At 43.5% G+C, this 57671-nt stretch carries 47 protein-coding genes, 2 tRNA genes and 1 riboswitch (2 of these 50 running past the window's edge); of the genes, 38 read left to right on the top strand and 11 right to left on the bottom strand.

What is annotated here, in order from left to right; translation table 11 throughout:
* From K401_RS0129970 to K401_RS0129925, 10 genes are all read left to right on the top strand, one after another.
* A protein-coding gene (locus K401_RS0129970) for a hypothetical protein (protein WP_024296414.1) crosses the window boundary here: on the top strand, positions 1 to 128 show its final stretch. 286 nt of this gene lie to the left of the window's left edge; 128 of the gene's 414 nt are visible here — the last part of the coding sequence; its start codon lies beyond the left edge, outside the window; the stop codon is at positions 126 to 128.
* A 73-nt stretch (positions 129 to 201) separates the two neighbouring features.
* Entirely contained in the window at positions 202 to 1596 is a 1395-nt protein-coding gene (gene radA / locus K401_RS0129965; RefSeq protein ID WP_024296413.1) for a DNA repair protein RadA, read from the top strand.
* 106 nt (positions 1597 to 1702) lie between these two features.
* Positions 1703 to 1891: a family 4 glycosyl hydrolase gene (locus K401_RS34375; protein WP_330362351.1), complete on the top strand. Its 189-nt coding sequence runs from the start codon at positions 1703 to 1705 to the stop codon at positions 1889 to 1891.
* A gap of 63 nt (positions 1892 to 1954) precedes the next feature.
* Positions 1955 to 2419: a family 4 glycosyl hydrolase gene (locus K401_RS34370; RefSeq protein ID WP_330362352.1), complete on the top strand. Its 465-nt coding sequence runs from the start codon at positions 1955 to 1957 to the stop codon at positions 2417 to 2419.
* Between the two features lie 4 nt (positions 2420 to 2423).
* Positions 2424 to 3101, top strand: a complete 678-nt coding sequence (locus K401_RS0129955) for an SIS domain-containing protein (RefSeq protein ID WP_024296410.1) — start codon at positions 2424 to 2426, stop codon at positions 3099 to 3101.
* Between the two features lie 789 nt (positions 3102 to 3890).
* The gene (locus K401_RS34365; RefSeq protein ID WP_084493030.1) at positions 3891 to 5879 is read left to right on the top strand and encodes a BclA C-terminal domain-containing protein; all 1989 of its coding nucleotides are present in this window, start codon (positions 3891 to 3893) and stop codon (positions 5877 to 5879) included.
* Positions 5880 to 6665: 786 nt separating this feature from the next.
* Positions 6666 to 7121: a hypothetical protein gene (locus K401_RS0129940; protein WP_024296407.1), complete on the top strand. Its 456-nt coding sequence runs from the start codon at positions 6666 to 6668 to the stop codon at positions 7119 to 7121.
* 729 nt (positions 7122 to 7850) lie between these two features.
* Positions 7851 to 8759 carry an AraC family transcriptional regulator gene (locus K401_RS0129935; protein ID WP_024296406.1) on the top strand — a complete coding sequence of 303 codons (909 nt, stop codon included), beginning with the start codon at positions 7851 to 7853 and terminating at the stop codon, positions 8757 to 8759.
* Positions 8760 to 8784: 25 nt separating this feature from the next.
* A complete protein-coding gene (locus K401_RS0129930; RefSeq protein WP_024296405.1) occupies positions 8785 to 9276 on the top strand; it encodes a hypothetical protein in 492 nt (163 codons plus the stop codon).
* A gap of 189 nt (positions 9277 to 9465) precedes the next feature.
* On the top strand, positions 9466 to 10914 hold the full coding sequence (locus K401_RS0129925) for a serine hydrolase domain-containing protein (RefSeq protein WP_024296404.1): 1449 nt from the start codon (positions 9466 to 9468) through the stop codon (positions 10912 to 10914).
* A 254-nt stretch (positions 10915 to 11168) separates the two neighbouring features.
* Here the strand turns inward: K401_RS0129925 and K401_RS0129920 are convergent.
* A tRNA-Trp gene (locus tag K401_RS0129920) sits at positions 11169 to 11239 on the bottom strand.
* 437 nt (positions 11240 to 11676) lie between these two features.
* Here K401_RS0129920 and K401_RS0129915 point away from each other — a divergent pair.
* Together K401_RS0129915 and K401_RS0129910 are read left to right on the top strand one after the other, a co-directional pair.
* On the top strand, positions 11677 to 11919 hold the full coding sequence (locus K401_RS0129915) for an HPr family phosphocarrier protein (protein ID WP_024296403.1): 243 nt from the start codon (positions 11677 to 11679) through the stop codon (positions 11917 to 11919).
* Positions 11920 to 12063: 144 nt separating this feature from the next.
* Positions 12064 to 14442, top strand: coding sequence for an ATP-dependent DNA helicase (locus K401_RS0129910; RefSeq protein ID WP_024296402.1), 2379 nt, complete (start codon positions 12064 to 12066; stop codon positions 14440 to 14442).
* A 119-nt stretch (positions 14443 to 14561) separates the two neighbouring features.
* Here the strand turns inward: K401_RS0129910 and K401_RS0129905 are convergent, their stop codons facing one another.
* Positions 14562 to 15446, bottom strand: a complete 885-nt coding sequence (locus tag K401_RS0129905) for a LysR family transcriptional regulator (protein WP_024296401.1) — start codon at positions 15444 to 15446, stop codon at positions 14562 to 14564.
* 228 nt (positions 15447 to 15674) lie between these two features.
* On the opposite strand from K401_RS0129905, the gene K401_RS0129900 reads away from it, so the two are divergent.
* The gene (locus K401_RS0129900; RefSeq protein WP_024296400.1) at positions 15675 to 16283 is read left to right on the top strand and encodes a sigma-70 domain-containing protein; all 609 of its coding nucleotides are present in this window, start codon (positions 15675 to 15677) and stop codon (positions 16281 to 16283) included.
* Between the two features lie 18 nt (positions 16284 to 16301).
* The gene (locus tag K401_RS0129895) at positions 16302 to 16916 is read left to right on the top strand and encodes a histidine phosphatase family protein (protein WP_024296399.1); all 615 of its coding nucleotides are present in this window, start codon (positions 16302 to 16304) and stop codon (positions 16914 to 16916) included.
* Between the two features lie 83 nt (positions 16917 to 16999).
* Here K401_RS0129895 and K401_RS0129890 read toward each other — a convergent pair whose 3' ends face one another.
* Positions 17000 to 17317 carry a hypothetical protein gene (locus K401_RS0129890; protein WP_024296398.1) on the bottom strand — a complete coding sequence of 106 codons (318 nt, stop codon included), beginning with the start codon at positions 17315 to 17317 and terminating at the stop codon, positions 17000 to 17002.
* Between the two features lie 313 nt (positions 17318 to 17630).
* Between K401_RS0129890 and K401_RS0129885 the strand changes: the two genes are divergently transcribed.
* Both K401_RS0129885 and K401_RS0129880 read left to right on the top strand, forming a co-directional pair.
* On the top strand, positions 17631 to 21380 hold the full coding sequence (locus K401_RS0129885; RefSeq protein WP_024296397.1) for a phosphoribosylformylglycinamidine synthase: 3750 nt from the start codon (positions 17631 to 17633) through the stop codon (positions 21378 to 21380).
* A gap of 283 nt (positions 21381 to 21663) precedes the next feature.
* Positions 21664 to 23574, top strand: a complete 1911-nt coding sequence (locus K401_RS0129880) for an APC family permease (protein WP_024296396.1) — start codon at positions 21664 to 21666, stop codon at positions 23572 to 23574.
* Between the two features lie 21 nt (positions 23575 to 23595).
* Here the strand turns inward: K401_RS0129880 and K401_RS0129875 are convergent, their stop codons facing one another.
* A complete protein-coding gene (locus K401_RS0129875; protein WP_024296395.1) occupies positions 23596 to 24390 on the bottom strand; it encodes a MerR family transcriptional regulator in 795 nt (264 codons plus the stop codon).
* Positions 24391 to 24659: 269 nt separating this feature from the next.
* Between K401_RS0129875 and K401_RS0129870 the strand changes: the two genes are divergently transcribed.
* The gene (locus tag K401_RS0129870) at positions 24660 to 25949 is read left to right on the top strand and encodes an FAD-dependent oxidoreductase (RefSeq protein ID WP_024296394.1); all 1290 of its coding nucleotides are present in this window, start codon (positions 24660 to 24662) and stop codon (positions 25947 to 25949) included.
* Between the two features lie 62 nt (positions 25950 to 26011).
* On the opposite strand, the gene asnB is transcribed toward K401_RS0129870, so the two are convergent.
* Entirely contained in the window at positions 26012 to 27862 is a 1851-nt protein-coding gene (gene asnB, locus K401_RS0129865) for an asparagine synthase (glutamine-hydrolyzing) (protein WP_024296393.1), read from the bottom strand.
* 27 nt (positions 27863 to 27889) lie between these two features.
* On the bottom strand, positions 27890 to 29260 hold the full coding sequence (locus K401_RS0129860; RefSeq protein ID WP_024296392.1) for a hypothetical protein: 1371 nt from the start codon (positions 29258 to 29260) through the stop codon (positions 27890 to 27892).
* A gap of 131 nt (positions 29261 to 29391) precedes the next feature.
* Here K401_RS0129860 and K401_RS0129850 point away from each other — a divergent pair, with 131 nt between their 5' ends.
* Positions 29392 to 31248 (top strand): ATP-dependent nuclease, encoded by a 1857-nt coding sequence (locus tag K401_RS0129850; RefSeq protein WP_024296391.1) that lies wholly within the window; start codon positions 29392 to 29394, stop codon positions 31246 to 31248.
* A 2-nt stretch (positions 31249 to 31250) separates the two neighbouring features.
* On the opposite strand, the gene K401_RS0129845 is transcribed toward K401_RS0129850, so the two are convergent.
* Entirely contained in the window at positions 31251 to 31856 is a 606-nt protein-coding gene (locus K401_RS0129845; protein ID WP_024296390.1) for a sugar O-acetyltransferase, read from the bottom strand.
* 232 nt (positions 31857 to 32088) lie between these two features.
* Here K401_RS0129845 and xylB point away from each other — a divergent pair, with 232 nt between their 5' ends.
* The 4 genes from xylB to K401_RS0129820 all read left to right on the top strand — a co-directional run bounded on the left by xylB (position 32089) and on the right by K401_RS0129820 (position 36498).
* On the top strand, positions 32089 to 33612 hold the full coding sequence (xylB, locus tag K401_RS0129835; protein WP_024296389.1) for a xylulokinase: 1524 nt from the start codon (positions 32089 to 32091) through the stop codon (positions 33610 to 33612).
* Positions 33613 to 33645: 33 nt separating this feature from the next.
* Positions 33646 to 34299 carry a fructose-6-phosphate aldolase gene (fsa, locus tag K401_RS0129830; protein WP_024296388.1) on the top strand — a complete coding sequence of 218 codons (654 nt, stop codon included), beginning with the start codon at positions 33646 to 33648 and terminating at the stop codon, positions 34297 to 34299.
* An 18-nt stretch (positions 34300 to 34317) separates the two neighbouring features.
* Positions 34318 to 34944 carry a DUF4867 family protein gene (locus K401_RS0129825; RefSeq protein ID WP_024296387.1) on the top strand — a complete coding sequence of 209 codons (627 nt, stop codon included), beginning with the start codon at positions 34318 to 34320 and terminating at the stop codon, positions 34942 to 34944.
* Positions 34945 to 35019: 75 nt separating this feature from the next.
* Positions 35020 to 36498, top strand: a complete 1479-nt coding sequence (locus K401_RS0129820) for an L-fucose/L-arabinose isomerase family protein (protein WP_024296386.1) — start codon at positions 35020 to 35022, stop codon at positions 36496 to 36498.
* 15 nt (positions 36499 to 36513) lie between these two features.
* Here K401_RS0129820 and K401_RS34305 read toward each other — a convergent pair whose 3' ends face one another.
* Together K401_RS34305 and K401_RS0129810 are read right to left on the bottom strand one after the other, a co-directional pair.
* On the bottom strand, positions 36514 to 36714 hold the full coding sequence (locus tag K401_RS34305) for a DUF6783 domain-containing protein (protein WP_024296385.1): 201 nt from the start codon (positions 36712 to 36714) through the stop codon (positions 36514 to 36516).
* Positions 36715 to 36783: 69 nt separating this feature from the next.
* Positions 36784 to 37581, bottom strand: a complete 798-nt coding sequence (locus K401_RS0129810) for a MurR/RpiR family transcriptional regulator (protein WP_024296384.1) — start codon at positions 37579 to 37581, stop codon at positions 36784 to 36786.
* A gap of 159 nt (positions 37582 to 37740) precedes the next feature.
* Between K401_RS0129810 and K401_RS0129805 the strand changes: the two genes are divergently transcribed.
* From K401_RS0129805 to K401_RS0129795, 3 genes are all read left to right on the top strand, one after another.
* Positions 37741 to 39132 carry a PTS transporter subunit EIIC gene (locus tag K401_RS0129805; protein ID WP_024296383.1) on the top strand — a complete coding sequence of 464 codons (1392 nt, stop codon included), beginning with the start codon at positions 37741 to 37743 and terminating at the stop codon, positions 39130 to 39132.
* 56 nt (positions 39133 to 39188) lie between these two features.
* Positions 39189 to 40664, top strand: a complete 1476-nt coding sequence (locus tag K401_RS0129800) for a sulfatase (RefSeq protein ID WP_024296382.1) — start codon at positions 39189 to 39191, stop codon at positions 40662 to 40664.
* A gap of 103 nt (positions 40665 to 40767) precedes the next feature.
* Entirely contained in the window at positions 40768 to 41268 is a 501-nt protein-coding gene (locus K401_RS0129795) for a PTS sugar transporter subunit IIA (RefSeq protein ID WP_027352254.1), read from the top strand.
* 204 nt (positions 41269 to 41472) lie between these two features.
* Here K401_RS0129795 and K401_RS0129790 read toward each other — a convergent pair whose 3' ends face one another.
* Positions 41473 to 42150, bottom strand: coding sequence for an ECF transporter S component (locus tag K401_RS0129790; protein ID WP_027352255.1), 678 nt, complete (start codon positions 42148 to 42150; stop codon positions 41473 to 41475).
* A gap of 83 nt (positions 42151 to 42233) precedes the next feature.
* Positions 42234 to 42350, bottom strand: a riboswitch (FMN riboswitch).
* A gap of 94 nt (positions 42351 to 42444) precedes the next feature.
* On the opposite strand from K401_RS0129790, the gene K401_RS0129785 reads away from it, so the two are divergent.
* From K401_RS0129785 to K401_RS0129765, 5 genes are all read left to right on the top strand, one after another.
* Positions 42445 to 42517, top strand: a tRNA-Ala gene (locus K401_RS0129785).
* 518 nt (positions 42518 to 43035) lie between these two features.
* Positions 43036 to 44286 carry a hypothetical protein gene (locus tag K401_RS0129780; protein WP_024296379.1) on the top strand — a complete coding sequence of 417 codons (1251 nt, stop codon included), beginning with the start codon at positions 43036 to 43038 and terminating at the stop codon, positions 44284 to 44286.
* Positions 44287 to 44292: 6 nt separating this feature from the next.
* A complete protein-coding gene (locus K401_RS0129775; protein WP_024296378.1) occupies positions 44293 to 44811 on the top strand; it encodes a hypothetical protein in 519 nt (172 codons plus the stop codon).
* Positions 44799 to 46718: an AAA family ATPase gene (locus K401_RS0129770; protein ID WP_024296377.1), complete on the top strand. Its 1920-nt coding sequence runs from the start codon at positions 44799 to 44801 to the stop codon at positions 46716 to 46718. The genes K401_RS0129775 and K401_RS0129770 overlap by 13 nt, the downstream gene beginning before the upstream one ends.
* Positions 46719 to 47162: 444 nt before the next feature.
* Positions 47163 to 48359, top strand: coding sequence for an IS256 family transposase (locus K401_RS0129765; protein WP_024296376.1), 1197 nt, complete (start codon positions 47163 to 47165; stop codon positions 48357 to 48359).
* A gap of 7 nt (positions 48360 to 48366) precedes the next feature.
* Here K401_RS0129765 and K401_RS0129760 read toward each other — a convergent pair whose 3' ends face one another.
* Positions 48367 to 48741: a transposase family protein gene (locus K401_RS0129760; protein WP_024296375.1), complete on the bottom strand. Its 375-nt coding sequence runs from the start codon at positions 48739 to 48741 to the stop codon at positions 48367 to 48369.
* Between the two features lie 606 nt (positions 48742 to 49347).
* Here K401_RS0129760 and chvE point away from each other — a divergent pair.
* The 8 genes from chvE to K401_RS0129720 all read left to right on the top strand — a co-directional run.
* The gene (gene chvE, locus K401_RS0129755; RefSeq protein ID WP_024296374.1) at positions 49348 to 50520 is read left to right on the top strand and encodes a multiple monosaccharide ABC transporter substrate-binding protein; all 1173 of its coding nucleotides are present in this window, start codon (positions 49348 to 49350) and stop codon (positions 50518 to 50520) included.
* 94 nt (positions 50521 to 50614) lie between these two features.
* Entirely contained in the window at positions 50615 to 52162 is a 1548-nt protein-coding gene (gene mmsA, locus K401_RS0129750; protein ID WP_024296373.1) for a multiple monosaccharide ABC transporter ATP-binding protein, read from the top strand.
* 2 nt (positions 52163 to 52164) lie between these two features.
* Positions 52165 to 53331, top strand: a complete 1167-nt coding sequence (mmsB, locus tag K401_RS0129745) for a multiple monosaccharide ABC transporter permease (RefSeq protein WP_024296372.1) — start codon at positions 52165 to 52167, stop codon at positions 53329 to 53331.
* A 20-nt stretch (positions 53332 to 53351) separates the two neighbouring features.
* A complete protein-coding gene (locus tag K401_RS0129740) occupies positions 53352 to 54455 on the top strand; it encodes a GntR family transcriptional regulator (protein ID WP_024296371.1) in 1104 nt (367 codons plus the stop codon).
* Complete coding sequence (locus tag K401_RS0129735) at positions 54448 to 54726, top strand: hypothetical protein (RefSeq protein ID WP_024296370.1); 279 nt, start codon at positions 54448 to 54450, stop codon at positions 54724 to 54726. Before K401_RS0129740 ends, K401_RS0129735 begins: the two co-directional genes overlap by 8 nt.
* A gap of 287 nt (positions 54727 to 55013) precedes the next feature.
* Positions 55014 to 55691: a response regulator transcription factor gene (locus tag K401_RS0129730; RefSeq protein ID WP_024296369.1), complete on the top strand. Its 678-nt coding sequence runs from the start codon at positions 55014 to 55016 to the stop codon at positions 55689 to 55691.
* Between the two features lie 170 nt (positions 55692 to 55861).
* Positions 55862 to 56788, top strand: a complete 927-nt coding sequence (locus K401_RS0129725; RefSeq protein WP_166435305.1) for a sensor histidine kinase — start codon at positions 55862 to 55864, stop codon at positions 56786 to 56788.
* A 182-nt stretch (positions 56789 to 56970) separates the two neighbouring features.
* Positions 56971 to 57671, top strand: the 5' portion of a protein-coding gene (locus tag K401_RS0129720; protein WP_024296367.1) for an SDR family NAD(P)-dependent oxidoreductase. The gene runs 100 nt beyond the window's last position; only the first 701 of its 801 coding nucleotides appear in the window; it begins with the start codon at positions 56971 to 56973; the stop codon falls past the right edge of the window.

The raw sequence follows: 57671 nt of genomic DNA, 5'->3' as shown, positions 1-57671 counted from the left end.
CTGAGTATGAGGTATATGTGGCTGATGCTTCCGTGGGTGGTATGAGAACAAACATGAGCGGAAAGCTCTCCATCAGCGTGGAACTGAATGAAGAAACGCCTGTGGCAGTGAGAATCAAACGAAAATAACAGGATGAGAAGCTGGGTTCGGCTCTTTTGTAAAGAGCCGGACCCAGGCTTTTTATGTCAGGAGGAAATTCCTATGGCAAAGGGGAAAACGACCGCATTTTTCTGCAAGGAATGCGGATATGAATCAGCAAAGTGGCTGGGGCAGTGCCCGGGCTGTAAGGAATGGAATACATTTGTGGAAGAGCCCTCCGGGAAAAAGGAACCGGCTGCTAAGCGGGGGATCAGTGGAAGCGGAGTAAGGTCTGCCGCAAATCCCATTCATGTCAAGCCGTCCCGGTTGTCTGAGATCCACTTGGACGAGCAGGACCGGATGAAAACCGGATATGAAGAGCTGGACCGGGTTTTGGGCGGGGGAGTTGTGAAAGGCTCTCTTGTACTGGTAGGCGGTGATCCCGGCATCGGAAAGTCCACCCTGCTCTTACAGGTATGCCGCAATCTGGCGGCCGACAGCAGGAAGGTCCTTTACATATCCGGAGAGGAATCCTTAAAGCAGATTAAGCTGCGGGCGAACCGGATCGGGGAAGTAAAGGGGGATTTGTTGTTTCTTTGCGAAACCAGCCTGGAAGTGATTGAAGGGGCCATTGAAGAAGAAAAGCCTGATGTGGTGATCATCGACTCCATACAGACCATGTTCCGGGAAGAAATCTCTTCCGCCCCCGGAAGTGTCAGCCAGGTGAGAGAATCCACCAATATCCTGATGCAGATCGCCAAGGGAGCCGGAATTGCCATATTCATCGTAGGGCATGTGACAAAAGAAGGAGTGGTGGCCGGTCCAAGAGTTCTGGAACATATGGTTGATACGGTTTTGTATTTTGAGGGAGACAGAAGCGCTTCTTACAGGATCATTCGCGGAGTGAAGAATCGTTTTGGATCTACCAATGAGATCGGTGTTTTTGAAATGGTTGAAAGCGGGCTTTCCCAGGTGAAGAATCCTTCGGAATACATGCTGAGCGGAAGGCCGGAGGATGCCTCAGGTGCAGTGGTGGCCTGTTCCATGGAGGGGACAAGGCCCATGCTTTTGGAGGTTCAGGCCCTGGTTACTCCAACGGCTTTTGGTATGCCAAGGCGTACTGCCGCGGGTACGGATTATAACAGGGTAAACTTACTGATGGCTGTTTTAGAAAAACGATGCCATTACGATTTATCTCATTTTGATGCTTATGTGAACATTACAGGCGGTCTGCGGATGAATGAACCGGCTCTGGATTTAGCCATTATAATGGCGATCGTGTCCAGCATGAAGGATAAAGCCGTTGATCCGAAAACCATTATTTTTGGAGAAGTGGGATTGGCCGGAGAGGTGCGGGCCGTGTCCATGGCACAGCAGAGAGTGAGTGAGGCGAAGAAGCTGGGATTTAATACCTGCGTGATGCCGGAAATCTCCCTGGAAAAGATGGGGAAGGTGGAAGGGATGCGGGTGATTGGTGTCAGAAATGTGAGAGAGGCGATTGTTAGGGTTATGGGGTGAAGCCATTTTGGGTGGCTTCACCCTTTTTTTATTTGGGATATTACATACCTTGTACCGAAAGCGTCTGCAGGGCTGCTTTTTTATATGTCCGTGTGCTATGTTATTCATGGATGAAAAGATTCCTCTGAAATACGGCGTTGTCGGCCAGGAAACATGCGGCCCAGGCGGAATAGCGTATGGAATGCGTTCTATTCAGGGTGTTTTGGATCTGGTTGATTACATGGAAAAATATTCACCGGACGCGTGGCCTCTTAACTATTCCAATCCGGCTGCCATTGTAGCAGAAGCTACCTGAAGGCTGCGTCCAAAAGCAAAGATTCTTAATATTTGTGATATGCCCATCAGCATTGAAAATAATATGTTAAAAATTTTAGGTTATGAAAAACGCAGTGATATCATTACCCTGTATTATGGATTAAATCATTTTGGCTGGTGGTATGGCGTGAGGAGCAAAGACGGAAAAGATTTAATGCCTGAATTAAAAGAATATGTGAAAGACAAGGGATATTTTGTTCCATCAGATGATGATGGGGCTAAACAGCATGGAGCTTCCAGCTGGAATGAAACTTACCGTATGGCAAAAGACATTTATGCGGTTGATCCGGATACGCTGCCAAATACGTATTTAAAGTATTATCTTTTACCGGATACTGTTGTAAAGCATTCCGATATCAATTATACAAGAGCAAACCAGGTAATGAATACCAGGGAAAAGGAGGTTTTCACTGCATGCCGTAAAATTGCAGAGAACAAGGCGTTTGAAGGCGATGAATTATCTGTGGATGAACATGATACTATGAAAGAAATATTAACAATGAGGTAGCATCATGCTGATTGAAGCCATTAATAAAAATTATGAAAAATTAAATGAATCAGACATTAGAAATGATTTTCTGAACACATGCCAGCAGGTAGAGTCATCTGCGAATCTGCTTAAAATTGCAAAGGAAATCCGTAAGTCACAAAATGTTGTCTATGGGACAGGGCAGGCGCAGAGTCATTGTGCAATGGAAATGCAGCGTTTATTTGTGCAGATGAATAAATATATTTATTATGTGGGCGCCAGCGATGAACTTTATATGCTGTCAAAAAACCTTGGACCTGATGATCTGGTGATTGTGATTTCTTTGTCAGGAAATGTGCAGAAAATTAAGGATACTTTGCAGTTGCTTCATTTGAAGAAGGTAAAATTAGTTTCTATTACAAATCTACAAAGCAATTTGTTGGCGGGTATGAGTGATTATAGTTTGTATGCTGTCAGTAATCCTGTTAAGATCGGGGAACATCTTTATCATAATTCTTTTGCTAATTTCTTGACTGTTATTGAGTATGTGTTTTTGAGTTATATTAAGGTGAGTGAGGGGCAATCACCTTCCATATATTTGTTTTCAACGGTATTCCGGAATATATCATACCCGGACTTATCAATGAAAACGGATAGTCCTCTGCCTCTTGGCACATCTGTCATTTCACTGGAACTTTCCCAATATAAACAGGAAATTTGATTTGGATTTAAACGTATGTATCGGAACACATATATTTAATCTTTTTTAGATATAAGCAATGAAAGGATTTCTATTACCAGCATAAATTAGAATATCAGGAGAGAAGTAATTATTTTAAATATAGGATCTGCTGAATTATCTGCGCTGACTTTAAAAGTCAGCTGAGTCAAATTGTCAACAACCTTCCATGCTTTGTATTTGATTTCTGTTCTGATAGAAGCATCGAATGATTCTATTGGATGTATAGTTGCATACATTTATATTTCCCCTTCTTTATTAATAAAATAACTAAGTTTAGATCCAAGATACATGATCCGTTTATCATTCAAATAGCAATTTACTTTTGAAGCTGATAAAAGCAATTAAAACACAACATTGATGTTTGGATATCCCGGAACACAATATGGTTCCGGGCAGATACAAAAAGGCAGAATAATCAATCACATGAAGGAATGACGGAGCAGTTCTAAAGGATAAAACGCTGATTAAGATTTATCGATCTGTTGTTAATTGCTGGGCGAATAATATTTTAAGAAAAGGATGTAAATTTAACTTCCCTTATTTATCTATATAATCTATTTTTATTCTCTTACAAATGATATACCAATCCATAATACCAACTTGGGATAATGAGTTCTTCTGATTTTTTAATAGTAAATTCCTGAAAAGGTTCCAACTGATCGAAAATTAACAGACGTGTACAGCTGGACATATTCTAAAATATAAAGGATATAGAATTCTTTATAATGTTTGGATATATAAGAAATCATTTGTGAAGGGGAAGTCCATATGAATTGTCGTTATGATTCTGATGATAATTATTATTCTGGTTGTCGTCGTTGCTGCAATTGTGGCTCCACAGGGCCAACGGGACCCAGGGGTTGTCAAGGACCGAGGGGTTGCCCAGGCCCGACAGGGCCTAGAGGCTGTCCAGGGCCTACAGGCCCAACGGGCCCAATAGGAGCGACCGGCCCAACGGGCCCAATAGGAGCGACAGGCCCAACGGGTCCAATCGGGGCGACAGGCCCAACGGGTCCAATAGGGGCAACCGGCCCAACGGGCCCAATAGGAGCGACAGGAGCAACGGGTCCTACGGGACCAATCGGAGCAACCGGCCCAACGGGCCCGATCGGAGCGACAGGAGCAACCGGCCCAACGGGCCCAATAGGAGCAACAGGAGCAACGGGCCCGACGGGTCCCATAGGAGCAACCGGGGCAACCGGCCCAACGGGCCCAATAGGAGCAACGGGTCCAACAGGCCCGATCGGAGCGACAGGAGCAACCGGCCCAATCGGAGCAACAGGAGCAACGGGGCCCATAGGAGCAACCGGGGCAACCGGCCCAACCGGTCCCATTGGTCTGACGGGAGACACGGGCCCAACCGGTCCCATAGGTCCAACCGGAGACACAGGCCCGACCGGTCCTATCGGATTGGCAGGAGATACCGGTCCAACCGGTCCTATTGGATTGACAGGAGATACGGGGCCAACGGGCCCCATTGGTCTGACAGGAGATACCGGCCCAACCGGAGATACCGGCCCAACCGGTCCCATCGGATTGACCGGAGACACGGGCCCAACTGGTCCCATCGGCCTGACAGGAGATACCGGCCCGACAGGTCCAACAGGAGATACAGGCCCGACCGGAGCGACCGGCCCAACCGGTCCCATCGGATTAACAGGAGACACGGGTCCAACCGGCCCCATTGGTCTGACCGGAGATACAGGCCCGACCGGAGATACAGGCCCAACTGGTCCTATCGGATTGACCGGAGACACAGGCCCAACCGGTCCCGCCGGATTAACCGGAGACACAGGCCCAACCGGTCCCATCGGATTAACAGGAGACACAGGCCCAACCGGTCCTATCGGCCTGACAGGAGATACCGGCCCGACCGGAGACACAGGCCCAACTGGTCCCATCGGATTAACAGGAGACACAGGCCCAACCGGTCCCATCGGATTAACAGGAGACACAGGCCCAACCGGTCCCATAGGTCCAACAGGAGACACAGGCCCAACTGGTCCTATCGGCCTGACAGGAGATACCGGCCCGACAGGTCCAACAGGAGATACCGGCCCAACCGGTCCTATCGGTCTGACAGGAGACACAGGCCCAACCGGTCCTATCGGATTAACAGGAGACACGGGTCCAACCGGTCCTATCGGCCTGACAGGAGATACCGGCCCGACAGGTCCAACAGGTCCAACAGGCCCAACCGGTCCTATCGGCCTGACAGGAGATACCGGCCCGACCGGCCCAACTGGTCCAACCGGCCCCATCGGCCTGGCAGGGGATACGGGCCCAACCGGCCCTATTGGATTGACAGGAGATACAGGCCCGACAGGCCCAACCGGTACAATAATAAGTCCTGTTATTGGATTTGCGGAAAATAATACTGGTGATGATGTTACCATTAATCTAGTGACACCTACAATTATTCCATTACCGGATGAGCAAACATTGTCTCCAGAAATTACAGCTAATGGTACAAATACCATATTTACGGTTAATGAGGCTGGATTATACCGGATTGCGTATTATGTCAATATCGTTACACCAGACAGTTTTGCCAGCGAGCTTTTAATTAATGGTACGGCATTTGTCCCGTCTATTGTTGATGTCGGCGGTGATATTAATAGTACTTCAACAGAAGTTTTTGTCACTCTGGCCGCAGGTGATACGGTTTCACTGGCTCTTCTTGGAGAGCCGGCTACTCTAAGCTTGAGTACAGGATCTGGCGCCGTTTTAGTTATACAGCAAATTGGTCTGACATAGGAAACTGTAAATGTAAGATAAAACAATAAAGGGCATTGCTTCGGCTATGCCCTTTACATAATTATGATAAAGATAAAAAGTTCTACTTTTTCCTCATAGGGAAAATTCTGTTCAATGGAAGAAGTTAGTATCTGTTCTTTGTACATCATATAATAGGGCTGGTGTTTTCCGCCGTACCAATCACTCTGATAGGGTCATCGGCCTCAATGCAGAGGATAACTGTCTTAGTGGAGGCATATTTTTATGGCTTTTATTTATAGAATCATTATAAAGTGACAATTTATTTTATATTGATCACATTGTACGCAGAATCAATTTTATTTGCAGCCATGCCAGACATATGAGGCACCAACTCTGTATGGCTGCCATTTTTATATAATTCATTATTGTGATTCTATAATCAGCTGTTTTGTTGAGAAATTTTAATTGTATGGAGAAATGATATTTCTGATTATTTTTGGATTTATAGAATTATTATTAGTAAAATAATTGTTAAAATTAATATTTGACGAGATATAGGGCAATATTTATAAATATTGATAATAAATTAGAAAGTTATCTTTTTCTAGACTGATCTTTTTTTGTATATTCTGGTGAAATAAGATAATGGTTTTGCTGTAATGATTTACAGGCTTCTTAAGATTATAAAGTTTCCCTGTCAATTATTTACAAACAATTTACTTATCTTTACGAATACATAAATCTCATTGACTTGGGACTGCTTCAGATTATATACTCTGGCTAAATTCAAAAATAACCAATGCAATTATAAGGAGGTCAAGATCCATGAAAAAAAAGTATTTAGCGGTTACCGCATTATCTATGGCTTTAACCATAGGAAGTGCTGTGTCATCATTTGCTGCAGGTTTTGTAAACACCCCGCAGGGGGTAAAGTACGAATGGGGATCTGGCGATTACTGTACGAACAACTGGGTCCACTACAAAGACCATTGGTTCTTCTTTGGCAATGACCAGCTTATGCGTACCGGCTGGATTCAGAGGGACAACACCTGGTATTACACAGCTGACACTGGTGAGCTTCAGGGGGGAATTATGAAAATCAATGACAATGTCTACTACTTTGACAGCAATTCCCTGAAGTTAGTAACCGGTCCTTACACCTATAATGGAGAAACACATAACTTTACCGATAATGGAACCACTGACGGTGGTCCATACGTCTACACAGAATGGAACAGTGATGGTACCATCAGGCGAGGCGCAAAATTTGGTGTCCGTTAATTCTGAACATTTTAGAAAGAGTCAATTTCGACTTCCCCCTACAGGCCTTATAGCAGAAGGTTCTGCAGGGGGTTTTTATATATTTCAAGGTGTGTTTCACTGGCCCGTAGGGAATCGATATTTATCCCTTATATCAAAATTTGACACTGAATTCTCTTGGCGCGCTTGGCTGCTTCAAGTCATGGAGGTTTAGATCAAAGCTTCACCAACCGATGATCCTGTTTACACTTTTATTTCAAAGAAGCGTTCTCAGGGAAAGACTTTCTATTTCTACATAAAAGCCGGTGCCAATGAGTTTCTGCGCATCAACTACGGCGGATAAAGGAATACTGGCTTCACTTTTCTTGCTTGAATGAGTTATCTATCACAGATTCACTCAAACCAGCGTTCTGGTATGGCCTTATTATGATACTGAAAGTACAGCATAAACTTTTATGCAAATCCTATCGGTTTTTTATTTAAAGGCTTGCTTTGGCCATCTTCCTGCTGCTGACAAAGTCCGTCAAGAATTTTCTAATTAGATGTTCTCTAATAATTATTTGTTATTTCAAAAAGTCATAAATCTTGATATAATATTTGCAATAGACAATTATGGTTATAACTCGTATAAGAGTTCGATATGAACGGGTGCACATTATTTTATACTTTATACATTAGATAAAAAAGAGCAGACACGGTTAAGCATTTGTTTTTCGTTTGTGGTATATTGTTTTAGAAAGAGGAATCTATATGCACGCATGGGAAGCCATACAAAAAACTCTGAACTACATCGAAGAACATCTCAATGAAGAAATTCAAATCGAAGAACTGGCAGAAACTGCCGTACTTTCACTGTTTTATTATCAGAGATTATTCGCACGGTTGGTAAAGACATCAGTTCGAGAATATATTAAATTACGCCGATTGGCGAAGTCTCTCACGATGCTGCGTGATAAAGAAAACCGCATTATGGATATTGCAATGGAATATGGTTTTGGCAGTCACGTAACTTTTACGCGGGCTTTTAAAGAAACCTATGGGATAACCCCTTCACAGTACCGAGATAAACCGATTGGTTTACAGAATTTTGACAAACCCGATTTATTGCTTGGTTATATTGTGGTTGATGAAGGTGTACCGCTGATTAGTGATGGATTGGTTTTGGAAATGAACCGTAAATTTCTAGAAGAACCAATTGACTTTCTTGGTGTTACCGGATATTATCCATTCAAATACGGTAAAATGTTTGGCGAAAGAACCGGTGTTGACACGGTTGGTGAGATTTGGAACAGGTTTTTCAGGGGTCTTCCAAATATCTCGCATATCTCAGAGGGGCGCTGGATTGGTGTTTCTTATCACGGCGATGCACCAGACGGTTATTCCAGTTATTTTGTTGGTGCAGAAGTGAAAAAAGACGAAAAAATCTCCGGATATACATATTGGCAGCTGCCCATACGAGAATATGCCGTCTGTGGCTTTGAATCGGAAAATCACGAACAGATGATAATTAATTTGGGTAAGGCAATGAAATACACTCGGTTTTGGCTTAAAAAACAAAATCTAATTGCCGATGGATTTTTCCCTGAGATATACTATAAAAGTACGTCCGACATCTCTTATGTAGAATTGTGGATTCCCTTTAAGAAACGAGAAAAATAAATAGTTAATGCTGGAGGAAACGCAAATGAGCAATTACGAAGAAGGATTAAAATTAATCGAAGAAAAGTTTGGAAACGGCAAAGACAATATTATTTCCCTTGCGACGATGGCACGGGAGCCGGGCGCTAACGGAATGCCCCGCCCTGTTGTCCGTAGTGTGGACGCTTATTATGAAGATGGCGTATTTTATGTTGTAACACATGGAAAATCAAACAAAATGCAGCAAATCTCACAAAATTCGGAGGTTTCGGTCGGGGGCTGTTTAGAGATGTTCACCGCTAATGGAGTAGGTGAAAATCTCGGTTGGGTGCTTGATCCAAATAATGCCGGAATCAGAACCAAACTCCGTACAGCTTTTGCCGAATGGTACGATATGGCAAATAATGAAAAGGATGAAAACTGTTGCATTTTAGCAATCCGTCTCACTAAGGGAACATTAAACATTAATCATTGGGAAAAATTATACCATATGGATTTTGTGAATAAGACTGATATGGAAAATGGAGGCATTTATTAATCAGTGAAACATTTCAAACGATACGCCGGGCAGTTTTAAAATTATGACAGACAATATGTCATACCTAATAGACGTTTGATTATCTGCATTAATAAGGTCAACTGCTGATAGTAAACTTTATCAGAATTTAGTGTTGTAACTTCAGGTCATTTATATTATCCTGGCATATTTTTTCAAAATGGGGAGTCTATGAAAAGGACTATTGCTTTTGTATTAACAATACTTATATTATTCTCAGAATTCGCAACTCAAAGTTATGCATTGTCAGATCCGCAATCTGCGGCAATACAAGCGTTGCTGGATGATGCCTGCCGCATATCAGGTGTGCCGGGAATGTCAATCTCAATACTTGCTGATGATGAAGTGTTCTACTTTTCTTCCGGGTATGCAGACCGTGAAAAGGGTTTGACTGCAGGTGAAAATACATTATATGAGTTGGCCTCGGTCAGTAAAGCTTTCACCGGCATGGGTATTCTGCTGTTGGAAGAGCAAGGTCTGCTGTCAATGACTGATTCAGTCCAAAAATATTTACCTTGGTTTACGTTAAAGTATCAAGGGAAACCTGTTGATATGCAAAGCCTTACACTCAATAACTTTCTTCATCATACCAGCGGCTTAACAAATGGCAGGCATACTCAAAACATTCCACAAGGCAATACGCCGGATTTACTGCAAAAGACTGTAGAAATGCTGGCAGATGCTGAATTGGCATTCCCTCCCGGTAAACAGTATAACTATGGAACCGTTAATTATGACGTATTGGGTCTGGTAATTGAGATTGTGTCGGGACAAAGCTATGAAGACTTTATGAGGGAACAGGTATTTCAGCCGTTAAGTCTTCACCAGACATATGTTTATAAAGATGATGCGTTGGCCACCAGACAGGTGGCACAGGGCTACCGTTCCTCCTTTTTTATGACAACTCCATATAACGCGCCTGAGTATGCCGGGAATAAACCCGCGGGTTACCTTATTTCTTGTACAAAAGATATGGCTCGTTGGATGGGTATACAGATGGGTATTGTGCAGGACATACCCGAAATATTCCATACTGTTATCGAAAAATCACACCAGGGTGATATGTCTGTTCCTGCTGTCAACAAAATGTATTATGCGGCGGGCTGGTCGGTAAACGCCGACCAAACGATTATAGAGCACCCAGGGGGCAATCCCAATTTCAGAACCGAAGTGGTCATAATGCAAGGTGAACAAACAGCCGTCTGTTTGCTGACTAACGGCGCAAATACCAATACTAACCTGGTACTAAAGATTAAAGAGATATTAGACGGTAATCTGACGCAGTCATATGTAATAAGCGGCACACAGCTTTTGGACATCATTTTATCGTCTGCCACAATTATTTTTTGCCTATTGGCTGTTTTGTTCTTTCTCTTAGGATTACGCAGAAGGAAAATGAATGAGCGGCAGCCAATGACAATAAAGAGAATAATCATTACGGTTATTTTACTGATCGCTGCGATTGCCCTGTTTATAGTGTGCTGTGCCTTGGATTGGTCAACAATACTTATTTGGCAAACCTATAGTATTCTTACAGCTTTGATTTCGTCGGCATTATTGACAGCAAGCATTGCGTGGTTTATATACACGTACCAATATCATGCCTCACTCCGAAAATAAGCTTAAGCAATAAAATTTCATTTTAACATCATCAAGCTGCAATAGCAGCTATAAGGTGATACCCGGATAAGCGCCCTGAGGAAATAGTGGAAAGGTGAAGGTGACCTTAAGATTTCAGGAACAGGTGAAGGTTTGGGTGAAAGAACCATAGTTTATTAGACCGGGTTTTGTCCCCACTTTCCATATGAAAAATAAAAAAGCCTGGAAATCATTGTTTTACAACAATTTCCAGGTTTTTATGGAATTTTATTTAGCAGGGGAAGAGGGGCTCGAACCCCCATTTACGGTTTTGGAGACCGTTGCTCTACCATTGAACTATTCCCCTATGGATCAGCGTTTTGTTCCTGTCTGAGCACTTAGAGAGTATAGCATAGAAGCATTTAAATTGCAACAGTTTTTAGGAAAAAATAAAAAATTAATTATGCTGTTATTGAATGCCTGTTTGTGGTAAAATAGTATGAAATAGGAAGTCTCCGGGCGGAAATTACGTTCCGGCGGCTTGATTTGGCGTTTTATATGAAAATAGCAAGACAAAATCGTGAAATTGAATTAGAATGAAAAGAATATTTGATAATGATTCCCAAAATAAAACTTGTCTCATTAAAAATATGCTTATCTACAAAGCTTTCCCTAAAAAATAATTACAGGTTATGCACAAAAAAGGGTCATATAATTGTGTATGAAACATAATTTGACAAATCGTGTCAAACGTGATATATATAATCTATAACTTTTTCTTCATTATAAAAAGGAGTTGTGATTATGAAACAGTTTAAGATTATGTTGCCAACTGTTGCTGAGGCGAAAAAGTTTGTTGCTGCTGCTGCAAAATGTGATTTTGACATAGACGTGTATTACAATAGAGTAACAATTGACGCAAAGTCTATATTAGGAGTATTGAGTTTAGATTTGACACAGGTTTTGACCGTTGAATTTAACGGGGATAATGCAGAGTTTGAGGCATTTCTGGAAGCGAAAGCTCCTGGCAAGTGTTCAGCAGCATAAACATACGCAACGTAGAAAGGGAATTGTATGCCCCATGGCCTGCAGTTCTCTTTTTTTATTCATAGAAAATTTCTTCCTGTAAATGAAAGGAATCAGATCAATAAGGAATAGACCGTAGAAGGAATGAAAGGAGAGGCTGCCGGAGTGGAAGAGAAAGAGAAGAAAATCCTGAAAATATCCGTCAGGAATTTAGTGGAGCTTGTTCTGCGCTCCGGTGACTTAGATAACCGGCGGACCGGAGGGGCTGAGAAAACCGCCATGCAGGAGGGGAGCCGGATACACCGGAAGATCCAGCGGCGCATGGGAGCGGATTACCGGGCTGAGGTGGTGCTAAAGCATGAGGTGGAAGTGGATCAGTTTCAAATTCTGGTGGAGGGGCGGGCCGACGGCATCATAGAGAAGCCGGAAGGGGTGACCATTGATGAGATCAAGGGCATTTATATGGACCTCTCCTATCTGTCGGAGCCCTTTCCCGTACATTTGGCCCAGGCTATGTGCTATGGGTATTTTTACTGTTTTGACCATCAGCGAAACGGTGCCGTCATACAGATGACCTACTGCAATATTGAAACAGAGGAAATCCGGCGTTTTTTAGTGGAAAAATCCTTTGAAGAGCTGGAAACCTGGTTTCAGGGATTGATTCATGAGTACATGAAATGGGCAAGATATTTATATAACCATGAAATAAGAAGAGATGAGTCCATAAAGGAGCTTTCTTTTCCCTATCCCTACCGAAAAGGGCAGCGGGAGCTTGTGGTGGCCGTTTACCGTAGTATTGCCAGAAAGAGGAATCTTTTTATCCAGGCGCCCACAGGGATCGGAAAGACGCTTTCCACCGTTTATCCGGCCATAAAGGCCATTGGGGAAGGACTTGGGGACAAGCTGTTTTATCTGACTGCAAAAACCATTACAAGAGGCGTGGCGGAAGAGGCCCTTGATATTTTAAGAGATCATGGTCTGTATCTGAACACAGTGACCATAACAGCCAAGGAAAAACTTTGTTTTCTTGAGACTCCGGAATGCAATCCTGATGCATGCCCCTATGCAAAGGGGCATTTTGACCGGGTGGGAGATGCGGTCTATGACATCATCCACAAAGAGGCGGGGATCACCAGAGAAGTGGTGCTTCGGTACGCAGCAGGATACCAGGTATGCCCCTTTGAATTCTGCCTGGATATCAGCAATTGGGTGGATTCTATTATCTGCGACTATAATTACGTATTTGATCCCAATATCCGTCTGAAGCGGTATTTTTCTGAAGGCATTTCCGGAGATTATCTGTTTTTGACGGATGAGGCCCATAATCTGGTGCCAAGAGCCAGGGAAATGTACAGTGCGGCTGTTTATAAGGAGGACTTTCTTCTTATTAAAAAGATATTAAAGCCCATGAACCAGAAGCTTGTCAGAATGCTGGATCGGTGCAACAAAGAGCTTCTGGAAATGAAGCGGGAATGTGAGAGCTATCTGATACTGGAAGACATCCGGTTTTTTATGACCGGCATCATGACTCTTTTCGGTGAAATGGAAAAGCTTTTAGAAGCAAGCGAGGAATTCCAGGACAGGGACCTGGTTCTGGATTTCTATTTTAATCTCCGGGATCTTATAAATATTTACGACCGTTTGGATGACAATTACCGGATCTATACAGAGCTTTTGCCTGATGGGCGCTTTATGCTCAGGCTGTTTTGTGTTAATCCGGCAAAAAATTTAAAAGAATGTCTGGACAAGGGAAACAGTACCGTGTTTTTTTCTGCCACGCTTCTTCCGGTCCGGTATTACAAGGAGCTGTTAAGCGGTGATCAGGAAGAATATGCGGTATATGCCCATTCCCCCTTTGACCAGGAGAAACGGCTTCTCATGGTTGCCTCTGATGTCAGCAGCCGCTATACCAGAAGAAACCGCCGGGAGTATCAGAAGGTGGTGGATTATATGGAAGGGATCGTATCAGCCCATAAAGGGAACTACATGGTGTTTTTGCCGTCTTACCAATATTTGAGAGAAATAGAGGCCATCCTGGAAGAAAAGGAAGGGCTGAAACAGGAGTTTACCTATATGTCCCAGGCCTCCCACATGAGCGAACAGGAGCGGGAGGAATTTCTTAAAGAGTTTTCAGAAGAACGGAAGGATTCCTTTGTGGCCCTCTGCGTCATGGGAGGAGTATTTTCAGAAGGAATTGATTTAAAGGAAGGACGTCTGATCGGGGCCATAATCGTTGGCACCGGCCTTCCCATGGTCTGCACGGAACAGGAGATCCTGAAGGGATATTTTGATGCCAGAGAACAAAACGGCTTTGATTACGCCTATCAGTATCCGGGGATGAACAAGGTCATGCAGGCAGCAGGAAGAGTGATCCGCACGGTTCGTGATGAGGGTATTATTGCATTGCTTGATGAACGTTTTTTAAAGTCTGACTACCAGGGACTGTTTCCAAGGGAATGGGAAGGATATTATGAGGTGCAGTTAAAAAATGTGGGAGAAGTTGTCCGGAACTTTTGGACAAGGCGGGAATCGGATACCTCATAGTAAGCTGCAAAGTATCCGACCCTGGAAGATGCAGCCCAATGAATATATAATGTCCACCCTGCCAGCAGCCCCCATAAATAAAAGCTGCCGCCCAAAGGGGGGCGGCAGCGGAATGTCTGTTACAGGGGGCCAAGCATGTCCATGAACTGCTTGGAAGCCTGGGAAACGGGGATGTTTTCATTATAGGCAACTACCATCTGACGGGTGGGCAGCTTTTCAGAAAGCTTTACCTGGAATAAGTCCTTGTCATTTTCAGGAATGCAAAAATCAGGGACAAATGCGATTCCAAGGCCGATGCGGGCTAAGTCGATCAGAAGATCATTGCTGCTTAACTCGATTTCAGGGACCAGGTCAAGCTGCTCCTTCTGGAACATGTGGTGAAGGAATTCGCTGGTGGTGCTTTTTCTCTCCAGCATCAGAATGGGATACGTCTGAAGGGTCTGGAGGCTTACGGTCTGCCCCTTTAAAGGAAAATATTCCTGGTTCGCCACGAACACATCAGAAAATTCATTGATGACCCGGGTGTTCTGGGAGCTTAACAGTCCGGAGTTTGGATAATTGGTAATGATAAAATCCACCTGGCCTGTTTCCAGAAGATGAGCGCATTCGATGGAGGTCTGGTTAGTGACCTTAATGTGCACGTTGGGATAGCTTTTATGAAATTTATTTAAATATGGAACCAGATAGTAACGGCAGATGGTGTCGCTGGCACCGATGCGAAGCTGGCCGCCGTTTAGGGTATTGGCCTCCAGCAGCTGGTTTTCTCCCTTTTGGATCAGGTTAATAGCCGGTTCTATGTGCTTTAGGAGGATATCTCCTTCCGGAGTAAGCTGGACCTTTTTCGTGCTTCGGACAAAAAGGGTCTGGTTCAGCTTTTTCTCCAGCACCTTGATGGATTGGCTGACTGCAGACTGGGAGATGAAAAGCTGTTTGGATGCCTCCGAAAAGCTTAAGGTGGCGGCAACGTGGTAAAAGACTTTATAAAGTTCGTAATTAATATCCATGATATTCCTCCTCGGCATAATTCACTTAATGAAGGCAAAGGAAGTGCAGCCTGGATTTCGTGAATCAGCCGTTCAATGAGCCAAAGGCGAATTGAACTTCCTTGCAAATATAGGAAGATTCTATCATGGACTTGATTGGTTTGTAAAGGCGTTTGACAAATTTCCTGGGGTGCTGTATAGTAACTGGCACAGAACCAGGCTATAAAAAGGAAGGAGTAAAATAAACATATGCATGATGATTTTTACCAGATGTATCTGGAAGAGATGGGAAATATCCCTCCCTGTACAAAGGAAGAGCAGAGAACGCTTATAAAGGAAGCAGCAGAGGGCGGGAAGGAAGCTAAGAAGAGGCTTGTGGAAGGAAACTTACAGGCTGCTCTGGAATATGCCAGGGAATATGACGGCAGAGGCGTACTTTTGACGGATCTTGTTCAGGAAGCCAATATGGCTCTAATGATGGCTGTGGAAGAGTACATCCGGATGGAGGATGGAACGGAGTTTGATACATTCACCGGCAAGAAGATCAGGGAAGCTCTTGAAGCGGTTGTGGAGGAAGAACAGTCCGCTGACCGGACCGGAGAAGAGCTGGCCGCCCGGGTGAATGTGCTCCAGCAGGTTTCAAAGGTTCTTGCAGGGGAACTGGGTCGGGAGGCTACAGTGGAAGAACTGGCGAATAAGATGAAGATGACAGTGGAAGAAATAAAGGGGATCATGAAGATTGCAATGGATGCCATGAGCATAAATGCGGAAACCATGGACTTGGAAGCACTGGCAGAAGTGGAAGGAATTGAAATCACTGAAGCTGAAGAAGACGCAGATTATGATTACGAAGTATAAGAGACTGGGAGAGATGAGATGAAAATATATCTGATACGCCATGGACAGACGGACTGGAACATCCAAGGCAGGATCCAGGGGAGTCATGACATTCCCCTTAATGAAGCGGGACAAAGGCAGGCGGAGCAGGTGGCAAAAGGCATGGATTCCCGCCGGGTTTCCAGGGTTTTTTCCAGTACGTTAACCCGTGCCGTGGAAACAGCTGAAAAAATCGGCAGCAGGCAAAAGGCAGAGATATATTCTATGCCTCAGCTGATTGAAGTAGAGTTCGGCAAATGGGAAGGCATGACATGGGAGGAGATCATGGAAGCGTATCCAAAGGAATACAGGTTATGGGCTTTAAACCCTGATGAGGTGGCCCCTCCCGGCGGAGAGACCCAGGATCAGGTCATAAGCCGCTGTGCGCATGCCATAAAGGAGATTTTAAGAATCACCGGCGGCAGAGAGGATGTTGCCATCGTTTCCCACGGGGCTACCATCGCTTATCTGATTTCTTATATGATGCGCAATGATCCGGATATAGAAAGCATTATTGTGGAGAATGCCAGCATCACGACTGTCAATTACAGTCCTTTGACAGAGGATTTCATGCTGCTGGAAATGAATGATACTTCTCATATAGCAGAAGAATAAAGGGATATCCTTCTTTATAAAAAGCGGAAAATAAAAGAAGCAAGGGAGCCTTTTAAGGTGCCTTGCTTCTCTTGAACCGGTACTTAATCAAACAGTGTTTCTATGAGGATTTTCACCATGGAAGGTGTGGTGCGGATATACAGCTTGTCTCTTCCTGCACAGCGCAGGGAAGTCTGCAAAAGGACCTCCTTTGAAGCGGAATCGTCAAATATACTGACCATATTGGCGCAGGATTCCACAATAGAGCTAAGCTGTCCGGCCTTTTCAATAAACCGTTCAATGTGCTCCTCACTAAGCTGGAGACAGACCTCCAGATGGGGACTTTGCTCCTCTGTTTTTAAGCGGGCGTTTTCAAATGAATATTTGTGGGATAAGTCCCTTAGTTGTTGATTAAGATCCATATAATCTAGCACTCCTTTGTTGAAGAATCTTTTATTACTATATTGTAAATTTTTCAAATTTTCAAGTATTTTTAGAAAAAAATGACGATTTCTGTCGAAAGGTGTCGAAAGCAAAAAAGGGATCAGATCATGTATGGGGTGGGGAGATGATTTTTTTCTGCTCATTGGATCAATTACATTATCTATGCTAATTAATATAATAAGATATATTAATTTTTCTAATTTATATGTTCTGTGGTATGATGATTACATGAGAATAACAGGGAAGTTCCTGCCCTGATGGACCAAGGGGAGCTTTTGCGAGGAGGAAATCATGAGTGTAAGAAGAGTGTATGTTGAGAAAAAAACAGCCTATGCCGTGAAGGCAAATGAATTAAGAGAGGAAATCACAGGATATCTTGGTATCAATACGGTGACCGGTGTGAGGGTGCTGATCCGCTACGATATGGAGGCTCTGTCTGATGAAGTCTATGGGCTGTCTCTTACCTCTGTTTTCTCGGAACCCCCGTTGGATGAGGTATATGAGGAAGATTTCCCCAAAAAGGAAGGGGATGTGGTCTTTACCGTAGAATACCTTCCGGGCCAGTTTGACCAGCGGGCCGATTCGGCAGAACAGTGTGTAAAGCTGTTAAAGGAAGATGAGGAGCCCGTGATTAAGTCCGCCGTCACATATGTGATTTCCGGTGTGCTTACGGAAGATCAGGCGGCAGATATTAAATCCTTCTGCATTAATCCGGTGGATTCCAGGGAAGCTGACGAAAAAAAGCCGGAAACACTTGCAGCAGTATTTGAAACCCCGGAAGATGTGATTGTTTTTCACGGTTTTAAAGAGCTTGCAGAAGAGGCATTAGAGGAATTATACGAGTCCTTGAATCTGGCAATGACCTTTCAGGATTTCCTTCATATCCAGAACTACTATAAGGATGAAGAGCATAGAGACCCATCCATGACGGAGATAAGGGTTCTGGATACCTATTGGTCGGATCACTGCCGCCATACCACCTTTCAGACAGAATTAAAGGATGTGGCATTTAAGCCAGGGGATTACAGGAAGCCAATGGAGGATACCTACAAACAGTATCTTGCTGACCGGGAAGTGGTTTTAAAGGGAAAGAGCGGAAAGTTCGTATGCCTTATGGATCTGGCTCTTTTGGCAATGAAAAAGCTTCGTATGGAGGGAAAGGTGGAGGACTTAGAGGTATCCGATGAGATCAATGCCTGCAGCATTGTGGTTCCTGTCCTCATCGACGGGGCAGAAGAGGAATGGCTGGTGAATTTTAAAAATGAGACCCACAACCATCCCACAGAGATCGAGCCCTTCGGCGGTGCGGCCACCTGCCTTGGGGGAGCCATCCGTGACCCGCTTTCCGGCCGTACTTATGTATATCAGGCGATGCGGGTGACCGGCGCGGCCAACCCTGCAAGACCTTTGAATGAGACGTTAAAGGGGAAGCTGCCTCAGAGAAAGATCGTGACCGGAGCGGCCAGCGGCTACAGCTCCTACGGAAATCAGATCGGCCTGGCCACCGGATATGTGAAGGAAATCTATCATCCGGATTATGTGGCAAAGAGAATGGAAATAGGGGCAGTCATAGGCGCAGCTCCAAGGAAAAATGTCATCCGGGAGACTTCGGATCCGGGAGATATGATCATTCTTCTTGGAGGCCGTACCGGACGGGACGGCTGCGGCGGAGCCACCGGCTCTTCCAAGGTCCATACGGAAGCTTCCATTGAGACGTGCGGGGCAGAGGTTCAGAAGGGAAATGCACCTACGGAACGCAAGATCCAGCGCTTATTCCGCAGGGAAGAAGTGAGCAGGATCATTAAGAAGTGCAATGATTTCGGGGCCGGCGGAGTGTCCGTCGCCATAGGAGAGCTGGCAGACGGCTTAAGGATCGACTTAGACAAGGTACCAAAGAAGTACGCAGGGCTTGACGGCACGGAAATCGCTATTTCCGAGTCCCAGGAACGCATGGCGGTGGTAGTTGATCCTGAGGATGGGGACCGGTTCCTGGCCTATGCGGCAGAGGAAAACTTAGAAGCAGTGGCAGTGGCCGTTGTAACCGAAGAGCCAAGACTGGTGATGAACTGGAGAGGAAAGACCATTGTAAACATCAGCCGCCGTTTTTTGGACACCAACGGTGCCCATCAGGAGGCTTCGGTTGTTGTGGAGGTTCCTGACAAAGAAAGAAGTGCCTTTGTAAGACGGGAGATCCCCGATGTGAGGGAGGCCTGGTTAGGGCTGCTTTCCGATCAAAACGTGTGCTCCCAGAAGGGTCTTGTAGAAATGTTTGACAGCTCCATAGGGGCAGGGAGCGTATTCATGCCTTATGGAGGCAGATATCAGCTGACGGAAACTCAGGCAATGGTTGCAAAGCTTCCGGTGCTTCATGGGAGAACGGATACCGTTACCATGATGAGCTATGGCTTTGATCCCTGTTTGTCAAGCTGGAGCCCCTATCATGGCGCAGTTTATGCAGTATTGTCCTCTGTTGCTAAAATTGTGGCAGCAGGAGGTGACTATAGAAAGATACGTTTCACCTTCCAGGAGTATTTCCGCAGGATGACAGAAGATCCGTCCCGCTGGAGCCAGCCTTTTTCCGCCCTCCTTGGGGCTTACAGCGCCCAGATTGGATTCGGCCTTCCTTCTATCGGAGGAAAGGACAGCATGTCAGGAACCTTCCGCGACATGGATGTTCCGCCGACCCTTGTTTCCTTTGCCGTGGATGTTGCTGACAGGAAGCATGTCATCACCCCGGAATTTAAGAAGGCGGGAAGCAGGATCGCCGTATTCCGGGTTGAGAGGGATTCCTACGATCTTCCTTTGTACAGCCAGGTCATGAAGGGGTATGGAGCGCTGTTTGAGGATATTTGCGCGGGCCGGATCCTATCAGCCTATGCTGTAGAAGGCCATGGAATTTGTGAGGCGGTCAGCAAAATGGCATTTGGAAACCGGCTGGGCGTGAAGATCGAACACAACGTGGACCGGGGAGATTTCTTCCGGTCCGGCTGGGGAGATATCATATGTGAGGTCCCGGAAGGAAAGCTCGGCGAACTGGCGGTTTCCTATACGGTCATAGGGGAAGTGACGGATTCCGGCGTGTTTGAATATTGCAGTACATCCATAGCCATTGATGAGGCGCTGGAGGCATGGACAAAGCCTTTGGAAGACGTGTTCCCAACGTCATCAGGAGCGGATAAGGCAACTGTTGCAGAGCGGATTTATAATACAAAGGATATTTACGTATGTAAAAACAAGGTGGCAAAGCCCAGCGTATTCATCCCCGTATTTCCTGGTACAAACTGTGAGTATGACAGTACAAGAGCCTTTGAACGGGCGGGGGCCAATGTGGTGACAAAGGTATTTCGGAATTTGACGGCCCAGGATATCAGAGAATCTGTGGAAGCTTACCGCAGTGAAATATCAAAAGCTCAGATCGTCATGTTTCCCGGAGGATTTTCCGCAGGGGATGAACCTGACGGCTCTGCCAAGTTCTTTGCCACCGTATTCCGGAACCAGGTGGTTAAAGATGAGATCATGAAGCTTTTAAATGAACGGGATGGCCTGATGCTGGGGATCTGCAACGGCTTCCAGGCCCTGATCAAGCTGGGGCTTGTGCCGGAAGGAATGATCGGGCCGCAGGGGGAGGATTCTCCCACGCTGGCAATGAACACCATTGGCCGTCACATTTCCAAAATGGTTTATACGAAAGTGGTCACAAATAAATCGCCTTGGCTTTCAGGTGCTGAATTAGGCGGCATTTACTGCAATCCGGCTTCTCATGGGGAAGGGCGTTTTGTCGCAAATGAGGAATGGATCAAGAGGCTGTTTGACAATGGCCAGGTGGCCACCCAATATGTGGATGACAAGGGCTGTCCCACCATGGATGAAAGCTGGAACCCTAACGGATCCTATATGGCGATTGAGGGCATTACAAGTCCGGATGGGCGGGTCCTGGGCAAGATGGCACATTCCGAACGCCAGGGTGAGGCGGTTGCCATGAACATTTACGGAGAGCAGGATATGAAGATTTTTGAATCCGGTGTGAAATATTTCCAGTGAGCGGGCATTCCTGTGCCCTGCCTATTACTCACAGAAATAATCCATAAAAAACAGAATATACAGAATAAATGGGCATCCTTTCTGCAGACAGGCATTTGCAGAAGGGATGCTTTTTCTTTGTGCTCCTGAAATTGTAACACTTTTTAACGGCCGGATGAGAGTATCTCCACTTGACATTCAAGAAATTTAAGCCTATGATTCATCAGGTATATTTTTATTGATATTCAGACAATTGGCAATACTAAAAATTAAGAAAGATTATATGTCAGAGAGGATATTGGATATGGGTTCAAAGAGAAAGATAAAAAATATATTGCTGGGAAATACGCTGAAAAGCATTGAACTGGAAGGGGAAAAGCTGGGACCCTTTTGGGGAGTGCCTATTATGGCAAGTGATGCGGTTTCCTCAGTGGCTTATGCAATTGAGGAAATGCTGCTGGTTCTGGTTCCTGTCCTGGGACTGTCAGCGGTTCATTATCTTGGGTACGTCACCTCGCCCATTATACTGCTGTTTTTAGTTTTGGCATTTTCCTATTCACAGATCATTGCAAATTACCCCAACGGCGGCGGTGCATATATCGTATCTGCTGAAAACATCGGAAGAGGCGCGTCAATGGTAGCCGCATCTTCCCTGATCATTGGTTATGTGATGACAGTAGCAGTCAGCTTATCGGCGGCAACGGCAGCTCTCATATCCGCTTTTCCGGAATTTGCAGATTACCGGCTGCTGTTCGCCCTGCTTTTCCTATGTATCGTTACCCTTCTGAACCTCAGGGGAATGAGAGAATCATCCAAGCTTTTTGGGATACCCACTTACGCATTTATCGTCATCATGCTGGCTCTTATTGTAACCGGTTTTGCAAAGCTTATAACCGGGAACTTGCCGCCGGTCCATTATCCGGATAATTTACAGACTGTTTCAGGCGGCGCAGGGACTGTTTCCCTGTTTCTTCTTCTCAGAGCGTTTTCTTCCGGTTGTTCGGCGTTAACGGGAGTGGAGGTAGTGAGCAATGCGGTCCCAAGCTTTCGTGAACCGTCACAGAAAAACGCCAAGCATGTACTGTTTATTCTGGTAGGGATCATTGTGGCCATTTTTGGCGGAGCAGTGCTTCTGGTCACTTCCTTGGGAATCATTCCCTTAGAGGGGAAAACCGTGATTTCCCAGATGGGCATGGCCATATTCGGGCCTGGGCCGATGTTTTATATTCTGCAGTTTGCCACCTCCCTTATTTTATTGCTGGCGGCAAATACTGCATATAATGGTCTGCCTACGCTGTTGGCCATCCTGGCTGCTGATGGATTCGTGCCCCGCCAGTTCATGCACAGAGGGACAAGGCTTAGCTTTTCCAATGGGATTTTGTTCATTTTTTTTGTGGCGGCATTTCTGCTGGTGGTTTTTAAGGCGGAAACCCATTATCTGATCCCTCTTTATGCCATCGGAGTATTCCTGTCCTTTACCTTGTCCCAGAGCGGGATGGTGATCAGATGGATCCGGGTGAAGGGAAAAGGTTATTGGTATAAAATGTTCATAAACGGCCTGGGCGCTCTTATGACCGGTACCGGAACGGTGATTGTATTTGTAACCAGGTTTGCCCAGGGCTCCTGGGCTCTGGCAATTATTATACCTGTGATCGTTTTTATTATGCACCGCATTGACGTCCATTATCAGTTTGTGGGCCGGCAGCTGGCAGTCAACGACTTTATGTCCCATTATCACAAAAGCACCAGCCATGACACCAATCTCTGTATTGTCCTGGCCGGCGGAATCAACCGTTCTGTGCTGAAAGCTCTGAATTATGCAAATCTGATCACTTCCAACGTGGTTGCCCTTCACGTGGCTACAGATGAGAGGCAGTGTGAACAGCTTCAGAAAAAATGGAAGGAAACAGGCATTGATATACCCCTTGAGGTCATCATGTCCCCTTACCGGGAGCTTATTGAGCCTGTGGAAGAGTACATCAGCAAAAAGGAAGCTGATCTGCCACCGGGGGATATGATCACGGTCGTTATGTCCCGCTTTATGGAAGAGAGCTGGTTTGCAAATATACTCCATAACCAGACTACTTATTTCATTATGCAGAGGCTCAGGAAGCACAGAAATGTTTCCATGGTCCTGGTTCCATACCTTTACAGTACGGCGTTTAAGCCTGCTTCAAAGGAGAAAAGCGAAATGGTTAATAAAGGCGGTGTTTAAAGGCAGGCGAGGAAGCCTGCTTTATACCTGAAGCGGCAGATACACTTCAATGTAATTGATGGATGTATCTGCTTTTATTTCCTGGTGTTCCTTTGTGTTATCCTTAAAGGCACAGCTTAATAAGTGCCCGCTGTAGGCGGTGCCCACAGGGGAATATTTGTTTTTCCTTGCCCAGTCTGCTGCTTCCCAAACTGCCTGTGACTCCAGCACCGGGCTGTCTGAGGCGATCACGGTATAAACGCAGCGTTCCTGCTTCAATAAAGGATAACCGTTTAATGCCTGCTTCATTTTCATGATGGATACGGTATCTTCAGCGATCATGAAGAATTCGTTTACCTGGTCCGCGCAATGGTCATTGATCTGGTATTCCTGGCAGATATAACATAAGTCGGAGAGGCCCCTTTGATTGATAAAACGGTTATCCGGCATCTGGTAATAGGGGGGCATGGGCCGTAAATCATAGCGGTTTAGGCATTGTTCCACGTTTTTATAATGTTTCTGTAAATGCTTCAGATGGATGAGGGACTGCCGGTGCCTTTCCACCTGTTGTTTTTCCTCCGTAATTTTTTCCTGGATCATGGAACAGTAGGAAGGGAAAGAGCTTTTATACAGGATCCGGCCGATATCCTCAATGCTGAAGTTCAGTCTCCGGTAAAACATGATGCTTGAAAGCTTTTTAATATCTTCGTATGTATAGGTTCGATAGCCGTTTTTTTGCTTTTCCGGTTGTATGATCCCCTTTTTTTCATAAAAGCGAAGGGTATCCCGGCTTAGGCCCAAGCGGCTGGAAACTTCTCCAATGGTGTACTTTTTCATGATAATTCCTCTCTTTAGTCCGAAGTGCAGCGAGTGAATCCGCTGGACTCACTCGCTCACGGGCGTTCGCCCTATGAAACTGGGCAGGATAGAATTTTCTTACGTGGATAGTTTACCATAAAATAGCCTGTTTTTGGCTTTAAGGTTTTCTTTCTATGCTTACGAATTATTAACAGAAAGGAGCTTGAAATCGTAAAGAACTATGTTATGATAGAATCAGAAATAAAGCTTATACTTACATAAGAGACGTAAGAAGGGAGTACTTTTACATGGAAAAAAGCAAGAGGAAAATGGTAAAATGTCTGGTGTGCGGAGCTGTGTTTGAAGAAGGAAATGAGGTCTGTCCGGTCTGCGGAGTGGGTTTAGAAAATTTTGTTCCTTATGAGGAAGAAGAAAGGAATTATCATAAAGATACGGAGGAATTATATCTTATACTGGGCAACGGGGCGGCAGGTGTCAGTGCGGCGGAGGCGATCCGTGAGAGAAATTCCACCTGTTCCATTGTTATGGTGACAAAGGAAGATTGTCTGCCTTATTCCAGGCCAATGCTGACAAAGTCCGTGATGGGCAAGGATGAGAGGGAAGAACTGCTTCTTCATGACCCGGCCTGGTATGAAGAACGGAATATATTAAACCTTACGGGGAAACAGGCGGAGAAAATCGACATCAGGGAAAAAGAGGTCACCTTTGACGATGGAATCCGGCTTAAATATGACAAATGCATTTATGCCCTGGGATCGGAATGCTTCATTCCTCCTATTTCAGGAAATGAAAAGGAGGAAGTGGTTGCCATACGCCGCCTTTCTGATATTGAAAAAATCAATTCCCTTCTTTCAAAATCAAAGCAGGCCGTGGTCATCGGCGGCGGTGTGCTGGGATTAGAGGCGGCATGGGAACTGAAAAAGGCGGGACTTTCCGTGACGGTGCTGGAGCAGGGAACTTATCTTATGAAGCGGCAGCTTGATGAGGAAGCCGGAGAGTTTTTAAAGACCATCATCCTGGAGAAAGGGATTGATGTGAAATTCCAGGCAGCTACCCGGGAGATCGAAGGGGAAGACAGGGTGACAGGCGTCCGCCTGGAAGACGGCACGGTCCTGCCGGCAGATTTAGTGGTCATATCCGCCGGAGTCCGGGCCAATGTATCCCTGGCAGAAGATGCAGGGGCAAAATCAGGACGGGCCGTGATGGTAAATAAACACATGGAAACCACAGTACCCGGTATTTATGCATGCGGTGATTGTGCGGAATATGAGGGAATCAATTATGCCATCTGGCCCCAGGCCGTGGAGATGGGAAAGGCAGCAGGAGCCAATGCAGCCGGAGAGAAGATTTCCTATAAAACCGTAACAGCCGCCCTCACATTTAATGGCATGGATACTTCCCTGTTTGCAGTTGGGGATGCAGGAAAAGATCCGGGAAAAACCTATGAGGTACGCAGGGAAGCGGATGAGGAGAGGCAGACTCTTAAGGCATATTACTATGAGTCCGGCAAGCTGGTGGGCGCCATACTCATCGGTGACACATCGGACATGGGAAGAATCTTAGAAGAGATTGAATAAACAGTTAATAAAGAGGTGCACAGGTCCTTACCGGGACCTTTGCACCTCTTATCATCTTTCTTTTATTCCACCGAGATCTGGTATTTTTCAAGCCAGTAATTGATCTGAAGGATATAAGCAAGCATCTGTGGGCCTGCCATGAGCTGACCGTACCAGGGCTTTCCGTAATCAGAAGGGCTGGTCAAGAGTTTTTCCAGCTTCTTTGCATCCAGAAACTCCATGGCAGGAGCGGAACCGCCTGCCATCATTTCTCTTACCCGCTTGATTAAAAGGGCTTCGTAATTTGTGTCATAAGTTTTGGGATATGGGGATTTCCTGCGGAACAGGATTTCATCAGGCAGAAGCCCTTTTCCAGCCTGGCGAAGGAGACTTTTAACGACCCCATCCCTTGTTTTTATGTCCCAGGGAACATTCCACACGTATTCGATGATCCGGTGGTCTGCAAAGGGAACTCTGGCCTCAAGGCCGGAATACATGCTGTCACGGTCCATGCGGTTCAGCAGGGTCTGCATAAACCAGCGGAGATTTAAATAGGAGATTTCTCTTCTTCTTGCCTCTTTGGGATTATCCCCGGGAAGCACAGGCGTTTCCGCTACGGACTTTTCATAAGTTTCCAGCACATATTCATCCATTTTAAGATAGTCCAGGAAGTCATCCTTTAAGACGGCCTTCCGTGTTCCCAAATCCATGGTCCAGGGGAAGGTATGGGCCTTAAAGCACTCCTCCTTATGAAACCAGGGGTATCCTCCGAATATTTCATCTGCACACTCTCCGGTCAAGGTCACCTTATTATACCCTTTGACCAGGGAGCAGAAGTGGAGTAAGGAAGAGTCAATGTCTCCCATGGCAGGCAGATCATGGGCCAGGACGGAGTCATAAAGCCGGTCGGCCTGGGTTACGTTGTCACATTCCAGATAATGATGGTCGGAGTCTAAAAATTTTACCATCTGATCCACAAAGGGACGGTCAAGGGAGGGCTGAAAGGTGCTGGCTTTAAAGTATTTGTCATTGTTTACAAAATCAAAGGAAAAGGTGGTAAGCCTTTTGCCCTGCTTTTTAAGCTCTGCGGCACAAACTGCCGAAACCAGGCTGGAATCCACGCCTCCTGACAAAAAGGTGCAGATGGGAACATCGGAAACCATTTGGCGGCGGATAGAGTCCTGGACCAGAAAGGAGGTCTTTTCAATGGTTTCTTCATAGCTGTCCTCATGAGGTTTGCTCTCCAGCTTCCAGTAGCATTTTAAGCGGAAACCCTCTCCGGAACAGAGCAGCATGTGGCCCGGGAGCACTTCATCGATTCCTTTAAAGACCCCGCATCCGGAAGTATGGGCCGGCCCTAAGGAGAAAATCTCGTTTAAGCCTTTCCGGTCTAAAACCGGCCGTATGCCTGGATATGCAAAAATTCCTTTCAGCTCAGACGCAAAGATGATTTCTTCATTCCGTATGGTGTAAAAGAGAGGCTTTACGCCGGAACGGTCCCGGCAGAGACATAAGTGTTCCCGGAATGGGTCCATGATTGCAAAGGCGAAGATGCCGTTTAGCTGCTTTACAAAATCAGGCCCGTATTCCATATATCCGGTCAAAATCACCTCTGTGTCAGAGGTGGTGGAAAAGAAATGGCCCCGGGTTATTAAGTCCCGGCGAAGCTCGTTTGTATTGTAAATCTCTCCGTTGTATACAATTCCAAAGGTTTTGCCTGCCTCAGTCTTTGTTATGGGCTGGCGGCCGGTGGTTAAGTCGATGATGGATAAACGGGCGTGGGACAGACCTCCCTGTTTAAAGAGCCAGGTTCCTGAATCGTCAGGTCCCCGGTGTCTCTGGATTTCTGACATTTGCTCCAGAATATTCACGTAATGGGATTTATCTTTCAGGTAATCGTGATTCGGATTGTAAAAACCAGCAATTCCGCACATGGAAATCCCTCCTTAAAGCTGGACCATCTATAGAAGAAAACAAGCGGCGATAAAAGTAGCAAGAAAACCGATCATGACCGGAGGAAGATTTTTTCTGGCAAGCTCTAAGGGATTTACGCTGCAAATGGCTGCAACGGGTATAAGTCCCCAGGGAACAATGGTGCCGCCTCCTACAAAAATCGCGGCGATCTGGCCCAGGGAAGCCAGAACCGGGACAGAGGCCCCCACTGCCGTGCCAAAGGTGTTTGCCAATGCGCCGGTGAGAGGAAGGCCGGAAAAGCCTGAACCATCCAGTCCCGTTAAGCCGCCGATAACCAGCTGGAAAAATGCAGCCATATATTTGTTAAGAGGCACATTATGAGCCAGCCAGATTGCCCAGTCATTCATAATCCCTCTTTGAAACTGATCTCCCATGATGGTGGAAATTCCCTCTCCTCCTAAAAAGAAAAAGGCTCCGATGATGATGACGGGAGCAAAGATCCGTATGGCAAAGAGAAAGCCTTCGGTAACATAGGAGGTTACTTTTTCCAGAGAATGCCTTCCAAAGCCTAAAACTGCTCCAATACCCATGACCAGGACGGCTGTGCCGGAAACCATGCTTGTGGCCTCCCCTCCCTTTAGGTCAAAAGCCAGCATAAGAAGGATGTCGGCCAAGAAAAACAGGGGGGTCAGGATCGCCATTATGATGGCGGCGGTTCCGGTATCAGGACGTTCTTCGGTATTCTGAATATGGACTTCCTGACAGCAGGCAGAGATCCCGCTCCTGTTTAACAGATATGCGGAAACAACGGTAACAATGCCCATTACCAGAAACAAAGGCCGTCCCTTTGTCAGGATGTCGGAGGTTGAAATGGAGGCTGCTCCTGCGGAAATGGCCGGTGCGCCCTGGATGACAAAGTCGTAGCTTAAAGCGATTCCATGACCGAATAAGTTCATGGACATGGCGGCTGCCAGGGGATCCAGACCGGCTTTGACTGCAAAAGGAAGCATGATGGCCCCGACCAAAGCTACGGATGGGGAAGGCCAGAGAAAGAGGGAAAATACCAGCATGGTACCGCCCAGGATCCACCAGGTAAGGGAAGGAGATTTCATGACCTTTGACATGGGTATCATCATCAGATAATCGCTTCCTAAGTCCTTTAAGCATTTGGACAGTGCCGTGACAAGGGCAATGGTGGCAATAATCTCCATAAACTCTTTGGAAGCATACAAGATGGCGTTGAACACGGTCATAATGCCTCCCGCCAGGGACCTAAGGCCTACAAAGCCAAGAAGGAAGAGAAAAAGGAGGCAGACCAGGGGCGTATCCTTTCGGAGAACCATGACGGCAAGGATCACAATGACGCCAATGAGATAGATATAGTGCAGAGGTGTAAGCACCAGATAAGGATCAAACATAGGAACCACTCCTGTGAAAATAATATAATCTATACTATGACACAGGGGAAAGGACAGTGTGATTTTTTTTTCGGCAGAACTTGAAATTTTCCTTTCTGCCTTTTATACTTGGTTTTATAAAGGAGAGGCCTATGCAAATAACGTCGGTACATATTAAAAATTTTAAATCCATACGGGATATGGAAATTCAAAGCGTAGAAAATGCCCTGATACTGGTGGGAAAGAACAATACAGGAAAGACAGGGATCCTGGATGCCATACGGGCAGCAGCAGGAGCCTATGAGATTACAGAAGAAGATTTTAACGAAAAAAAGCAGAATATAGAGATTACCATGACCCTGGCCATTACGCCGGAGGATCTGGCCTCTTTTCACAGAGGCGGGGTGGTAAGCCAGTATAAGAGGTTTGAGGCATGGCTACATGATTTTGAATCAAAACTGCCTTCTTATCGTAACGGAAGCCTGTCTTTTACCTATCAGGTAAACTGGAATGGGGTTGTTCGGTTTAAGGATGGGTACAGGAAGAATAACCGGTATATCAGGGATATTTTTCCCAGGCTTTATTACATTGACTCGGAACGGGATTTAGACCAGTTTCAAAACGATCTTCTGCTTTTTCAGGAGGATGAACAGTTGGTGAAACTGAGGACCCATGTTTGTATGTTTGACGGTGCAAGGGAATGCAACCAGTGCTTTAAATGTATTGGGCTGATCAACCAGAAGAAGCCGGAGGACCTGCAGATTTATGAGACTGCAAAGCTCCTGGAATATAAGATGTACCAGCTGAACTTAAATGATTTTGCTGAAAAGGTCAATGAAAACTACAGAAAAAACGGCGGTTATGAGGAAATCCGCTTTTCCTTAAACTGCAATCCCCGGGAGATGTTTAAAGTCGCGGCAGAGACTTATCATGCGGAGAGAGGGAAGTTAAGCCCCATCAATAATTTGAGCAATGGCATGAAAAGCCTTTACATGCTGTCTCTTTTGGAGACCTACACAGAGGATGAAAAGCGGATTCCCAGCGTTGTTATCGTAGAGGACCCTGAGATTTTCCTTCATCCCCAGCTTCAGAAAATATCCAGCGAAATCCTTTACCGGTTATCCAAGAAGAATCAGGTGATTTTTACCACCCATTCCCCCGGAATGCTGTTTAACTTCACCAGCCGCCAGATCAGACAGGTGGTGCTGGATAGAGACGGCTATTCCGTTGTCAGGGACAGAACCGATATTGATGCCATTTTAGATGATTTAGGCTATGGCGCCAACGATTTTTTAGGAGTCAGCTTTGTGTTCATTGTGGAGGGCAAGCAGGATAAGAGCCGTCTGCCCCTTTTGCTGGAAAAATATTATTCGGAAATCCATGATAAAGAAGGAAATTTGTCCAGAATTTCCATCATCACAACCAACAGCTGTACCAATATAAAGACCTATGCCAATTTAAAATACATGAATCAGGTGTATTTAAGAGACCAGTTCCTGATGATCCGGGATGGGGATGGAAAGAATCCTGAGGAACTGGCGGGCCAGCTTTGCCGGTATTATGACGAGCGCAGTTTAGAGGACATCGATAAGCTGCCAAAGGTCACCAGAAGGAATGTGCTTATTTTAAAATACTATTCTTTTGAGAATTATTTTTTAAATCCCAAAGTCATGGCTGAGCTTGGAGTGGTGGAAAGTGAAGAAGCCTTTTACCGGACTCTGTTTGAGAAATGGAAGGAGTATCTTTTCCGGTTAAAGAGCGGGAGACAGTTTGTGGAGACAGTAGGTAAGGATATGGAATCAATGGAGGATTTAAAGGCTTATATGGAGGAATTTAAGATTTATATGCGGGGCCATAACCTGTATGATATTTTTTACGGGCCTTATAAAAAGCAGGAAGGGGAGCTGTTGAAGAAATACATTGATCTGGCTCCCCGGGAAGATTTTAAAGATATTTTAGATGCCATTGATAAGTTCGTTTATTTTGAAAGCAGAAAGGCAGAGGCATGAGATTATTCATCTAAATCGATTTCCCAGTCCCTGAAATAGTACTTCATATCCCGCTGTCCGATTTCTCTTATGACTCTGCAGGGGCTTCCATAGGCTACTGCATTGGCGGGAATATCTTTTGTCACTACGCTTCCGGCTCCGATCACGCTGTTTTCACCGATGAGTACGCCGGGAAGGATGATGGCCCCGGCCCCGATCCATACATTGTCTTCGATGGTAACGGGGACGTTAAACTGGATCTGCTTCTTGCGGATATCGGGGCGGATGGGATGGGCGGCAGTGTCCACCACAACGTTCGGGCCGAACATGACGTTGTTTCCGATGTGGATATCGGCGTCATCCACAAGGGTTAAGTTAAAGTTTGCATAAACGTCATTCCCCATATGGACGTGCTTGCCCCAGTTGGCGTGGAGGGGAGGCTCTATGTAACAGTTTGCTCCGATTTCGGCAAAGAGCTTTTTCAGGATATCCTGCCGCTTCCGGCTCTCGGAAGGACGGGTTTGATTGAAGTCGTAAAGGGTTTCCAGGCAGGCGGTTTGTTCTGCCATCAGGGACTCGTCAACGCAGTTGTAAAGTTTTCCGCTTCTCATTTTTTCTCTTAAATCCATATAAACCTCCTCAATGTACGGGGGCTGTCGGATTGACAGCCTCTTTTTTATTTATTATAACCTGTACATGGGTGGATGTCTATGAGATCAGATGACCTGCAGCAGGTTAAGGAGGATCTGGCTTTTGGGTTTATTGTGCAAGAAAGTGCTATCAGTTGGACAAATAAAAGCACGCTTTTTTCATGCAGGTATATTATAATCAGATTAAGAGATCTTTTGAGGAGGTATCAGGATGAATTATCTGATTGGAATTGACGTGGGGACATCGGCGACAAAGACTGTTCTGTTTGATGAAAAGGGTTCTGTGGTTGCTTCCGCGTCCAGGGAATATCCCCTTTACCAGCCCAGGAACGGCTGGGCGGAGCAGAAGCCGGAAGACTGGAAGGAGGCGGTTCTTGCTACCCTTTCCCAGGTGGTGGCAGAGTCAGGCGTTTTAAAAGAGGATGTGAAGGGAATCGGAATCTCAGGCCAGATGCACGGGCTTGTAATGCTTGATGAAAAAAATGAGGTCATACGCCCTTCCATCATCTGGTGTGACCAGAGGACTGGAGCCGAAGTGGAAGACATGCTTGAGATCATGCCAAAAGAGCGCTGGATTGAGATCACAGCCAATCCGCCTCTTACCGGCTGGACGGCGGCCAAGATTTTATGGGTGAGAAAAAATGAGCCTGAGAATTACGGAAGGTGCAGGCATATCCTCCTTCCAAAGGATTACATCCGTCACGTATTGACGGGAGTTTATGCAACCGAGGTTTCCGACGCCAGCGGAATGCAGCTTTTGGATGTGCCGGGAAGGTGCTGGTCAAAAGAAGTCCTGGATAAGCTGGATATTGATCAGGAGCTTTTGGGCAAAGTATTTGAATCCTGTGAGGTGACGGGGACCCTTCTTCCGGAGATCGCGGAGAAAACCGGACTTTCTGTGGAAACAAAAGTCGTAGGAGGAGCCGGAGACAATGCGGCAGCCGCGGTAGGGACAGGTGTTGTAAAGGATGGAACGGCCTTTACCACCATAGGTACTTCAGGAGTCGTGTTTGCCCACAGCGGCCAGGTCACCATTGATCCCAAGGGAAGAGTCCATACCTGCTGCTGCGCCGTTCCGGGGGCATGGCATGTGATGGGAGTGACCCAGGGGGCAGGTCTTTCCCTAAAATGGTTTAAGGACAATTTCTGTCAGGATTATGTGGAAGAGGCCCAAAGCCAGGGGATTGATGTTTACGATCTCATTAACAGGGATGTGGCCCAGGTAGAGGCAGGAAGCGATAAGCTCATTTACCTTCCCTATTTAATGGGGGAGCGGACCCCTCATCTGGACCCGGACTGCCGGGCAGTATTTTTTGGACTTTCCGCCATACATACAAGAAAGCATATGCTTCGGGCTGTCATGGAAGGAGTATCTTATTCTCTCAGTGACTGCAATGACATTCTCAAGGAAATGGGAATCAGCGTGGGAGAGATGATGGCATGCGGCGGCGGTGGAAAAAGTCCGGTGTGGCGTCAGATGCTGGCTGATATGTATGACTGCCATGTAAAAACCGTTGCCCAGACAGAAGGACCTGCCCTGGGAGCTGCCATTTTGGCCGGAGTAGGATGCGGGATTTATGAGAGCGTGGAAGCAGCCTGTGATGCCCTGATCTCTGAGGATAAGTCCACAGGTCCAGAAGAAAGACAGGCCGGCCTTTATAAAAAATACCATCAGCTATACAAGCAGCTTTATGAGGATCTGAAGGACAGCTATAAAAGGCTCGCAGCGTTATAAATCGTACAAAAAGAAAAACAGGAGGATGAATCAATGCGTTTTTTTATTGATACGGCAAATGTGGAAGAAATCAGAATGGCCAATGAAATGGGAATTATCTGCGGGGTTACCACCAACCCGTCCCTGATTGCAAAGGAAGGCCGCGATTTTAAGCAGGTGATCGGGGAAATCGCCTCCATTGTTGACGGTCCTATCAGCGGAGAGGTGAAGGCCACTACAGTGGATGCAAAGGGCATGATAAAGGAAGGCCGGGAGATAGCGGCCATCCATCCCAACATGGTGGTGAAAATTCCAATGACTGCAGAGGGGCTAAAGGCAGTGAAGGTGCTGAGTGCAGAGGGAATTTCTACTAATGTTACCCTGGTATTTTCAGCGGCCCAGGCCCTTTTGGCAGCAAGAGCAGGTGCAGCCTATGTATCCCCGTTTTTGGGACGCTTGGATGACATCTCCATGCCTGGGATCGACCTCATTGAAGACATTATGGAAATATTCCAGATTCATGGAATTGAGACCGAGATCATTGCGGCCAGTGTGCGCAATCCCATCCATGTGATTGACTGCGCCAAAGCAGGGGCCGATATTGCAACGGTACCCTACAAGGTGCTGGTTCAGATGATACAGCACCCGCTGACAGACCAGGGAATTGAAAAATTTAAAAAGGATTATCTGGCTGTATTCGGAGAATAAAAAAAGAGAGGAAAAACCATGGGATTACCAATCAAACCAGTGACAGATCCAAGCTTTTGCACTTACGGAAAAGTGGTCACAGGATACGATGCAGGAGAGCTGTTGGAAAAAATGAAGGAAACACCTCTTCCGGAAGATGTGATTTATGTACCTTCCGTAGAGGAATTAGAAGAACTGGCGGTTTCTAAGGAAATGGAAAAGAAGCTGTACGGCCAGCTGCCCATTCAGGTAGGCTACTGCAACGGCCACAATAAAAAGCTGAACGCAGTGGAATACCACAGGAATTCAGAGATAAATATAGCCGTGACGGATCTGGTCCTGATTTTAGGGCGGCAGCAGGATATTGCCCCGGATTATACATATGATTCAGGCAAAATGGAGGCATTCCTGGTTCCAGCAGGGACAATCATTGAAGTTTACGCCACAACTCTTCATTATGCGCCCTGCCATGTAGAGGAAGAGGGCTTCCGTTGTGTGGTGATTCTTCCAAAGGATACCAACACCGATTTAGAGCCTGCCGGAGAAGCCCTGAATGAAGAGGACAGATTGCTGTTTGCCAGGAACAAATGGCTCATTGGACATAAAGAGGGCGGACTTCCGGAGCATGCTTATATCGGCGTAACAGGAGAAAATCTATCTATTTGACAAATGTTTAACAATGAAATCAGCAGGCATATGACTGAAAAGGAAATGCCTGAAAATAACAGGAGGAGTGATACAATGAATAATATCCCGGAATTAAAAGTAGGAATCGTGGCGGTGAGCAGGGACTGTTTCCCTGAATCCTTGTCTGTAAACAGGAGAAAAGCGCTGGTAGAGGCATACAGTGCAAAGTATGATGCCGCAAACATCTATGAAAGTCCTGTCTGTATCGTGGAAAGTGAGATCCACATGGTCCAGGCCTTGGAGGATGTAAGGGAAGCCGGCTGCAATGCCCTGGTAGTATATCTTGGAAACTTTGGACCGGAGATTTCAGAAACCCTTCTTGCAAAGCATTTTGACGGACCGGTCATGTTTATCGCTGCGGCTGAGGAAAGCGGGGATAACTTAACTCAGGGACGTGGAGACGCCTACTGCGGAATGTTAAATGCAAGCTACAATTTAAAGCTGAGAAATGTCAAGGCATACATACCGGAATATCCGGTGGGAACGGCAGAGGAATGTGCCGACATGATCGAGGAATTCCTTCCCATAGCCAGAAGCCTGGTAGGGCTTTCCCAGTTAAAAATCATCAGCTTTGGTCCGCGCCCTTTAAATTTCCTTGCATGCAATGCTCCTATCAAGCAGCTTTATAACCTGGGAGTGGAGATCGAAGAAAACTCTGAGCTGGATTTATTTGAAGCTTATAATAAGCATGCAGACGATCCAAGGATTCCGGATGTGGTAAAAGATATGGAAAAGGAACTGGGAGAAGGAAATCAAAAGCCGGAGATCCTTCCAAAGCTTGCCCAGTATGAACTCACCCTTTTGGATTGGGTGGAGGCTCACAAGGGATACCGGAAATATGTAGCCATTGCAGGTAAATGCTGGCCCGCATTCCAGACCCAGTTCGGATTTGTTCCATGCTACGTAAACAGCCGTCTGACAGGAATGGGCATCCCGGTTTCCTGTGAAGTAGACATTTACGGAGCTCTCAGTGAGTTCATCGGAACCTGCATCAGTCTGGATGCCGTGACCCTGCTTGATATTAACAATACGGTGCCTGCCGATATGTATGAAGGGGATATTAAGGGCAAGCATGATTATACCCACCAGGATACCTTTATGGGCTTCCACTGCGGAAATACCTGTTCCAGAAAGCTTTCTGCCTGTTCCATGAAGTACCAGATGATCATGGCCAGAGCGCTTCCTGAGGAGGTTACCCAGGGAACCCTTGAAGGGGATATTGCTCCCGGCGACATTACGTTTTTCCGTCTGCAGAGCACTGCGGACAATTTACTCCGTGCTTACGTTGCCCAGGGAGAGGTGCTTCCCGTTGCAACCCGTTCCTTTGGGTCCATCGGTGTGTTTGCAATTCCGGAAATGGGAAGGTTTTACCGCCATGTGCTGATCGAGAAGAACTTCCCTCACCACGGTGCGGTTGCTTTCGGCCATTATGGGAAGGCCATATTTGAGGTATTTAAGTATCTTGGGGTGGAAGAAATCGGATTTAACCAGCCTAAGGGGATGCTTTATAAGACGGAGAATCCGTTTGGTTAAAAAACTCTATATTCTTTAAAAGCCATAGCTGTAAAAAGAGGAAGGATTCTCCCGCATGGGGGAATCCTTCCTCTTTTTTTGTGCATTTATTGAAGGGAGTTTCGGAAGGCCGGCGCAGCCCACTACGCAGCCTTCATCTGGAACAAATTTCTCACAAAGTGTAACGCACATCCCGGAACAAGCAGTTTTCAGACATATTCTGGAAAATAAAAACAAAAAGTCATCTTGTAGTAATCCCGGCTGTACATCTTTTTCTGAGACTGTATTCCTGACGTCATTTAAAGCTTAACTATTATCGGAAACATCACATTTAGCCAATATCTGATGATTTATTTCTTCTATGAGCAATTCAATAAAAAGGTAAAAAGTAGGTGCATCATCCAATACTGATTCGTCATACAGCCTTGTGATACAGGGAAGAATAACTTTCATATCCGTGTATCTTGATATAGGTGAATTTTCAGTCATGGTAATTAATATGATATTTACCCCCCTTTTACGGAAGGTGCAAACGCTGTCATGATATATTTTTCCGCCGCTGATGGAAAAAATAATGACTGTATCCTCTTGTGTCAATATTTCTCCAAAAGCCTCAGTAGTGCTTAAATCATTAATAGCATGGGCATCAATACGGCATCTGTTTAAACGAAATTCCAGCTGTTGTGCGGAAAAGAAAGAATGATAATGCCCTAATATTATAATTTTATTTGATCTGAGGATGATTTCTGCAATTAGTTTTAACTGAGAAGAATTGTATAATGTCTCTAATTGGCTGAAACAGTTAAGATATTTTCTGAAAGCAGAGAGCGAATCTCCCTCTTCTTGGGTAAGGTGTTTTTTTGTTACTGCATGAGGAGTATTCATGTATCGGTTCATTTCGTATTTAAATTCTGAAAAGCCAGTATACCCAAGCTTCTTGCATAACCTTACAACATTGCTGCGGGATGTATTGCAATGTTCTGCCAGTGCTTCGGCTGAATACCGCACAACATCCACCGGGAATTGGATTGCATATTCAGCAACAAGTCTTTCACCGACAGTAAAGTTTGACATATTATCCTTTATTTTTTCTAATATATTCATGGTTATATCTCCTTCATCTATATCATAGCAAAAAAGGTGTATAAAGTCTATTGAACAAATGACCAAAAATATATTGACCAAAATGTTCGGAAGGTGTATGATAAAGTTAACAGCTGTATTCCCGGGAAATTAATACGATAAAAAGAAGGAGAAGAAAAAATGAGCAAAAATTATGAGAAAATGTCAGAACAAATTATTGCCTGCTCTGGGGGAGGGGATAATTTCCTTACTGTAACAAATTGTGCAACAAGGGTAAGAGTTACATATAAGAATATGGATGCAGTTAACATTGAGGATATGAAAAAAATCGAAGGGGTTTTATCCGTTATAGTTAATGATGCGGTCCAAATCGTCGTAGGTCCGGGCGCCTGTAATAAAATTGCGGATATGATACAGAAAAGGCTGAATGTAGCTGAAGATCCGGAAATGGCTGACAGTTCTGACGATAAAAATGTTTCAAGTGTGAAAAAGAGAAAAATTAATATTTTCAGAGTTTTTTCAGATATTTTTGTACCAATATTACCGGCAATGATTGCCGGTGGTGTTTTACAAGGATTAAATAACGTTCTGAAAAATTATGCCGTAGTGAGAGCTGTTGAAGCCGGCATAGAAGCAGTGGGTGATTTGACGGCAGCTCAGGTATGGCTGCAGAATTACCATTTACTGGGTCTGAGTAATATTATTGGAGTGATTTATACAGCCATATTTGGTTTCCTTGCAGTTTATGTAGGGTATACCTCGGCAAAACAGTTTAAGCTCGAACCTGTATTGGGGGCGGTTTTGGGAAGCATTACGTTACAAAGTACTCTGACCGGTGTAGGTGCGGTGCCTGGACAAGGCGGATTGATTGGCGTAATCCTTGGTGTTTTTGTAATGTCATATATTCAAAGAGCCGTTAAAAAAGCAGTGCCAAATGCAGTGGATGTAATCTTCACACCGGTACTTACTGTTTTAATAACAACTGCGCTTATGGTTACAATATTTATGCCTGTATGCGGTGTATTATCATCGTCTATTGTACAGGGACTTATGTGGCTGCTTAATACCACAGGCCCGGTGGGCGGATTTGTATTATCTGCATTAGCTCCTCTGTTAATATCAACCGGGCTTCATCAGGGATTGACAGCCATACACATGGAAATGATTAACAGTACGGGATATGCACCGCTTCTTGCGGTTCAGGTTATGAGTAATGCAGGAATGGTAGGCGCATCATGTGCCATCTTTATTATGACAAAACAAAAAGCGGTAAAAGATGCCTGTAAGGGTGCTATTCCAACCAGTTTTCTTTGTGTTGGAGAACCGGTTATCTACGGAGTGTGCCTGCCGTCTGGATTTGGCTTTATTACCGGTTCTATCGGTGCGGGAGTCGGAGGCTTTTTTATCAGAACATTTGATGTGGCATTTAACTCCATGGGCATGGCAGGGATGTCTGCAATACCGCTTGTTGCAGATGGTAAATATCTGTATTACATGATCAGTTATTTTGCGGGTGCGGCTGCAGCGTTTGCATTGACATTGATTGTTGGTAAGGCAAGGCATTACCAATAAAAAATTTATACAATTATTTTTGGGGAATTATCCAGAAAGCAAGAGGTTCAGAAAAAATGAGAGCAATTATGGTAATGTTTGATACCCTTAGCAAAAGGTTTTTATCCACTTATGGATCGGATTGGACAATCACACCTAATTTCAAGCGTTTAGAAGAAAAATGTGTGGTATTTGATAATTTCTATGGCGGAAGTATGCCCTGTATGCCGGCAAGGAGGGAATTGCATACAGGAAGGTATAATTTTCTGCACAGGGGCTGGGGACCTTTAGAACCTTTTGACTGTTCGATTATGGAAGAATTGAAACGTGCAGGAATCTATACCCATCTGGTAACGGATCATTCCCATTATTTTGAAGACGGAGGCGCAACCTATCACAACAGGTATGATACGTGGGAAGGTTTTCGGGGGCAGGAAGGAGACCGTTGGGTGCCGCAGATTTGTTCAAACCCGGAATTCAATAAAAATCCCCTGAACAAACAGGGAATTTCGGCTGTACAGCACTATGCAAACCGAAGCAGGATTACCTGTGAAGAAGAGATGCCAAGTGTAAAGACCATAAATGCAGGACTTGAGTTTCTTGATCGTTATAAAACAGAAGAAAATTGGTTTTTGCAGATTGAGTGTTTTGATCCCCATGAACCTTTTTATGTGCCGGAAAAGTATCGCAGCCTGTATCAGTGCGGAACCTTGGAAAATGCATTTAACTGGCCGCCTTATAAACTTACAGGTAATAGTGAGACGAAGGATAAATTAGGTGATCTGAAAAAAGAATATGCTGCCCTTATTACCATGTGTGATCATCACCTGGGACGTATCCTGGATTTTATGGATGAAAATAGAATGTGGGAGGATACGATGCTTATTGTAAATACAGATCATGGGTTTCTGTTGGGGGAAAGAGGTTTCATGGGTAAAAATTATATGCCTATGTATGAGGAAATTATTCACATTCCTTTCTATATGCATGATCCCAGGTATGAAAAAGAAAAGGGCAGGAGAAGTGAATTAGCTCAGACCATTGATATTGCTCCGACACTGTTGGAATGTTTTAAGGTAGATTTAAACGGCTATGAAATGGATGGCAAGCCGCTGACGCCAATTGTAAATGGTAATAAAAAAATCCATGAAAACATACTTTTTGGCATATACGGTGGTCATATTAATATTTACGATGGAAAATACATGTTAATGAAATCGCCGGAAAAGGAAAATAAACCTTTGGTGAGCTGGACCTTAATGCCTGCAAATATGAGAGGATTTTATAAAAGAGAGATTCTGGAAGGCGGTTCTTTCATAAGCGGAGGACGTTTTACAAACGGAATCCCCTGCATGAAATACGAGGAACAGGTTTATATTGATCCAATGCAATTTGGTGATTTATTATTTGATTTAGAAGCAGATCCTGAACAGAAGAATCCGCTGGAAGATTTAAAAATCATGGAGGAAATGTGCAGAAAGCTAAAAAAAGCAATGGATCAGGTAGAAGCTCCTGAAGAACAATTTGTACGGATTGGTCTGGAGTATAACTAGTGCGGCACGCCCTGGTCGGTCAATAGAAGAATTTCATGGTACATCGGCTATAACATCCTATAGAATGCTGTAGCCGATGAAAATTTATTGGATTGGAGAAAAGATGGGACTATTAAATAATCTTATTAAAAAAACGAGGGAAATTCCGGCACAGGAAATAATAACTGCTTATGCGGAAGGAGAACTGATATCCATTAAAGATGTAAAGGATCCAACCTTTGCGGAAGAAATATTAGGAAGAGGTGTTGCAATTAAACCTTCTAAGGGGGAATTATATGCACCGGTAGACGGTACTGTTGCCATGTTGTTTGATACCTTGCATGCCATAGCTCTGACAACTGAAATGGGCCAGGAAATTCTGCTTCATATTGGTATTGATACAGTGGAATTAAAGGGAAAATACTTTTCTGCAAATGTAAAAGTGGGGCAGAAAGTAAAAGCAGGAGAATTAATGATCCGCTTTGAAATTGAAAAAATACAGGAATCAGGATTTGATACGGTAATTCCAATGATCGTAACTAATCAGGATGAATTCAGCAGCTTTCAGTTAGCGGATCCCCATACTGTAAATATTGGCGAGAAAGTTATGGCAGTATCCAAATAAAAAGTGATATTTAACCTCGGTGAAGCGGGGCCCGCTGTGAGCAAGCAGCGAAGCGGATTGCAAATATCCGATTGATCATCATCAAGTGACAAAGGATCAGACCGTCAGGAAAATATTATAATATTATAAATCAAAAATGCGGATTCCGTAGAATCCGCAAATATGGCAGCTTTAGTTATGCGCAGTCCAATCATTAGTCTTTGCTTACATAATTCCCTTCATAACCAGGACAGCCATAATACATGTTATTAAGATGACTGCTGCAGTAAGGGTAATTTCAAAACTGAAAATCCTCTTTTTGGGAGCGTCGGCAGAAGCTGTTGAATCGGGAATCATAAGATTGGATCTTCTCAGGGTGGTCACCAAAGGCTTATAGATGAGAAGAGTCAGGGCTGTATTGATTCCTCCCTTTAACAGGTTAAAGGGAATAAATGCCGGGAGAAGGAGTTTGACTACAGCTTCCCGCGGATATCCCATGTAAATCGGGGTGATGAGGTAGTTCCACAAAACCATGACCAGGGTCATGAGAAGAGTGCCTAACACCATGCCAAAGAAAGCTCCCCACATGGAATGGCGCTTCTTATAGAGATAAGCTGCCGGACAAACAAATGCCACTGTTGATAGAATGTTCATGATCAGCCCGATGATACCGGTGCTGCTGATGGTGAACATCTCTACAAAAGACACAATGACAGAGATCAGTGCCGCGGACATTGGGCCGAATAGGAAGCCTCCGGTCAGGATGATAATATCCTTGGGTTCATACTCAAGGAAAGGCAGTATTGGAATTAAGGGAATCCGGATTGCCACAACTGCTACAAAGGCCAGCGCACAAAGCATGGCCATGAGGGTGAGTTTGCTTGTTTTCTTTGTCATATTCATGGTTAAATCCTCCTGAAAATAAGTAACACCTGAAAGTATGCCTTTCAGGTGTTAAAAATAGACAGGTGTATTATCACTATTTAACACATCTTCTTTCATCCAGACTATACTGTCGGTATTGGAATCACACCAATTCTGCGCAATTTGCGCTCGCGGACTTTACCGCCGGTCGGGAATTACACCCTGCCCTGAAGACAACTATATTCAAATGTTCTTGAATTATTATAACATTTTAAAAAATAAATGCAATATGTTGTTGCAATTTTTTTAATGCTTTGCTATAATAGCGGACATGGGGGTATAGCTCAGCTGGGAGAGCGCTTGAATGGCATTCAAGAGGTCATGGGTTCGAATCCCACTATCTCCACTTAAACAATAAGCCGCAGGCATGAATGCTTGGGGCTTAAATTATAACTTACAGGGACGGGACACTTGATAAATCAAGGGCAAAAAAGGTACATTCTCAGTTTTGAAAATGTGCCTTTTTTGCCTTTTTCTATGGATGATATGAGAAGGCTCATTGAAAAAGTTATTGTACATGAGAACAGCACTTTCACGGTGGAATTCAAGAGCAGAACTACAGTTGAAATATAACACAGAATAGTATGGGCTTTGTGGCTCCTGCTATTTATTTGCTTTTAAAAATTTTCAATAACGATTAAATGAAAACCAGTTGACGAAGATGTGATGGAAGTATATAATAAGGATAACGAACAAATGTTCTGGATTCTCACCTTAGTGCAAGGGGATGTGCCTTGGTTTAATATAATACTATAAAATAAGTTGATGGATATGGTAATATTTTACTATTTTATCTATTAATTTGAATATATTATGATATAATTGGTAGTATTAACTGTGGCAGTTTACAGAACGGGTGATACTATGAAAAAAGTTGAAATTATCAAAGATAATATAAATACCGAAGCTATCTCAAATCTTAAGGGAATTGGGTTGCAAAAGCTACGTGCAGTTGAACGATTATTGTGTGCACTTCAAGAAAAGCGAAGTAGCGTATTTTGTACAATAGAATATGTTGATGATGTTTTTGAATATGATATGAGTAATGGTACAAATGAAATCAGATCGGAACAGAATAAGAATTACTCATCTGATTTTTCTATTAATAGTATAGAAATTAAAAACTCAATTAGAATATTTATCGATACATGGCGTAGAATTGATGAAGATGAAAATATTATATTTGTGTTTTATTCTAATGCTGGAACCAAAAAAGAGAGAAAAGTGGGGCAACTTGCTAAGTTTGATGAGTTACCAGAAAAGGGGCTCTTAGATTTGCTGAAAGAACAACAATTTGATGTAGCTCTGTCATATGTTATTCCAGTCATCAAAGAATATTATGTTGAGCAGCATAAGTCAAACTCAAATAGCAATGAAAGCGAGTCAGAACGTAATTATTATAAAGTGTATATTGATAGTTTGACCTTTGATCAATGGAAAGCTTTTTTCAAACTGATTGAATGGAGATTTGATGAGAAAAATGAACGAGAAGTTCGAGAATGTATTGATAAAACAGTCGGGGAATTATGTATTCAATATAATGTGGATTCAAAATATCAAAGTGCAATAACCGCTCGACTTTATGATTTGGTAGAATCGCAAGCTATGGAGGATAGTTTCTTAAAAAGGATGGTACATGTTGCTCAGATAGAACTTTTATTTAAAGATTTTGCACGCGAAGCTAAAATGGATGAAAGATTAGATCCTCTTCATTATAAATGGGATGCATTGGAAAATTTAGATGCACGAGATTTGCAGGAAAAGATTCTAGGAGTTTGTGCTGATTTTGCTGATATTTCCATGGAAGAGATACAAGACGATTTTGTTGATGGTAAATATGAACAGGATCAATATGATAATCCCAAAGCAATAAAAGCATATAATTATCGCATATATAGTAAATGTAAAAGGGAAATAAAAAGATTTCTAATTGAGAAAAAACATATTATTATGACTGAAAACATTATATTGTCTTTTTTAGATAAAATGACAGATGAAGCATATGCTGTAGTTTTGGATAAAAGTAAAACTTATGATATACCTTATCTAGATAGAGATATGGTATATAAATCTATATTGATTTTATTTCAAGAATGCTTTATTGCATTAGATTGAGGAAGTATGGATAATAAAAAGAGAATGATGTTTGTTCTGGATGAAGATTATTATTATGTAACATTAAAGATTTTGTCAACAGTCTTTTTTATTTCGGGATTCAACAAAAAGTTTGTTGATTATAAGAAGCTTTCTTTTATTTTGGAATTCTGTAAAAGTGATTATCGCCTAAGACTTTATGAAAAGGCAGTCAGTGATAGAAGTCTTAATGTTTTTGAGCATGAGGAATTAACAACCATTTACTGTAATGCTAATTTAAATGATTCTATGATACAGAGAGTATTATACTTTCTGGAAAAGCAAGGCATAATACATATGAGCAAAAATGATAGATTTGGATGTATAGATTTGGAATTAGTCAAGAGTAAAGATTTGGAATCTCTTTTTGATTCAAATATTTTGGCCAGTGAACGAAGTAATATCAACATTATTAAAAATAATATGACTCGCATAGGAACTTACAAATTCGATTCTTTTATATCTAAAATTTATGGTAAAAATGAGGTGGCAAAATGGGAAGAATAGCAATTAGAAGAGTGAGTTATTTCGGAAAAAACTATTACTTCGAATCGCCTCATTTAAATGATGGCATAGTATTATTAGAAGGGGAAAATGGTAACGGAAAAAGTACCTTTATGGACTTAATCTATTTTGGATTAGGCGGGAAGGTTGAGGGGTTTTATAAAGATGATAGAAAAATACATGATAAACATACTGAAATTTATTACGATACAGAAAATTATGTGGAAATAGAACTGGATATTAATGAAGAGAGATATGAATTCACAAGATATTTCAACAGAAATATAATTTATGTTGTTGATTCGGAGGATAATATTGATGAATATAATATTTACAGAACTGCTGATAATGGTAATGAAGTTTTTTCCGATTGGTTACTTGAAAAGTTAGGTATTGAAGTATTTGATATGATACAGGGAACAAAACAATTCAAAATAGGTTTTACGGATTTATTGAGATTAGTATACTATGATCAAAAAACTGAAATCGGAAAGATTTATAAGGCTTCAGATAATGATAATTTTGTCTCAGATTCAATAGAAATCCGTAAGGCAATATTTGAAATACTTGTTGGAAAGATTTATAATGAGTATTATTCTATGCTTGCTAAATACAAAACTGAATTAACCGAGTTTGAAAAACAACAAGCTGTATCGGATAGCTATGATGATTTTCTGCGTCAAATTTTAGATGGAAATATCGATAATTCGGAATTTATTCAATCTGAGATTGATAAGATAGAGGAATTAACTAAGCAAAAATATCTTGAGAGAGATATAGCAAGAAATAATGAAGTTAATAGCTTTGAAATCTTTGATGAGATTAAAGTTCAGCGAAGTAGAGTTCAAAAGATTCAGCTAGAAAAAGATTCTACTGAAAAAATAAGCTTAGCAATCAAAAATTCTATTGAAAAAATATTATATTTGCAGGATGAAGCAAAAAGAGAGATTGATGAAGTTGAAAAAATACGTTTTATTGATAAGAGAATGAAATTATTTTCCCCAAACACATGTCCATATTGTTTACATGATGTTCAAAGAGAGAATGGGAAGTGTATATGTGGAAGTGAAATTGATGAAGCACAGTATGAAAAGTTCTTTTATACAGATGCAGAATATGTTGAAATCATTAATGCTAAGAAAAAATCACTTAAGTCTTTAAATGAGTTATTAGAAAAGAAAAGGGCTCGAAAACTAAATGTTGATAATGATGTAAAGGAATTTGAAAATCAAATAAGAGAAACTCAAGCTTATATTGTTGATTTAGAGAAAGATATTGGCACAAACTATAACTCCGCTTATGCTAAACATTTAGATGAACAAATTGCTAATTTATATTCTAGAAGTGTAGATATGTCCAGGGCCAAGGAACTGGCGGCTAAGAAAGAGGCTCTGGTATCATCATGTATTAAGCTTCGTAATAGTGTAGATTCTTTGAAAATAAAAGTCAATTTACAGTTAGATAAAGCTAAAGAGGATATGCTTGGCAAGAAGAAGAAATTCAATAAGGTTTACGCCGAGTTAATGAAAGCAACGGACAGCTCTTGTTTTGATGCGTATTTAGGTGAAGACTATATGCCATATATAAATGGTGGAGCATACAGGGAGCGGAGTGCGTATGTCTCGAGACGATTGATGTACTTTTTTACATTATTACTTTTAAGTCTCGAAACCGATATGAACTACCCTCAGTTTTTGATGATTGATACACCCAATAAGGAGGGAATTGATCCGGAAAAGCTAATCAAAATTCTTGTGCATCTTGATATGGCAAATGAAAAAAGTAATCTCTATGATAAGAAGTTTCAAATTATTTTGACAACCGGGCGAGGTGTTTATCCAAAGGAATTTGAGAAATACGTCTTTTTATCTCTGGATGACGATAATAAACTGCTTAAAAGGAGGCAATGATAAATTCAAAGGGTCTATATCTACTGACTTATATATCTTAAAATTACAATGAGCAATATTACATAATCATGAGTAAGTATTTTATTAACTTATGATTTATCTCTGGCAAATGTGAGTGGACAGAGATTGCTGGATTTTTAACTGCCGCCAGGGTCCAACCACACCCTGACGGTATCATTTTTATCTCTTCAAGGCATGTTGAGAAGTTTGTCAAATAATCTCACCAAAAAATTGAGATGGCAATGTAACCTGACGGAGAAAGTAATTATACGCCGCAGGGAAATACTACTTGATATTGTCAAGATTTTTTCGCAAATTATATTTCAACCGTTGATGACGTATAATTAATTTCGCAAATTTAATTTCATAAAAATAGACATGGTCTATAGCCGTTTGGTAGAATTAAGTTACCACACAAAATACTCTCAAAGGAGGCTATAGAACATGTCTGATAATATTATACAATTAAACCAGGAACTTATCCATAACGAATTGAAAGATTTAGTACGCAACAGCGTTGAGGAAACCCTCAATGCCTTGCTGGATCATGAAGCAGAAGAACTCGTTAATGCGGAAAAATACGAACGTTCCGGTGAACGCAAGGGATATCGTTCCGGCCATTACAGCAGGAACTTTCAAACCACAGCTGGTGAGGTCAAATTAAAGATGCCAAAGCTAAAGGGTGTTCCGTTCGAAACTGCCATTATTGAACGCTATCGCCGCAGAGAATGCTCCGTAGAAGAGGCTCTCATTGAAATGTATCTCGCGGGTGTTTCTGTTCGCCGTGTTGAAGATATCACCGAGGCATTATGGGGAACTAAAGTTTCACCTGGAACAATAAGTAATCTAAATAAAAAACCTTATGAACACATTGAAACGTGGAGAAGCCGCAAACTTAGCGGTTCTTATCCATATGTTTATGTAGACGGTGTTTATTTAAAGCGCAGCTGGGGTGGTGAAGTTCAAAATGTCTCTATCCTTGTTGCTATTGGTGTCAATGAAGATGGATGCCGTGAAATCATTGGCACAGCAGAAGGTATGAAAGAAGATCGTGAAAGCTGGAGGACATTCTTTGTATGGTTAAAAGAACGTGGCCTGGCTGGAGTGCGCCTAATTATTGGTGATAAATGCCTTGGGATGCTCGAATCCATTCCAGAAGTATTTCCGGATGCAAAGTATCAAAGATGTACGGTTCACTTCTATCGGAATATATTTTCTGCCACTCCTCGTAATAAGATGAAAGAAGTCTCTATGCTGCTAAAGGCTATTCATGCTCAAGAGTGTAAGGTATCTGCAAAGGAAAAGGCAAAACAAGTAGCTGATAAACTTCGCAAGATGAAATTAACTTCGGCTGCCAAAAAGGTCGAAGATGGAATCGAGGAAACTCTTACATACATGGATTTTCCCAGCCAGCACTGGACTAGAATTCGCACCAACAACACCATTGAAAGACTTAATAGAGAAATCAAACGTAGAACTCGGGCAATTGGTGCTTTTCCTGATGGGCAAAGTGCTTTAATGCTTGTATGTGCCAGACTGCGACACGTAGCAGGAACCCAATGGGGAACAAAGCGCTACATGAATATGGAGCATCTGAAAGAATTGGATCTCCAGAACCAGTCTGATATCATAGCCGGTTGACTACCGGCTACTGGACGGTTGAAATACAATTTGCGAAAAAATCTTGACACTTTCTTAAAATTTTATCAATTAACCGTTTTGTCTTTTTTGCGTTAGGCAAAATAAAGTCAAACCGTTCTGAAAATGTTTTATGACAGCATTGTAGATTATCACAAAACATTTTTCTTACACTAAGCAGAAGAATTGTTTGTTTATCCTGTAAGGAAATATCTTGAATTTCTCGCTGATAAATAGAATGAATTTTAAATGATGAATTTCCGCAATATGGACAATTCACTGCTTTTTTCATAGAATGAACCTCCATAATTATTTTATCACTTTTTATTCTACAATCTGAACATTCTAAATTCGTATCCAATTCTTTGATAAGTTCTTGTTCCATATATACCACCATCCTATATGGGCATTCTATTACTTTATCACATTAATATCAACTAATATTGGAAAGAACCTATTGAGCTCTTACTTTTCAAGTTAAATTATTCCCATCATGTAATGAAATATATTTTTACAGTGGGAATGGTGAATTTTTCCATACGACACCGTTTGAGTTTTTTTCGAATAGATGTCTTTTTGTTTGCCAGTCTTTTGGACAAGCCTTTGTGCAGCTTCGGGCCAAGTTGGCCTGGTATGCGGTACAGACAGATTGCGGACATTGGGCGTGAAAGACGGAAGTACAAGTGGTTCGGTTAAGTCCATTCATTCAAAAAACTTGTCTGAGAGATTTGAAATAACCTGTACATACAACTTTTAAAGAAAATGGAAAAAAAGGTAAAATACGTATTGACAAAATATGAACAAGAATATATAGTTATTTTATGGTTATTAAATATTACTATAAAATGCACTGGTGTATATGAATAAATTGAGCAAAATAACATGAAAGTTAATTCGGAGTATGATAAAATACATAATAGTGAATAAAAATGCAAAATTGCGCAAAGCGCAAGTTGTATATATAAAATAATACCACAGGAGGGTAAAAATTATGAAACGAAGAATTCTAAGCCTCATTCTCGGGACAGTCCTTTCCGCTGCCATGCTGGCAGGTTGCGGCGGTTCCCAGACCTCGGCAACCACGGCCGCGCCGGCGGCTGAAACCAAAGCAGAGGCCACCACAGCAGCCAAAGAGGCGGAAACCCAGGCGGCGAAAGCCACGGGAAGCGGCGGAAGGGTCGGCGTGGCTATGCCTACCCAGTCCTCGGAGCGTTGGATCAATGATGGAGCCAACATGAAGAAGCAGCTGGAAGCCCTGGGCTACGAAGTGGATCTTCAATACGCAGAGGACGACGTTCAGATGCAGGTTTCCCAGATCGAAAACATGATCGCTTCCGGTGTTAACTGTCTGGTTATTGCTTCCATTGATTCCTCCGCATTGGTAAATGTGGAAGAGCAGGCAAAGAGCGCAGGTATTCCCATCATTGCCTATGACCGCTTGTTAATGGATACGGATGCTGTATCCTATTATGCGACCTTTGATAATAAGGGAGTAGGTACAGCTATCGGACAGTACATAAAAGACAAAAAGGAACTGGATAAGGCCAAGGCAGAGGGGAAATCCTACACCATTGAATTTTTCATGGGATCTCCGGATGACAACAACGCATTGTTCTTATACAACGGCCTGATGGAGGTTTTAAAGCCATACCTGGATGATGGAACCCTGGTATGTGAGTCTGGCCGTACTTCCTTTGAGGATACTTGTATTTTAAGATGGTCCCAGGAAACAGCACAGCAGAACTGCGAGAATTATCTGACCGGCTTTTACGCAGACAAGAAGCTGGATATCTGTGCTTCTGCCTTTGACGGCTTTGCCTATGGCTGCAAAGCGGCTCTTGAAGGCGCAGGCTACAAAGTAGGCGAGGACTGGCCGCTTATTACGGGACAGGATGCGGAGCTGATGGCTACGAAAAATATTATCTCAGGCTTCCAGACCATGTCCATTTACAAGGACACCCGTCTGCTGGCTGAAAAGTGCGTGACCATGGTTCAGGCTGTTCTTCAGGGAGCTGAGCCGGAGATCAACGATACCACCCAGTACAATAACGGCAAGATCGTAGTTCCGTCCTATTTATGCACTCCGGTTGCGGTTGATAAGGACAATTACAAGAAAGTCATTGTTGACGGCGGTTATTATACGGAAGCACAGCTGGCACAGTAGCAAAAAGAATAACGGAATAGGAATATTGACAGGCGGCGGCGAAGAAACCGCCGCCTGCTTCCGTGTAACGTAAGAAAGTAAAGGAGTTGATGAGATGTCTGAACATATCTTGGAGATGAACCATATCACCAAAGAGTTCTACGGGGTAAAAGCTTTGGATGATGTAAATATTAAGGTGAAGCGGGGCGAGATCCATGCACTCTGCGGAGAGAATGGAGCGGGGAAATCTACTTTGATGAACGTGCTTTCCGGCGTTTATCCTTATGGGACCTACAGCGGCGATATTGTATACAATGGAAATGTAAGTCAGTTTCACAGCATTAAGCAAAGCGAAGCAAAGGGAATCGTAATCATTCACCAGGAGTTAGCCTTAAGTCCCTACTTGTCCGTGGCGGAAAACGTATTTCTGGGAAATGAACAGACAGCGGTTAAAGGGGTGGTAGATTGGACGAAAACGAATAAACGGGCTCAGGAAATGCTTGAGAAAGTAGGACTTGAAAATGAAAATTTAAATGTACCTGTCAGCAGCCTGGGCGTAGGCAAGCAGCAGCTCATTGAAATTGCCCGCGCTATGGCAAAGCAGGTGGAGCTTTTGATTTTGGATGAGCCCACCGCAGCCCTCAATGACGAGGAGAGCAGGCGGCTTCTGGACATCATGCTGGATTTGAAGAAGCACGGCATTACCTGCATCATAATTTCCCATAAACTCAATGAAATCAGCTATGTGGCGGATTCCATTACCGTGATCCGGGATGGAAAGACCATAGAAACCCTGGAAAAGGGGAAGGATGAGATCAGCGAGGACCGTATCATCAAGGGTATGGTGGGGCGGGAGCTGACGAACCGTTTTCCGGAAAGATGCTGTGATATGGGAGATAAAATTTTTGAGGTTGAGAACTGGAATGTATATCATCCCGATGATCCGGACCGGAAGATGGTAAGGGATATATCCTTTCATGTGAGATCAGGGGAGGTGGTAGGCTTTGCGGGACTAATGGGCGCGGGAAGAACGGAACTGGCCATGAGCCTTTTCGGAAGATCCTATGGGCAGAAAATTACTGGAACCATAAAGATAAACGGAAAGCAGGTCCTCATCCGGAATGTAAGAGATGCCATCAATAACAAATTGGCCTACGTTTCCGAGGACCGGAAGAATTATGGTCTTATCCTGATTGACAGCGTGCGCGGAAATATGACCCTGGCAGCACTGCGCAACTTCTTTTCCAAAAGAGGTATCGTAAACGGCAATGCCGAAAATCTTTCATCGGAGGAGTATAGAAAGAAAATCAACGTAAAAGCCAATTCCATTAACCAGACAGTCAGTTCCCTTTCCGGTGGGAACCAGCAGAAGGTGGTGCTGGCAAAATGGATGATGACCCAGCCGGACGTGCTGATTCTGGATGAACCGACCCGGGGCATCGACATCGGGGCAAAGTACGAGATATACTGCGTAATCAACGATTTGGCAAAGGCGGGTAAGGCAATTATTGTGATCTCCTCGGAGCTTCAGGAAATCATTGGAATCTGTGACCGCATCTACGTCATTAATGAGGGACACATAACCGGTGAATTATCCAGTGACGAAGTTTCCCAGGAAAAGATTATGAAATGTATTATGGCAGATAACGGAAAGGATGAATAGAGATGGACAAGAAAAAGACGGTTAATATTAATATGAAAGAATACGGCATGGTACTGGCTCTTATTGCGGTATTTCTCATTTTTGCGGTAATGACAGGCGGAAAAAACATGTCCCCGGCAAACATTAATAACCTGATTATGCAGAACAGCTATATCGTCATCCTTGCGGTCGGCATGCTGCTGTGCGTATTGACCGGAAATATTGACTTAGGTGTAGGTTCTATCGTTGCGGTCTGCGGAGCGGCTGTAGGCATTATGATCGTGGACTATAAGGCCAGCATGTGGATGGCGATTCTGGCAGCCCTGGCAATCGGCACATTATCCGGTATGTTTGTAGGATTTTTTGTGTCAAAGCTTTCCATTCCTCCCTTTATTGTGACGCTGGCGACCATGTTAATGGGCCGGGGGCTTACCTATACCCTATTAAAGGCCCAGACAAAGGGGCCTCTTCCCACAAACTATACATACATTGGCGCAGGCTTTCTGCCTACCGTTAAAATTCCGTTTGCTACGGGGACTTTGGATATGGTATCCATTGGAGTTGCCCTTACCGCCTTTGCACTCATTATTTTCGCCGAAATAAGGAGCATACGGACAAAGAAGAAATATGGTTTTCCTGTCAATCCTCTGTGGCAGTCTGTATTAAAGGTGGGTGTGATTCTGGTGATTGTCTGGTTTTTCTTCTACAAGCTGTCCCGTTATAATGGTATTCCGTTTGTTCTGGTGATCATGGGCGCGTTGGTTGTCCTCTATCATTTCATTACAAGCAGGACTGTGGCTGGGCGGCAGATTTACGCTTTAGGCGGCAATGCGAAAGCGGCAAAGCTTTCCGGCATCAATACGGGAAAGGTCTTTTTCTGGGTATATACCAATATGGGCATCCTGTGCGCCATTGCCGGTATCGTTCTCTCTGCCAGAAACGCTTCCGCAACTCCCAAGGCGGGAGACCAGTTTGAAATGGATGCCATCGCTTCCTGCTATATCGGAGGAGCTGCGACAACCGGAGGCGTGGGCACGATTATCGGAGCTGTTGTCGGCGCATTTATCATGGGTATTTTGAACAATGGTATGTCCCTTTACGGCTGGTCCACCGACATCCAGAAAATCGTAAAAGGTGCTGTACTTTTGGGGGCAGTTACGATAGACTTATTATCAAAGAGAAAAAAATAGCTGAAAGATAGGGATGGAAGATGCAGGCACGGAAAGCAAAATATATGGCGGTTGTCCAATGGGTACAGGAACAGATTGAAAACGGCAGCATCGGGAGGGGCGATAAGCTCCCCTCTGAAAACGAGATGAGCCTTCAGTTTCATTTAAGCAGGCAGACGATACGCCATGCAATCGACGTTCTGGAGCAGAGGAAGCTGGTGACGCGGATACAGGGAAGCGGAACTTATGCAGGCGGCTGTGCCCGGGGAGGAAGTCAGGAAAAATATTTTAATATAGCTGTCATCAGCACCTATGTAGACAGCTATATATTTCCGGCAGTGCTTAAGGGGATTGAACGTGTGCTTTCCAAGTCTGGTTATACCATGCAGGTGGCATTTACCGGAAACCGGACTGAACGGGAACGAGAGGCGCTGGATAAAATTCTGGAAAAAGGACTGATCGATGGTTTGATTGTGGAACCTGCAAAAAGCGCCCTGCCCAACCCTAATTTGCACTATTATAAGAAGCTGATGGGACAGCAGGTTCCGGTTTTATTTTTTAACAGCCGTTATCCGGAGTTAAATCTTCCCTGCGTATCACTTAATGACGCGCTTGTAGGGGAGAAAGCGGCAGAATATCTGATTAGAGCTGGGCACAAGGAGATAGGGGGGATTTTTAAATGTGATGACGGTCAGGGCCATTTAAGATATTCTGGTTTTGCAAAAAGTATGGAGAGGGCAGGCTTTAAGCTGGACGGAAAGAGAATTCTGTGGATCGATTCCGAGAGCCTGAAAGATATGGAGTTATGGGCGGAATATCTGTTCCAGCGGCTGGAGGGCTGCACAGGGGTGGTCTGCTATAATGATGAAGTGGCAAACCTGTTGTCTGGAATCTGCTTAAAAAGAGGAATCCGCATACCGGAGGACTTATCCCTTGTCAGCATTGACAATTCTGATCTGGCAACTTTGGGAGAGGTTCCCGTCACCTCCTTTCCCCATCCAATGGAGGCCCTGGGAAGAAAGGCGGCGGAACATATGATAAAGCTGATAGAGAATCCGTGTTTTGATGGGAATTACCTCTTTGATTCGGAAGCTGTTGAAAGGGAGTCTGTGAAATTTATATCAAAGGAGAATGCTAATGAGTGAGAAGAAAGGTTCCTCTAATCCACCTCAGAGTACCCTGATCCTGCGGCTTGTGGGCGGTGGCTATCTGGTTTATCTTGGGTACCAAATGATAACGGAGCTTTCAATGTCTTCCGGGGTCCGAAATCTGGTTCAAGTGTCAGCTATGGTCATATTCCTTGTGGTTGGTATATTGCTTGTGGGATGGTCTGTGAAAAAGCTGCTTCGGAGGGAATATGTGCGTCCGGGGGAGGAAGAAGCGGACAGGATAGAAGGAGACAATAAGGAAAATTGATTTGTTTTTTATGAAATAGGGAGTTGTCAATATGGACGGCTCCTTTCTTTACGGACTTTAACCTGTTGAGCATGGCTGGGAAATCTGGCATAAAGTATCCTTGACTATTTTTATTTAAACAGATAAAATCTGAAATGAAAATGTTTAGGAGGACTGTGGTTTGGTACGAACAAGAGTAGGAGAGAAATCGAATCACTCAGCGGGAAATTAATAACAGCTTAGCAGGATTATTACAAATTATTCGGATGCAAACAGTAACAAAAATAATCGGAAGGAGTTATAACCATATGGCAACAATACTGATTGTTGAAGATGATAGACATACACGGTTGCTTACCTGTGCAAGACTGAAACCATATTATACAGTGGCAGAAGCTGAAAATGGAGAAAAGGCGCTTGAAATACTGGAGCAAAAACATGTTGATCTCATTATTGCAGATATACAGATGCCTGTTATGAATGGTTATGATATGGTAAAGGGATTGCGGGAATCAGGAATACAGATACCGGTTATTATGCTGACCGCAATGCATACGTTTGATGATAAGAAGACAGGCTTTGCTTCGGGTACGGATGATTATATGACAAAGCCTATTAATTATGAGGAGCTTCTCTGGCGAATAAAAGCTTTGCTTAGAAGAGCCAATATAGCCAGTGAAAGAAAAATAATTATCGGAGATATTACTCTGGATTCGACTACCTATACAGTAGCAAGAAAGGCAGGAGAAAAGACAGAGCTTGCAAAAAAGGAGTTTGAACTTCTTTATAAACTTCTTTCCTATCCTGGTATGATTTTTACAAAAACTCAGCTTCTTGATGAAATATGGGGATATGATACCAACAGCGATGAGACAACGATAAAGACCCATATAAACAGACTGAGAAATAAATTTGCAGACTGTCCGGAGTTTGAAATCATTACAATCAGGGGGCTTGGGTATAAATCCGAGCTTTGTGAAAAATAGACCTTTTTAATAAAAACAGAAGCTTCATTAGAAATGGGATGCACATGAAATTAAAAATTAAATTTGAAAAAAGAGAAACACTTACTTTACATTGGGCTGTATGGTTTTATATTTTAATACTCATCAGTTCTGTTATGGCTTTTGGACTTATTACTTTTCTGAAATTTGATATGAGAGAAAATAATGCAATTTATATGCTGGCTATGATTCCGTGTATGGGCCTGGTGGCAGGGGCAGCGATTATCAGAATCATAAAAACTCTGAAATTTCGGATGGATAAAATTTCGAATGGAATCAACTACGTGGCCGAAGGAAATCTGGATATTGAACTGGATTTGAACGGTTCGGGGGAATATAAAGATATGTATCGGAATTTTAACCGTATGGTCCGGGAACTTAAGAATACGAAAATAGAAATGCAGAATTTCATGAATGATTTTTCTCATGAATTTAAAACTCCCATAACATCCATTCATGGATTCGCAGAACTGCTGCTGGAGGACTATATCAGCGATGAGGATAGAAAACAATATCTACAGATCATAGCGGAGGAATCCCATCGATTGGCGTCGCTTTCCCAAAACACTCTTTTGCTTTCAAAGCTGGATGCGCAGGAGGTTATAACGGATAAGAAAGTATTCGATTTGGATGAACAGATTAAAAAATGCGCGATTTTATTGTTCCGGGAAATGGAGAAAAAAGAGATTGCCTTAAATATGGAATTGTCTCCGGTAAAGTATTTCGGCAGCGCGGAACTGATGCATCAGATCTGGATGAATCTTATCAGCAATGCGGTTAAATTCACGCCCCATGGCGGAGAAATTACCATAATAATGGTTTCTGTCGGAGATCAGATAACGGTTAATATATCGGATACGGGAATTGGAATGGATGAAAGAACCGTAAAGCATATATTTGACAAATACTATCAGGGAGATTCCTCCCATTCCACCATGGGGTTTGGACTTGGTCTGTCAATAGTGAAACGAATTATTGATTTGTGCGGAGGTGAGATAACAGCAACCAGCGCTCCGGGACAGGGAAGTACATTTTCAGTATTGTTGAAAGCTCCAGTACAAAGAATTAGAAATAAATAAGAGAAAAAAAGGCTGTATATGGCTTGAACTTTTTTCTCCTGTCTGATTGACAGGGAACAGTTCTAACCGTATACAGCCCTTTTTTAAAACTTTTATGCTGTACATGTAAGTTTACGTTGAGTTTACAAAAGCTTTTTACAATGAACAAGTAATCAGTATTTCATTCTCAGGAGGAGATGGCGATGAAAGCATTCAATAAGAATATTGTAGTAACGGGTGGCGGAAACGGTGTAGGAAGGCAATTGGTACTTGAACTGCTTTCCAAAGGAGCTACGGTAATTGCTGTTGATAAAAACCAGATGGCACTAAATGAAACGATTGAAATTTCTGGAAATAACAGCAGGTTATACACACATGCTGTTGATATTTCAAATATAAGAGACGTAGTTGCATTTACAGATGAGGCAGTATCAAAGTATAAAAATATAGATGGACTTATAAACTGTGCCGGTATCATACAACCTTTTTTAAAACTGGAAGAATTGGAACTGGATCACATTGATCGTGTAATGAATGTGAATTTTTACGGAACGCTTTATATGACAAAGTCATTTCTGCCATTTTTAAAAGAACGTCCGGAATCCCATTTGATCAATATATCCAGTATGGGCGGTTTCCTGCCCGTTCCTGGACAGGGAATTTATGGTGCTTCAAAAGCAGCTGTAAAAGTTATGACAGAAGCACTCCATTCAGAACTTGCGAATACAACTGTGAACGTTACAGTCGTATTTCCGGGTGGTGTTGCCACGGATATCAAAATAAATTCAGAAATAAAAGGAAGTAAATCAGTGGCAGAAGATGCAAGAGCCAAGAACCTGCTGTCTCCTGAGCAGGCTGCAAAGCTGATTGTAGCAGCGATGGAAAATAACCGTTTTCGGGTATT

The organism is Lacrimispora indolis DSM 755 (assembly GCF_000526995.1).
Classification (GTDB): Bacteria; Bacillota; Clostridia; order Lachnospirales; family Lachnospiraceae; genus Lacrimispora; species Lacrimispora indolis.
This window is presented reverse-complemented; position numbering and strand designations above follow the sequence as displayed.

Excerpts from the sequence above, each read along its gene's own strand:
- K401_RS0129890 (WP_024296398.1), bottom strand. The coding sequence starts at position 17,317 with ATGGATCTTAATCAACAACTAAGGGACTTATCCCACAAATATTCATTT.
- K401_RS0129925 (WP_024296404.1), top strand. The coding sequence starts at position 9,466 with ATGAAAAGGACTATTGCTTTTGTATTAACAATACTTATATTATTCTCA.
- K401_RS0129860 (WP_024296392.1), bottom strand. The coding sequence starts at position 29,260 with ATGTTTGATCCTTATCTGGTGCTTACACCTCTGCACTATATCTATCTC.
- K401_RS0129790 (WP_027352255.1), bottom strand. The coding sequence starts at position 42,150 with ATGAATATGACAAAGAAAACAAGCAAACTCACCCTCATGGCCATGCTT.
- K401_RS34375 (WP_330362351.1), top strand. The coding sequence starts at position 1,703 with ATGGATGAAAAGATTCCTCTGAAATACGGCGTTGTCGGCCAGGAAACA.
- K401_RS0129885 (WP_024296397.1), top strand. The coding sequence starts at position 17,631 with ATGAGTGTAAGAAGAGTGTATGTTGAGAAAAAAACAGCCTATGCCGTG.
- asnB (WP_024296393.1), bottom strand. The coding sequence starts at position 27,862 with ATGTGCGGAATTGCTGGTTTTTACAATCCGAATCACGATTACCTGAAA.
- fsa (WP_024296388.1), top strand. The coding sequence starts at position 33,646 with ATGCGTTTTTTTATTGATACGGCAAATGTGGAAGAAATCAGAATGGCC.
- K401_RS0129880 (WP_024296396.1), top strand. The coding sequence starts at position 21,664 with ATGGGTTCAAAGAGAAAGATAAAAAATATATTGCTGGGAAATACGCTG.
- K401_RS0129775 (WP_024296378.1), top strand. The coding sequence starts at position 44,293 with ATGGATAATAAAAAGAGAATGATGTTTGTTCTGGATGAAGATTATTAT.
- K401_RS0129900 (WP_024296400.1), top strand. The coding sequence starts at position 15,675 with ATGCATGATGATTTTTACCAGATGTATCTGGAAGAGATGGGAAATATC.
- K401_RS0129850 (WP_024296391.1), top strand. The coding sequence starts at position 29,392 with ATGCAAATAACGTCGGTACATATTAAAAATTTTAAATCCATACGGGAT.
- mmsB (WP_024296372.1), top strand. The coding sequence starts at position 52,165 with ATGGACAAGAAAAAGACGGTTAATATTAATATGAAAGAATACGGCATG.
- K401_RS0129800 (WP_024296382.1), top strand. The coding sequence starts at position 39,189 with ATGAGAGCAATTATGGTAATGTTTGATACCCTTAGCAAAAGGTTTTTA.
- K401_RS0129870 (WP_024296394.1), top strand. The coding sequence starts at position 24,660 with ATGGAAAAAAGCAAGAGGAAAATGGTAAAATGTCTGGTGTGCGGAGCT.
- K401_RS0129915 (WP_024296403.1), top strand. The coding sequence starts at position 11,677 with ATGAAACAGTTTAAGATTATGTTGCCAACTGTTGCTGAGGCGAAAAAG.
- K401_RS34365 (WP_084493030.1), top strand. The coding sequence starts at position 3,891 with ATGAATTGTCGTTATGATTCTGATGATAATTATTATTCTGGTTGTCGT.
- K401_RS0129735 (WP_024296370.1), top strand. The coding sequence starts at position 54,448 with ATGAGTGAGAAGAAAGGTTCCTCTAATCCACCTCAGAGTACCCTGATC.
- K401_RS34370 (WP_330362352.1), top strand. The coding sequence starts at position 1,955 with ATGTTAAAAATTTTAGGTTATGAAAAACGCAGTGATATCATTACCCTG.
- K401_RS0129780 (WP_024296379.1), top strand. The coding sequence starts at position 43,036 with ATGAAAAAAGTTGAAATTATCAAAGATAATATAAATACCGAAGCTATC.
- K401_RS0129940 (WP_024296407.1), top strand. The coding sequence starts at position 6,666 with ATGAAAAAAAAGTATTTAGCGGTTACCGCATTATCTATGGCTTTAACC.
- K401_RS0129895 (WP_024296399.1), top strand. The coding sequence starts at position 16,302 with ATGAAAATATATCTGATACGCCATGGACAGACGGACTGGAACATCCAA.
- K401_RS0129795 (WP_027352254.1), top strand. The coding sequence starts at position 40,768 with ATGGGACTATTAAATAATCTTATTAAAAAAACGAGGGAAATTCCGGCA.
- K401_RS0129875 (WP_024296395.1), bottom strand. The coding sequence starts at position 24,390 with ATGAAAAAGTACACCATTGGAGAAGTTTCCAGCCGCTTGGGCCTAAGC.
- K401_RS0129740 (WP_024296371.1), top strand. The coding sequence starts at position 53,352 with ATGCAGGCACGGAAAGCAAAATATATGGCGGTTGTCCAATGGGTACAG.
- K401_RS0129805 (WP_024296383.1), top strand. The coding sequence starts at position 37,741 with ATGAGCAAAAATTATGAGAAAATGTCAGAACAAATTATTGCCTGCTCT.
- K401_RS0129730 (WP_024296369.1), top strand. The coding sequence starts at position 55,014 with ATGGCAACAATACTGATTGTTGAAGATGATAGACATACACGGTTGCTT.
- K401_RS0129760 (WP_024296375.1), bottom strand. The coding sequence starts at position 48,741 with ATGGAACAAGAACTTATCAAAGAATTGGATACGAATTTAGAATGTTCA.
- K401_RS0129820 (WP_024296386.1), top strand. The coding sequence starts at position 35,020 with ATGAATAATATCCCGGAATTAAAAGTAGGAATCGTGGCGGTGAGCAGG.
- K401_RS0129905 (WP_024296401.1), bottom strand. The coding sequence starts at position 15,446 with ATGGATATTAATTACGAACTTTATAAAGTCTTTTACCACGTTGCCGCC.
- K401_RS0129825 (WP_024296387.1), top strand. The coding sequence starts at position 34,318 with ATGGGATTACCAATCAAACCAGTGACAGATCCAAGCTTTTGCACTTAC.
- chvE (WP_024296374.1), top strand. The coding sequence starts at position 49,348 with ATGAAACGAAGAATTCTAAGCCTCATTCTCGGGACAGTCCTTTCCGCT.
- K401_RS0129845 (WP_024296390.1), bottom strand. The coding sequence starts at position 31,856 with ATGGATTTAAGAGAAAAAATGAGAAGCGGAAAACTTTACAACTGCGTT.
- xylB (WP_024296389.1), top strand. The coding sequence starts at position 32,089 with ATGAATTATCTGATTGGAATTGACGTGGGGACATCGGCGACAAAGACT.
- K401_RS0129930 (WP_024296405.1), top strand. The coding sequence starts at position 8,785 with ATGAGCAATTACGAAGAAGGATTAAAATTAATCGAAGAAAAGTTTGGA.
- K401_RS0129935 (WP_024296406.1), top strand. The coding sequence starts at position 7,851 with ATGCACGCATGGGAAGCCATACAAAAAACTCTGAACTACATCGAAGAA.
- radA (WP_024296413.1), top strand. The coding sequence starts at position 202 with ATGGCAAAGGGGAAAACGACCGCATTTTTCTGCAAGGAATGCGGATAT.
- K401_RS0129765 (WP_024296376.1), top strand. The coding sequence starts at position 47,163 with ATGTCTGATAATATTATACAATTAAACCAGGAACTTATCCATAACGAA.
- K401_RS0129955 (WP_024296410.1), top strand. The coding sequence starts at position 2,424 with ATGCTGATTGAAGCCATTAATAAAAATTATGAAAAATTAAATGAATCA.
- K401_RS0129770 (WP_024296377.1), top strand. The coding sequence starts at position 44,799 with ATGGGAAGAATAGCAATTAGAAGAGTGAGTTATTTCGGAAAAAACTAT.
- K401_RS0129810 (WP_024296384.1), bottom strand. The coding sequence starts at position 37,581 with ATGAATATATTAGAAAAAATAAAGGATAATATGTCAAACTTTACTGTC.
- K401_RS0129725 (WP_166435305.1), top strand. The coding sequence starts at position 55,862 with ATGAGAGAAAATAATGCAATTTATATGCTGGCTATGATTCCGTGTATG.
- mmsA (WP_024296373.1), top strand. The coding sequence starts at position 50,615 with ATGTCTGAACATATCTTGGAGATGAACCATATCACCAAAGAGTTCTAC.